60 protein-coding genes (1 of these 60 cut by a window edge) are annotated in these 53,869 nt (G+C 74.4%); 30 read left to right on the top strand and 30 right to left on the bottom strand.

Features of this window, described 5'->3' with window-relative positions; genetic code table 11:
• The 4 genes from BMZ50_RS09795 to BMZ50_RS24150 all read left to right on the top strand — a co-directional run.
• Positions 1–411, top strand: partial view of an Hsp20/alpha crystallin family protein gene (locus BMZ50_RS09795; protein WP_245753517.1) — the 3' portion only. Its footprint begins 123 nt before the window's first position; only the last 411 of its 534 coding nucleotides appear in the window; the start codon falls outside the window, past its left edge; the stop codon is at positions 409–411.
• Between the two features lie 65 nt (positions 412–476).
• Complete coding sequence (locus BMZ50_RS09790; protein ID WP_091323746.1) at positions 477–1,814, top strand: FUSC family protein; 1,338 nt, start codon at positions 477–479, stop codon at positions 1,812–1,814.
• A gap of 107 nt (positions 1,815–1,921) precedes the next feature.
• A complete protein-coding gene (locus BMZ50_RS24155; RefSeq protein WP_177212734.1) occupies positions 1,922–2,089 on the top strand; it encodes a hypothetical protein in 168 nt (55 codons plus the stop codon).
• A 474-nt stretch (positions 2,090–2,563) separates the two neighbouring features.
• Positions 2,564–2,773 (top strand): hypothetical protein, encoded by a 210-nt coding sequence (locus BMZ50_RS24150; RefSeq protein WP_177212733.1) that lies wholly within the window; start codon positions 2,564–2,566, stop codon positions 2,771–2,773.
• A gap of 97 nt (positions 2,774–2,870) precedes the next feature.
• Here the strand turns inward: BMZ50_RS24150 and rdgB are convergent, their stop codons facing one another.
• Positions 2,871–3,482, bottom strand: coding sequence for an RdgB/HAM1 family non-canonical purine NTP pyrophosphatase (gene rdgB / locus BMZ50_RS09785; RefSeq protein ID WP_091323745.1), 612 nt, complete (start codon positions 3,480–3,482; stop codon positions 2,871–2,873).
• Positions 3,479–4,231: a ribonuclease PH gene (gene rph / locus BMZ50_RS09780; protein WP_091323743.1), complete on the bottom strand. Its 753-nt coding sequence runs from the start codon at positions 4,229–4,231 to the stop codon at positions 3,479–3,481. The genes rdgB and rph overlap by 4 nt, the downstream gene beginning before the upstream one ends.
• Positions 4,232–4,374: 143 nt before the next feature.
• Between rph and BMZ50_RS09775 the strand changes: the two genes are divergently transcribed.
• The 3 genes from BMZ50_RS09775 (at position 4,375) to bcp (ending at position 6,159) form a co-directional block, all read left to right on the top strand.
• The gene (locus tag BMZ50_RS09775; RefSeq protein WP_091323741.1) at positions 4,375–5,031 is read left to right on the top strand and encodes a DUF4337 family protein; all 657 of its coding nucleotides are present in this window, start codon (positions 4,375–4,377) and stop codon (positions 5,029–5,031) included.
• Positions 5,032–5,122: 91 nt separating this feature from the next.
• Complete coding sequence (locus tag BMZ50_RS09770) at positions 5,123–5,527, top strand: YjbQ family protein (RefSeq protein WP_177212732.1); 405 nt, start codon at positions 5,123–5,125, stop codon at positions 5,525–5,527.
• Between the two features lie 131 nt (positions 5,528–5,658).
• On the top strand, positions 5,659–6,159 hold the full coding sequence (gene bcp, locus BMZ50_RS09765; RefSeq protein WP_091323737.1) for a thioredoxin-dependent thiol peroxidase: 501 nt from the start codon (positions 5,659–5,661) through the stop codon (positions 6,157–6,159).
• A 136-nt stretch (positions 6,160–6,295) separates the two neighbouring features.
• Here the strand turns inward: bcp and BMZ50_RS09760 are convergent, their stop codons facing one another.
• The 6 genes from BMZ50_RS09760 to BMZ50_RS09735 all read right to left on the bottom strand — a co-directional run bounded on the left by BMZ50_RS09760 (position 6,296) and on the right by BMZ50_RS09735 (position 10,656).
• Positions 6,296–6,781: a DUF4262 domain-containing protein gene (locus BMZ50_RS09760; RefSeq protein WP_091324159.1), complete on the bottom strand. Its 486-nt coding sequence runs from the start codon at positions 6,779–6,781 to the stop codon at positions 6,296–6,298.
• A gap of 94 nt (positions 6,782–6,875) precedes the next feature.
• Positions 6,876–7,829: a DNA polymerase domain-containing protein gene (locus tag BMZ50_RS09755; RefSeq protein WP_091323735.1), complete on the bottom strand. Its 954-nt coding sequence runs from the start codon at positions 7,827–7,829 to the stop codon at positions 6,876–6,878.
• Positions 7,830–7,930: 101 nt separating this feature from the next.
• Entirely contained in the window at positions 7,931–8,671 is a 741-nt protein-coding gene (locus tag BMZ50_RS09750; protein WP_091323732.1) for an MBL fold metallo-hydrolase, read from the bottom strand.
• A 64-nt stretch (positions 8,672–8,735) separates the two neighbouring features.
• The gene (locus BMZ50_RS09745) at positions 8,736–9,686 is read right to left on the bottom strand and encodes a PLP-dependent cysteine synthase family protein (RefSeq protein WP_091323730.1); all 951 of its coding nucleotides are present in this window, start codon (positions 9,684–9,686) and stop codon (positions 8,736–8,738) included.
• A gap of 47 nt (positions 9,687–9,733) precedes the next feature.
• Positions 9,734–10,012, bottom strand: coding sequence for a ubiquitin-like small modifier protein 1 (locus BMZ50_RS09740; protein WP_091323728.1), 279 nt, complete (start codon positions 10,010–10,012; stop codon positions 9,734–9,736).
• Positions 10,013–10,182: 170 nt separating this feature from the next.
• Complete coding sequence (locus BMZ50_RS09735; RefSeq protein WP_091323726.1) at positions 10,183–10,656, bottom strand: M67 family metallopeptidase; 474 nt, start codon at positions 10,654–10,656, stop codon at positions 10,183–10,185.
• Between the two features lie 95 nt (positions 10,657–10,751).
• Between BMZ50_RS09735 and BMZ50_RS09730 the strand changes: the two genes are divergently transcribed.
• The gene (locus tag BMZ50_RS09730) at positions 10,752–11,108 is read left to right on the top strand and encodes a hypothetical protein (protein ID WP_091323724.1); all 357 of its coding nucleotides are present in this window, start codon (positions 10,752–10,754) and stop codon (positions 11,106–11,108) included.
• Here BMZ50_RS09730 and BMZ50_RS09725 read toward each other — a convergent pair.
• Together BMZ50_RS09725 and clpS are read right to left on the bottom strand one after the other, a co-directional pair.
• Positions 11,047–11,544: a DUF2017 family protein gene (locus tag BMZ50_RS09725; protein WP_091323723.1), complete on the bottom strand. Its 498-nt coding sequence runs from the start codon at positions 11,542–11,544 to the stop codon at positions 11,047–11,049. The genes BMZ50_RS09730 and BMZ50_RS09725 overlap by 62 nt on opposite strands.
• Positions 11,541–11,837 (bottom strand): ATP-dependent Clp protease adapter ClpS, encoded by a 297-nt coding sequence (gene clpS, locus BMZ50_RS09720; RefSeq protein ID WP_091323720.1) that lies wholly within the window; start codon positions 11,835–11,837, stop codon positions 11,541–11,543. The genes BMZ50_RS09725 and clpS overlap by 4 nt, the downstream gene beginning before the upstream one ends.
• A gap of 88 nt (positions 11,838–11,925) precedes the next feature.
• On the opposite strand from clpS, the gene BMZ50_RS09715 reads away from it, so the two are divergent.
• Both BMZ50_RS09715 and BMZ50_RS09710 read left to right on the top strand, forming a co-directional pair.
• Positions 11,926–13,209, top strand: a complete 1,284-nt coding sequence (locus BMZ50_RS09715) for a nicotinate phosphoribosyltransferase (protein ID WP_091323718.1) — start codon at positions 11,926–11,928, stop codon at positions 13,207–13,209.
• A gap of 20 nt (positions 13,210–13,229) precedes the next feature.
• Positions 13,230–13,808: an isochorismatase family protein gene (locus BMZ50_RS09710; protein ID WP_281245424.1), complete on the top strand. Its 579-nt coding sequence runs from the start codon at positions 13,230–13,232 to the stop codon at positions 13,806–13,808.
• 78 nt (positions 13,809–13,886) lie between these two features.
• Here BMZ50_RS09710 and serB read toward each other — a convergent pair whose 3' ends face one another.
• From serB to BMZ50_RS09690, 4 genes are all read right to left on the bottom strand, one after another.
• A complete protein-coding gene (serB, locus tag BMZ50_RS09705) occupies positions 13,887–15,167 on the bottom strand; it encodes a phosphoserine phosphatase SerB (protein ID WP_091323717.1) in 1,281 nt (426 codons plus the stop codon).
• A 151-nt stretch (positions 15,168–15,318) separates the two neighbouring features.
• Positions 15,319–17,070 (bottom strand): aa3-type cytochrome oxidase subunit I, encoded by a 1,752-nt coding sequence (gene ctaD, locus BMZ50_RS09700; RefSeq protein WP_091323715.1) that lies wholly within the window; start codon positions 17,068–17,070, stop codon positions 15,319–15,321.
• 116 nt (positions 17,071–17,186) lie between these two features.
• Positions 17,187–18,053 (bottom strand): putative RNA methyltransferase, encoded by an 867-nt coding sequence (locus BMZ50_RS09695; protein ID WP_091323713.1) that lies wholly within the window; start codon positions 18,051–18,053, stop codon positions 17,187–17,189.
• Between the two features lie 25 nt (positions 18,054–18,078).
• The gene (locus BMZ50_RS09690; RefSeq protein WP_091323711.1) at positions 18,079–18,582 is read right to left on the bottom strand and encodes a metallophosphoesterase family protein; all 504 of its coding nucleotides are present in this window, start codon (positions 18,580–18,582) and stop codon (positions 18,079–18,081) included.
• Between the two features lie 80 nt (positions 18,583–18,662).
• Here BMZ50_RS09690 and BMZ50_RS09685 point away from each other — a divergent pair, with 80 nt between their 5' ends.
• Positions 18,663–20,213 carry an MFS transporter gene (locus BMZ50_RS09685; RefSeq protein ID WP_091323709.1) on the top strand — a complete coding sequence of 517 codons (1,551 nt, stop codon included), beginning with the start codon at positions 18,663–18,665 and terminating at the stop codon, positions 20,211–20,213.
• 82 nt (positions 20,214–20,295) lie between these two features.
• Here the strand turns inward: BMZ50_RS09685 and BMZ50_RS09680 are convergent, their stop codons facing one another.
• Both BMZ50_RS09680 and BMZ50_RS09675 read right to left on the bottom strand, forming a co-directional pair.
• The gene (locus BMZ50_RS09680) at positions 20,296–21,261 is read right to left on the bottom strand and encodes a cytochrome c oxidase assembly protein (RefSeq protein ID WP_091323707.1); all 966 of its coding nucleotides are present in this window, start codon (positions 21,259–21,261) and stop codon (positions 20,296–20,298) included.
• 145 nt (positions 21,262–21,406) lie between these two features.
• Positions 21,407–22,351 carry a M23 family metallopeptidase gene (locus BMZ50_RS09675; RefSeq protein ID WP_091323704.1) on the bottom strand — a complete coding sequence of 315 codons (945 nt, stop codon included), beginning with the start codon at positions 22,349–22,351 and terminating at the stop codon, positions 21,407–21,409.
• A 519-nt stretch (positions 22,352–22,870) separates the two neighbouring features.
• Between BMZ50_RS09675 and BMZ50_RS09670 the strand changes: the two genes are divergently transcribed.
• Both BMZ50_RS09670 and BMZ50_RS09665 read left to right on the top strand, forming a co-directional pair.
• On the top strand, positions 22,871–24,052 hold the full coding sequence (locus BMZ50_RS09670; protein WP_091323702.1) for a zinc-dependent alcohol dehydrogenase: 1,182 nt from the start codon (positions 22,871–22,873) through the stop codon (positions 24,050–24,052).
• Between the two features lie 148 nt (positions 24,053–24,200).
• Entirely contained in the window at positions 24,201–25,403 is a 1,203-nt protein-coding gene (locus tag BMZ50_RS09665; protein ID WP_091323700.1) for an MFS transporter, read from the top strand.
• Here BMZ50_RS09665 and BMZ50_RS09660 read toward each other — a convergent pair.
• Positions 25,400–26,734 (bottom strand): D-arabinono-1,4-lactone oxidase, encoded by a 1,335-nt coding sequence (locus tag BMZ50_RS09660; protein ID WP_245753514.1) that lies wholly within the window; start codon positions 26,732–26,734, stop codon positions 25,400–25,402. The two genes, BMZ50_RS09665 and BMZ50_RS09660, sit on opposite strands and share 4 nt — an antisense overlap.
• Before the next feature lie 110 nt (positions 26,735–26,844).
• On the opposite strand from BMZ50_RS09660, the gene BMZ50_RS09655 reads away from it, so the two are divergent.
• Positions 26,845–28,071, top strand: a complete 1,227-nt coding sequence (locus BMZ50_RS09655) for an amino acid deaminase/aldolase (RefSeq protein WP_091323697.1) — start codon at positions 26,845–26,847, stop codon at positions 28,069–28,071.
• A gap of 15 nt (positions 28,072–28,086) precedes the next feature.
• Here the strand turns inward: BMZ50_RS09655 and BMZ50_RS09650 are convergent, their stop codons facing one another.
• Positions 28,087–28,794: a DUF4386 domain-containing protein gene (locus BMZ50_RS09650; RefSeq protein ID WP_091323694.1), complete on the bottom strand. Its 708-nt coding sequence runs from the start codon at positions 28,792–28,794 to the stop codon at positions 28,087–28,089.
• A gap of 122 nt (positions 28,795–28,916) precedes the next feature.
• Here BMZ50_RS09650 and BMZ50_RS09645 point away from each other — a divergent pair, with 122 nt between their 5' ends.
• Positions 28,917–29,639 (top strand): TetR/AcrR family transcriptional regulator C-terminal domain-containing protein, encoded by a 723-nt coding sequence (locus tag BMZ50_RS09645; RefSeq protein WP_091323692.1) that lies wholly within the window; start codon positions 28,917–28,919, stop codon positions 29,637–29,639.
• 19 nt (positions 29,640–29,658) lie between these two features.
• Here the strand turns inward: BMZ50_RS09645 and BMZ50_RS09640 are convergent, their stop codons facing one another.
• The 3 genes from BMZ50_RS09640 to BMZ50_RS09630 all read right to left on the bottom strand — a co-directional run bounded on the left by BMZ50_RS09640 (position 29,659) and on the right by BMZ50_RS09630 (position 32,341).
• The gene (locus tag BMZ50_RS09640) at positions 29,659–31,278 is read right to left on the bottom strand and encodes an ABC-F family ATP-binding cassette domain-containing protein (protein ID WP_091323690.1); all 1,620 of its coding nucleotides are present in this window, start codon (positions 31,276–31,278) and stop codon (positions 29,659–29,661) included.
• A 39-nt stretch (positions 31,279–31,317) separates the two neighbouring features.
• Entirely contained in the window at positions 31,318–31,524 is a 207-nt protein-coding gene (locus tag BMZ50_RS09635; RefSeq protein WP_091323688.1) for a three-helix bundle dimerization domain-containing protein, read from the bottom strand.
• Between the two features lie 139 nt (positions 31,525–31,663).
• Entirely contained in the window at positions 31,664–32,341 is a 678-nt protein-coding gene (locus BMZ50_RS09630; RefSeq protein WP_218146184.1) for a DUF2267 domain-containing protein, read from the bottom strand.
• Positions 32,342–32,520: 179 nt separating this feature from the next.
• On the opposite strand from BMZ50_RS09630, the gene BMZ50_RS09625 reads away from it, so the two are divergent.
• Together BMZ50_RS09625 and BMZ50_RS09620 are read left to right on the top strand one after the other, a co-directional pair.
• A complete protein-coding gene (locus tag BMZ50_RS09625; protein WP_091323685.1) occupies positions 32,521–33,846 on the top strand; it encodes a phosphoribosyltransferase family protein in 1,326 nt (441 codons plus the stop codon).
• Positions 33,847–33,862: 16 nt separating this feature from the next.
• Entirely contained in the window at positions 33,863–34,975 is a 1,113-nt protein-coding gene (locus BMZ50_RS09620; protein ID WP_091323683.1) for a CapA family protein, read from the top strand.
• 9 nt (positions 34,976–34,984) lie between these two features.
• On the opposite strand, the gene BMZ50_RS09615 is transcribed toward BMZ50_RS09620, so the two are convergent.
• The 4 genes from BMZ50_RS09615 to BMZ50_RS09605 are packed head-to-tail and all read right to left on the bottom strand — an operon-like array spanning position 34,985 to position 36,928.
• On the bottom strand, positions 34,985–35,416 hold the full coding sequence (locus BMZ50_RS09615; RefSeq protein ID WP_091323681.1) for a DUF1801 domain-containing protein: 432 nt from the start codon (positions 35,414–35,416) through the stop codon (positions 34,985–34,987).
• Between the two features lie 10 nt (positions 35,417–35,426).
• Positions 35,427–35,552 (bottom strand): hypothetical protein, encoded by a 126-nt coding sequence (locus BMZ50_RS25040; protein WP_281245423.1) that lies wholly within the window; start codon positions 35,550–35,552, stop codon positions 35,427–35,429.
• A 10-nt stretch (positions 35,553–35,562) separates the two neighbouring features.
• A complete protein-coding gene (locus BMZ50_RS09610) occupies positions 35,563–36,162 on the bottom strand; it encodes a class I SAM-dependent methyltransferase (RefSeq protein WP_091323679.1) in 600 nt (199 codons plus the stop codon).
• A gap of 16 nt (positions 36,163–36,178) precedes the next feature.
• On the bottom strand, positions 36,179–36,928 hold the full coding sequence (locus tag BMZ50_RS09605; RefSeq protein WP_091323677.1) for an SDR family NAD(P)-dependent oxidoreductase: 750 nt from the start codon (positions 36,926–36,928) through the stop codon (positions 36,179–36,181).
• A 296-nt stretch (positions 36,929–37,224) separates the two neighbouring features.
• Between BMZ50_RS09605 and BMZ50_RS09600 the strand changes: the two genes are divergently transcribed.
• The 3 genes from BMZ50_RS09600 (at position 37,225) to BMZ50_RS09590 (ending at position 41,336) form a co-directional block, all read left to right on the top strand.
• Positions 37,225–38,196: an aldo/keto reductase gene (locus BMZ50_RS09600; protein WP_091323675.1), complete on the top strand. Its 972-nt coding sequence runs from the start codon at positions 37,225–37,227 to the stop codon at positions 38,194–38,196.
• Positions 38,197–38,339: 143 nt separating this feature from the next.
• Positions 38,340–39,710, top strand: a complete 1,371-nt coding sequence (locus BMZ50_RS09595; protein ID WP_091323672.1) for an MFS transporter — start codon at positions 38,340–38,342, stop codon at positions 39,708–39,710.
• A 78-nt stretch (positions 39,711–39,788) separates the two neighbouring features.
• A complete protein-coding gene (locus BMZ50_RS09590; protein WP_143087140.1) occupies positions 39,789–41,336 on the top strand; it encodes an FUSC family protein in 1,548 nt (515 codons plus the stop codon).
• 40 nt (positions 41,337–41,376) lie between these two features.
• On the opposite strand, the gene BMZ50_RS09585 is transcribed toward BMZ50_RS09590, so the two are convergent.
• The 4 genes from BMZ50_RS09585 to BMZ50_RS09570 all read right to left on the bottom strand — a co-directional run bounded on the left by BMZ50_RS09585 (position 41,377) and on the right by BMZ50_RS09570 (position 44,553).
• A complete protein-coding gene (locus BMZ50_RS09585) occupies positions 41,377–42,327 on the bottom strand; it encodes an ABC transporter substrate-binding protein (protein ID WP_091323668.1) in 951 nt (316 codons plus the stop codon).
• Positions 42,328–42,415: 88 nt separating this feature from the next.
• Positions 42,416–42,862 carry a nitroreductase family deazaflavin-dependent oxidoreductase gene (locus BMZ50_RS09580; protein WP_091323666.1) on the bottom strand — a complete coding sequence of 149 codons (447 nt, stop codon included), beginning with the start codon at positions 42,860–42,862 and terminating at the stop codon, positions 42,416–42,418.
• Positions 42,863–42,871: 9 nt separating this feature from the next.
• A complete protein-coding gene (locus BMZ50_RS09575; RefSeq protein WP_091323664.1) occupies positions 42,872–44,125 on the bottom strand; it encodes a glutathionylspermidine synthase family protein in 1,254 nt (417 codons plus the stop codon).
• Positions 44,126–44,157: 32 nt separating this feature from the next.
• The gene (locus BMZ50_RS09570; protein ID WP_091323661.1) at positions 44,158–44,553 is read right to left on the bottom strand and encodes a hypothetical protein; all 396 of its coding nucleotides are present in this window, start codon (positions 44,551–44,553) and stop codon (positions 44,158–44,160) included.
• Between the two features lie 142 nt (positions 44,554–44,695).
• Here BMZ50_RS09570 and BMZ50_RS09565 point away from each other — a divergent pair, with 142 nt between their 5' ends.
• The 3 genes from BMZ50_RS09565 (at position 44,696) to BMZ50_RS09555 (ending at position 47,325) form a co-directional block, all read left to right on the top strand.
• On the top strand, positions 44,696–45,553 hold the full coding sequence (locus tag BMZ50_RS09565) for a formate/nitrite transporter family protein (RefSeq protein ID WP_091323659.1): 858 nt from the start codon (positions 44,696–44,698) through the stop codon (positions 45,551–45,553).
• Positions 45,554–45,629: 76 nt separating this feature from the next.
• Positions 45,630–46,544, top strand: a complete 915-nt coding sequence (gene ypfJ, locus BMZ50_RS09560) for a KPN_02809 family neutral zinc metallopeptidase (RefSeq protein ID WP_091323657.1) — start codon at positions 45,630–45,632, stop codon at positions 46,542–46,544.
• 1 nt (position 46,545) lies between these two features.
• Positions 46,546–47,325 carry an enoyl-CoA hydratase/isomerase family protein gene (locus BMZ50_RS09555; RefSeq protein WP_091323654.1) on the top strand — a complete coding sequence of 260 codons (780 nt, stop codon included), beginning with the start codon at positions 46,546–46,548 and terminating at the stop codon, positions 47,323–47,325.
• 27 nt (positions 47,326–47,352) lie between these two features.
• Here the strand turns inward: BMZ50_RS09555 and BMZ50_RS09550 are convergent, their stop codons facing one another.
• Entirely contained in the window at positions 47,353–48,192 is an 840-nt protein-coding gene (locus BMZ50_RS09550; RefSeq protein ID WP_091323653.1) for a siderophore-interacting protein, read from the bottom strand.
• 378 nt (positions 48,193–48,570) lie between these two features.
• Between BMZ50_RS09550 and BMZ50_RS09545 the strand changes: the two genes are divergently transcribed.
• The 7 genes from BMZ50_RS09545 to BMZ50_RS09515 all read left to right on the top strand — a co-directional run.
• Positions 48,571–49,389, top strand: a complete 819-nt coding sequence (locus BMZ50_RS09545; RefSeq protein ID WP_091323651.1) for a hypothetical protein — start codon at positions 48,571–48,573, stop codon at positions 49,387–49,389.
• Positions 49,390–49,392: 3 nt separating this feature from the next.
• On the top strand, positions 49,393–49,926 hold the full coding sequence (locus tag BMZ50_RS09540; protein ID WP_091323649.1) for a phage holin family protein: 534 nt from the start codon (positions 49,393–49,395) through the stop codon (positions 49,924–49,926).
• A 43-nt stretch (positions 49,927–49,969) separates the two neighbouring features.
• The gene (locus BMZ50_RS09535; protein ID WP_091323646.1) at positions 49,970–50,638 is read left to right on the top strand and encodes a DUF3618 domain-containing protein; all 669 of its coding nucleotides are present in this window, start codon (positions 49,970–49,972) and stop codon (positions 50,636–50,638) included.
• 182 nt (positions 50,639–50,820) lie between these two features.
• Positions 50,821–51,210, top strand: a complete 390-nt coding sequence (locus tag BMZ50_RS09530; RefSeq protein WP_091323644.1) for a response regulator transcription factor — start codon at positions 50,821–50,823, stop codon at positions 51,208–51,210.
• Positions 51,207–52,463, top strand: a complete 1,257-nt coding sequence (locus BMZ50_RS09525) for a sensor histidine kinase (RefSeq protein ID WP_177212731.1) — start codon at positions 51,207–51,209, stop codon at positions 52,461–52,463. The genes BMZ50_RS09530 and BMZ50_RS09525 overlap by 4 nt, the downstream gene beginning before the upstream one ends.
• A 153-nt stretch (positions 52,464–52,616) precedes the next feature.
• Positions 52,617–53,231: a TasA family protein gene (locus tag BMZ50_RS09520; protein WP_091323642.1), complete on the top strand. Its 615-nt coding sequence runs from the start codon at positions 52,617–52,619 to the stop codon at positions 53,229–53,231.
• 35 nt (positions 53,232–53,266) lie between these two features.
• Positions 53,267–53,869 (top strand): signal peptidase I (locus tag BMZ50_RS09515; RefSeq protein ID WP_143087139.1); only part of this gene is annotated, 603 nt, incomplete at its 3' end.

Raw genomic sequence — 53,869 nt, 5'->3', positions numbered from 1 at the left:
CGCCCGGACCCGTTCCGCGAGCTGGACGAGCTCTACGAACGCGTGAACCAACTCTGGCAGGCCATCGGTGCCGGCACGCCAGGTGCCGACCGCTGGATGCCGCTGGCCGACATCGAGGAGACCGACGACGCCTACGTCATCGAGCTGGAGTTGCCCGGCGTCAGCGACGACGACGTGGAGATCCAGATCGACGGCCGCGAACTCACCGTGTCCGGCGAGATCAAGGAGCGGGAACGGAAAGGGCTCCTGCGCCGGCGGACCCGCAGGGTCGGCGAGTTCTACTACTCGCTGACCCTGCCCGACGAGATCGACGAGGACAACATCAGCGCGCACCTCGACCGGGGCGTGCTCACCATCCGCGTGCCGAAGACCCAGCAGGGTCCGTCGCGGCGGGTGGCCATCGGCGGGTGACCGCCCCGACCCGGCCATCGGCCGGCGAGCGGCAGGAGTCGCTTCATGGAGTTCGCCACGGGCCGATGACCGGATCGCCGTCCTGGCTCGGGCGCGCCGGGCAGCTGCCGCGCATGGTCGTCGACGCCCTCCCGGCCCGGGTGGTCGGGCTGTTCCGGCAGGGCCGGACGGCCGGCGTGCGGACCGGGAAGACGGTGCTGGCCGCCGTCCTGGCGTACGCGGCGGCCGACTGGCTCGGGACCAGCGACGCCCCGGTGCTCGCGCCGCTGACCGCGCTGCTGGTCATCCAGCTGACCATGTACGAGACGTTCGCCATCGGCTGGGAACGGATCGTCAGCGTCGTGGCCGGTGTCCTGGTCGCCTACCTCTTCGCGCTGGTGACCGGGCTGACCTGGTGGAGCCTGGGTCTGGTCGTGGCGATCTCCCTGGTGGCGGGGAGGCTGCTGCGCCTGGGCGACCACCTGATGGAGGTGCCGATCAGCGCGATGCTCATCCTGGCCGTCGGGGGGAGCGGCACCGCGGCCCAGGGGCGGGTCGTGGAGACGCTGGTCGGGGCGGTCGTCGCCGTGCTGGTCAACCTGCTGATCGCACCACCGCTCTACGTGCAGCCCGCGAGCGAGGCGATCGCCGAACTGGCCGAGCGCATGGCCCGGTTCAGCAGGTCGATGGCCGAGGCCGTGTGCGGCGAGTGGTCGAGGGAGACGGCGTTGGCCCTGCTGGCCGAGGCACGGCGGCTCAGCGAGGAGGTGATCCGGGCCGACCGGATCCTGGCCCGGACCGAGGAGAGCGCCCGGCTCAACCCCCGCGGCCGCATCGCCCGGGAGGCGCGGCCACGGCTGCGGAGCACGCTGACGGCGCTCGAGCACGTCCAGGTGGTGCTGCGCGACCTCGCGCGCACGCTCCTGGACCGCACCTCCGTGCTTCCGGAGCCCGAGGCGGCGGCGGCCTACTCCCCCGAGGCCCGGACCGCACTGGCCCACGTGCTCGATGCCCTGGCCACCGCCCTCGAGGACACCGGTGCGGTGATCTGCCGGGGCGAGACCACCGAGGCCACGGCCAGCCGCATCCAGACGCACCTGGAGACGCTGGAGACCTGGCGCAACCGGCTGAGCGCGCTGCTGCTCGTCGACCCGCAGACCGACCCCGAGGCATGGGTGCAGCACGGTGCGCTCCTGAGCACCATCGACCGGCTGCGCGTGGAGCTCGAGGCGGCCCTCCGGCCGGCACTGGACCCCTGGCGCCCCGCGCCGCTGGCCGCCCGGCCGCGCCAGGCGGTGCGCCAGGCCCTCAGCACCGCGGCCCACCGGCCGGCCCGGCCGGCCCGGCCGGCGGTGGCCGGGCGACGGGCACGGCAGGCGGCGGCCCGGCTGCGCGGCCGGCGCGCCTACTGGGACCCGGAGTAGCCGCCGTTCATCCCCCAGCGCCCGGTCCGGTGCCGTCCGCCGCCCGATCGGGTGCTCGGTCCGTCACGGGGCTCTCCCCCGGCCGCGGTCGTGCCGACGACGCAGCCGTGGCCCCCCTTCCCACGTTGTCGACCGCCCGGCGTCGTCTCGTCGTCCTGCCTGACCGGCTCGCCCCCGCGGAGGATGACCCCGCCCCGGAGGACACCGAGCGGTACGACCCGCGCCGGGACGGCGACCTGCTCGACTGGCTCGGCTTCACCCCCGCCGTCTCCTGAGGACCTCCCCCGTTCGGGCGACGGCCGGAGCGGCCCGCTGCCACCGCGGCCCCGTTCTCACCGCGACTCAGCTGCACGAGGCCCTCCGCCAGCACCAGCAGGTGGGTGAGCCCCCGGGCGGCGCTACACGATCCTCGTGCCGGTCTGAAGGAAGCCGGGATCGTCGGCCTGCTCATGCGCAACCTGGCCGCGCTGGACTACCCGCGGGAGAAGCTGGAGATCCTGCTCCTGCTGGAGGAGGACGACCCGGAGACCCTGTCGGCCGCGCTGGCCGCCGCGGGTGCCGCTCCGCAACGTCTACCTCGTCTGCAGCCTCGTGCTCGCCGCGGAGATCCCGCTGTGGATCGGCAGGGGCCGCTCGTGGCAGGACGCGATGCTGCCCGGCCACGCGATCCTCATGGCGGCCTTCGGCGCCGTCTTCGTGCTGGGGGCGGTCACCGTCGCACCGCCGGCGCCGCCGCGGCCGGATTGGTCGTGCTCGGCGTGGTCGGCCTGCTGCCGGTCCTCGCGGGCGCGGCCGTGGTCGCGGCCCTGTGCGGGGCCTCCTCCGGCTGGACCCGGGTCGAGGCCTGGCAGGCCGCGCGGTCGGTGGCGCTGACCGCCGGCGAGGAGGCGGCGGTGGCCCGCACGCCCCCGCCGATCACCGGCCCGGGGGCCCGGACGGCGGATCGAGTGGCGCGGTGACCGGGTCGTGGCCGCCTACCTCGTCCTGGCGTTCCCGCCGGCGGTCACCGCGTTCTCGCTGTGGTTCGTCGAGTGGATCGCGCGGCACTGAGCGCGGTCAGGACCGCCCGAGCCGCTCGTTGACCGCCGGGACCAGCGCCGCGAACGCCTGCCCGCGGTGGCTGCGCGCGTCCTTCTCCGCCGGATCCAGCTCGGCCGAGGTGCGGTCCAGCCCGTCCGGGACGAACACCGGGTCGTAGCCGAACCCGTTCCCGCCCCGCTTCTCCCGGATCACCCGCCCGCGCCAGGCCCGCTCCAGCACCTGCTCGGTGCCGTCGGGCAGCACCAGGGCGGCCGCGCAGACGAACTCCGCGCCACGCCGCTCGTCGGGCACGTGGTCGAGCTGGCCGAGCAGCAGCGCGGTGTTCGCCTCGTCGTCCCCGTGCCGGCCCGACCAGCGCGCGCTGAGCACGCCCGGCATCCCGTTGAGGGCGTCCACGGCCAGCCCGGAGTCGTCGGCCACCGCCGGCAGCCCCGTGTGCCGGGCCGCCTCGCGCGCCTTGAGCAGGGCGTTCTCCGCGAAGGTGGCCCCGGTCTCGGGCGCCTCCGGGTACTCCGGGACGTCGGCCAGACCCACCACCTGCACCCCGGGGACGGCGTCGGCCAGCAACCGCTGCAGCTCGGCGAGCTTGCCCGGGTTGCGGGTGGCCAGCAGCAGCCGGGTGCTCATCGGGCGCCGACCTCCTGCCGCAGCGCCGCCTCCTGGATGCGGGTCAGCTCGGTGCACCCGGAGACGGCCAGATCGAGCAGCGCGTCCAGCGTGGCCCGGTCGAAGACGCCGTTCTCAGCGGTGCCCTGCACCTCGACGAAGCTGCCGTCCCCGGTGCAGACGACGTTCATGTCGGTGCCGGCCTTCACGTCCTCCTCGTAGGCGAGGTCCAGACGGGGCTCGCCGTCCACGACCCCCACGCTGACCGCGGCCACCGACTGCACGATCGCCTTCGGGCGGGCCAGCTTCTTGCGGGCCCCGAGCCACGAGACGGCGTCGGCGAGCGCGACGTAGGCGCCGGTGATCGCCGCGGTTCGGGTACCGCCGTCGGCCTGCAGGACGTCGCAGTCGATCGCGATGCTGTTCTCGCCGAGCGCCGCCAGGTCGATCGAGGCCCGCAGGGACCGCCCGATCAGCCGGCTGATCTCGTGGGTGCGCCCGCCGATGCGGCCCTTCACCGATTCGCGGTCGCTGCGGGTGTGGGTGGCCCGCGGCAGCATCGCGTACTCGGCGGTGACCCAGCCCAGCCCTGATCCCTTGCGCCAGCGCGGCACCCCCTCGGTGACGCTGGCGGCGCACAGCACGCGGGTGCGACCGAACTCGACGAGGACCGACCCCTCGGCGTGGGCGAGCCAGTTCCGGGTGATCGTCACGGGGCGGAGCTCATCGGCCGCCCGGCCGTCGGGACGCGAGGTGCGGGCTGCTGTCACGTCCGCCGACAGTAGTGCGCGGCCCCATCCGTCCCTCGCGCATCGTGTCGCCGCGGCCTTGCACAGGCCTCCTACCTGCAACGATTACTTTCCGCGTCGCCCTGCGCACCATCCGGCTGCGCACCGACCCGCCCGAGGACCCCATGGCCCAGCACGCTGATACCGCAGACACCACCGACCAGACGGAGAGCCGGGAACGCCGCCTCGAGATCATCGCCGCGGTCCTCCTGGGCCTGGCCGCCGTGGCCACGGCCTGGAGCGCCTACTGGTCGGCCATCTTCGGCGGCAACGCCATCCAGGGCTACGCCCAGGCCAACACGTTCACCAGCCAGGTCTCGGAGGCCTACGGCGAGGGCGACACGCAGAAGGCCTTCGACCAGAGCCTCTTCGTCACCTACGCTGCGGAGCTCTTCCGCGGCGACCCGGAGGGTCTGGCCGCCTACATCTACAGCGACGTCGCCACCGACGAGTTCCGCGCCGCCATCGACTGGTTCAACACCACCGGCGACGAGGTGATCAGCCCGTTCGACGTGGACTCCGGGTCACCGTACGCCGTCCCCGGCTACGAGCGCGGCAACGGCTACCTGGCGGAGGCCGACGCCGCCTACCAGGAGGCGGTCGCCGCCGACGACAAGGGCGACCGCTTCGACCTCGCCGCGGTCTTCCTCGCCCTGTCGCTGTTCTTCGGCGGTATCGCGACGGTCTTCAAGCGGCGGCTGCCGCAGCTGGTCACCCTCACCGTCGGCTCGGTCGGTTTCGTCATCGGGCTCGGCGCCGTCATCTGGGCGCACATGGCCTGAGTTCCCCGGCCGGGCCGGGAGGGAGCGACACCCTCCCGGCCCGGCCGGCACCGTCCTGCCCGCCCGGCCCTGACCGGGCAGGATCGCGGGCATGCGTTCGGAGCTGCGCGCGGTCCGCACCGGCGGTATGCCCACCGTCGTCGACCTCACCGACGAGTGCGCCGAGTTCGTGCGCGCCGAGGCCGACGGCCTGCTGCACGTCTTCGTGCCGCACGCGACCGCGGGGGTGGCCATCATCGAAACCGGGTCGGGCAGCGAGGAGGACCTGCTGGCCCAGCTCGACGTCCTGCTGCCCCGCGACGAGCGCTGGCGGCACCGGCACGGCAGCGCCGGGCACGGCCGCGACCACGTCCTGCCCGCGTTCGTGCCGCCGCACGCCAGCGTTCCGGTGCTCGAGGGCCGGCTGCAGCTGGGCACCTGGCAGCGGATCTGCCTGGTCGACACCAACACCGACAACCCGCAGCGGCACGTCCGGCTGTCCTTCCTCGCCGGCTGACCGCCGGCCGACGGGCGGCGCGCTCAGCCGGCGGCGCGCGGCACCCCGCCCCGCGGGCCGATCCGCTCCCGGACCGCCCGGGCCAGCGACCCGGTGGAGACCCGTGGCCGGGGCACGGCAGGATGCCGGACATGACCGACACCGACAGCGGCATCGACGCGGCCCCCGTCCGCCTGGCCCCGGGTGACCCGGCCCCGGAGTTCACCCTCCCCGACGCCGACGGGAAGCCGGTCTCCCTGTCCGAGCACCGCGGCCGTCGCGTGATCGTGTACTGCTACCCGGCCGCGATGACCCCGGGGTGCACCACCCAGGCGGTCGACTTCACCGCCGCCGCGGGCGAGCTGGCCGAGGCCGGGCTGGACATCATCGGCATCTCCCCCGACGCGCCGGAGAAACTGCTGCGCTTCCGGGAAAAGGAAGACCTCGGCATCACGCTGGTCTCCGACGTCGACAAGGAGGTGCTGCGGGCCTATGGCGCCTACGGGACGAAGAAGTCCTACGGCAGGGAGGTCGTCGGCGTGATCCGCTCGACGTTCATCGTCGACGTCGAGGGGCGCATCGAGCGGGCGGCCTACAACGTCAAGGCGACCGGCCACGTCGCCAAGCTCCGCCGGGATCTCGGGCTGGGCTGACCGCCCGGTCACTCCGGGGGACCGCCGCGCACCCTCTCCGCCCACAGGGCCGGGCCGGCACACGACGCGGGGCGGGCGCGGCGCGGTGCGTCACCCCTGGACGGCCCTCCGGCGCGGCCGGTCGCCGCGGTCCGGCTCAGGCGCGCCACGTGCCCGGCCGCGGCTGACACTCCGGGCCGCACGGGTACCCGGCCTCCCACGGGAAGACGCCGTCGCAGTGCGGCCAGGCCAGCTGGTAGGCCGGGACGGAGTACTCGGCCGGCCGCTGGTAGAAGCGATTGGCCGCGAACAGCACCTCGCCCGGGTTGGGGCACACCTCGACGTGGAGCCGGCCCGCCCAGCCGTCCCAGGAGACGAGCTCGCCGGGCACGAGATCGCGCCCGTCGACCACCATCGCGGCGACCTCGCCGAGCAGGGCGTGCGTGCGCTCCGGCCCGAGGCCCACCATGACCAGCTCCGGGTGGCCCAGCCCGAACAGGCCGACGGTGTAGCCGAAGGCCGGCTCGCCGGGTTCCTCGCCGGAGCCGACGTACTGCACCGCGAACCGGCTCTGCCGGACGACGGTGGCCAGGTGGGCGTCCTCCTGGTCGAGCCAGGCGATGGTCTGCGGATCGGTCGTCATGCGGTGCAGCCTGTGCCGGAGCACCGACGACCGGCCGGCGCGCCGGCTCTGGCTGTGGACGGGACCGGAGGCTGTGGACCGGTGCCGGGAACCGTCAGCCGCCGGCGCCCTCGCGACGCGCACGGGCCCGGCGGCGCCCCTCGTGCATCGCCTGCACCCGGGCGACCGGGATGGTGTGCCCCTCGGCGACGAGATCGGCGGGCAGCTCCTGCGGCTCCGGCAGCAGCGCCGCCCACGGGTCACCTGCCCCCAGGCGTTCCCCGGCGGTCCGCACGGTCACCGCGTCCGGTCGCACCGTCGGCAGGTCCTCCCAGGCCACCGGCGCCGACACCGGCAGGCCGGGCCGGATCCGCGGGCTGTAGGCGGCCACGATCGTCGACCCGCCCGACCGGGTGGAGTCGAGGAACACCCGGCCGTGCCGGTCCTCCTTGATGTAGGCCGTGGTCGCCCGCTCCGGGTCCAGCCGCTCGGCGCGGGCGGCCAGCGCCCGGGTCGCCGCGGCCACGTCCTCGACCCGCGCGCCCCGCACCGGGACGACGACGTGCACGCCCTTGGAGCCGCTGGTCTTCACCGCCCCGGCCAGCCCGGCCTCGGTGAGCGCCCGGCGGACCAGCCCCGCGGCGGCGACCACCTGCTCGAAGCCGGCGTCCTCCGGCGGGTCGAGGTCGACGACCAGGCCGGTCGGCTGGTCCTCCCCGGCGCGCAGGAACGGGACGTGGAACTCGACGGCCCGCTGGTTGGCCAGCCACAGCAGGGTCCGGCGGTCGTCGCAGAGGACCTGGTGCACCTGCCGGTTCGCGCCGAACGACCAGACCGGCACGGTGCGCAGCCAGTCCGGCGCGCCCTTGGGGACGTTGCGCTGCATGAACGGCTGCTGGCCGGGCCGCACCCGCATCACCGACAGCGGCCGGCCCGCCAGCTGCGGGATCAGCCGGGAGGCGTTGGCGTCGAGGTGGTCGACCAGGTCCGCCTTGGTCACGTCCAGCCCGTCACCCAGCGGTGAGTCCAGGCTGGTCAGCCGGACGCCGTCCCGTTCGTCGTCGACCACCGGCCCACCCTGTCCGCCGTTGCGGAAGCGGGCAAGCGGGAGTGGCCCCGTCCAGGGCACCGCCCCGAGCCTGCGAGGGGTGGGGAGGACGGGGTCCTCCTTCAGACGTCGTAGCGCGCGCCGGGGGCGACCAGCTCGGCGGCCGGGAACACCGCCTGCGCCGAGGCGAGCTGCGCGGCGGAGTCGACCCACGGGGGCACGTGGGTGAGCAGCAGCCGGCCCACACCGGCCGCCGCGGCGTGCTCCCCCGCCTCCCGGCCGGTCAGGTGCAGATCCGGCGGGAGGCCCGGGACGTCGGGGTGGGCGGCCTCGGCCAGCAGGATGTCGGCACCGCGGGCGAGGTCCACCACGGCCGCGCTGGCGCCGGTGTCCCCGGTGTACACCAGCGACCGGCCGCCGCCGGTCAGCCGGATCGCGTAGCACTCCATCGGGTGGGCCGTGCGGGCCAGCTCGACGGCGAACGGGCCGAGGTCGAGGTGCCCCGCCCCGACCGGGACGAAGTCGAACACGTCGGTGAGCCCCTCACCGTCCGCGTCGTAGGCCAGCGCCAGCCGCCGCTCGGCGCCGACGGGGGCCAGCAGCGGGACCCGGCCCCGGGTCGCCCGGCCGGAGTACCGGTGCCAGACCACGAACGGCGCGACGTCGAGGCAGTGGTCGGCGTGCAGGTGGGAGAGGAAGACCGCGTCGACGGTGTCGGGGTCGACCAGCCCCTGCAGGGCGCCGAAGGACCCGTTGCCCAGGTCGACCAGCAACCGGAACCCGTCGTGCTCGACCAGGTAGCAGGAGGCCGGGGACGCCGGTCCCGGGCCGCTACCCGAGCAGCCGACCACCGTGAGCCTCACGCGACCGCCCCCCGCACCGATGTCATGGCCGGTCAGGCTAACCGGCGGTGCCGCGAGAGCCGGCTCACGCCCAGAGCTGGCCCTCCAGCGCGGCGGTCGCCTCCTCCAGCGTGCCCGCGTAGGCGCCGGTGGACAGGTACTTCCAGCCGCCGTCGGCCACGACGAAGGCGATGTCGGCCTTGCGGCCGGCCGCGATCTCCTTGTCGGCGATGCCGAGGGCGGCGTGCAGGATCGCGCCGGTCGAGATGCCGGCGAAGATGCCCTCCTGCTCGACCAGCTGCCGGGTGCGGCGGAGGGCGTCCTGCGGCCCGACGCTGAACCGGGAGTCCAGCAGCGTCGGGTCGTAGAGCTCGGGGACGAAACCCTCGTCGATGTTGCGCAGCCCGTAGACCAGCTCGCCGTACCGCGGCTCGGCGGCGATCACCTTCACGTCGGGCTTCTTCTCCCGGAGGAAGCGGGAGACCCCCATGAGCGTGCCGGTGGTGCCCAGACCCGCGACGAAGTGGGTGATCGAGGGCAGGTCGGCGAGGATCTCCGGACCGGTGCCGGTGTAGTGCGCCTCGGCGTTGGCCGGGTTGCCGTACTGGTAGAGCATCACCCAGTCGTCGTGCTCGGCGGCCAGGCCCTTGGCGACGGCGACGGCCTGGTTGGACCCGCCGGCCGCCGGGGAGCTGATGATCTGCGCCCCGTACATCTCCAGCAGCTGCCGCCGCTCGATCGAGGTGTTCTCCGGCATCACGCAGATCAGCCGGTAACCCCGCTGGCGGGCGACCATCGCCAGCGAGATCCCGGTGTTGCCGCTGGTCGGCTCGAGGATGGTGTCGCCCGGCTTGAGCTTCCCCTCCTTCTCCGCCGCCTCGATCATCGAGATGGCGGCCCGGTCCTTGATCGAACCGGTGGGGTTGTGGTCCTCGAGCTTGGCCCACAACCGGACGTCGGGTGCCGGTGACAGGTTCGGCAGCCCCACGAGCGGGGTGTTGCCGAGCGAGTCGACGAGGGAGGCGAAGCGGGCCATGAGAGCTCTTCCGGAAGGGGGGACGGTGGGGCTGGGCTCGGAGGAGCTCAGCAGCCGCCGGCGACCGCCGGGAGGATCGTCACCGAGTCGCCGTCCTTGACCTGGGTGTCCAGGGCGCCGGTGAAGCGCACGTCCTCGTCGTTGACGTAGACGTTGACGAAGCGGTGCAGCTTGCCCTCCTCGGTGACGAGGCGGTTCTTCAGGCCGGGGTGCTTGGCGTCGAGGTCGTCGACGAGCGCACCGAGCGTGTCGCCGTTCCCCTCGACGGTCTTGCTGCCGCCGGTGTGGGTGCGCAGGATGGTGGGGATCCGGACCTCGATGGCCATGGCGTGCTGTTCTCCTCGGAAATTCGGGGACGTCAGGAGCGCTGCACGAGGCAGCAGTGGTGGGTCTGTGCGGGGCAACACCCGTCCGCCGTCCGGGATTCCGGACGGCGGCCGGCCCTCCTGCAGGGGCCCGCCGCGAGCCTGCGAGCGGGGGGCAGGAGGGTCCTTCTTCAGTCGTAGACGACGGTGGTCGGCGAGTGGCCGAAGAGGTAGGACTCGATGACCTCGACCTCCTCCTCGCTCACCTCGCCGTCGACGATGCGGAAGCTGCGGAACTCCACCTCGTCGCCGGCCAGGCCGGTCTGCTCCCCGTGCTGGCGCGTCGACACGAGCACGTAGTGGGCGTTGGGCTCGGAGGCGAGTCCGATGTCGGTGCGCGAGGGATAGGCCTCGGTGGCGGTGTGCGAGTGGTAGATGACCACCGGCTCCTCGTCCCGGTCGTCCATCTCGCGGTAGAGCTTCAGCAGGTCACCGGAGTCGAACTCGTAGAACGTGGGCGAGCGCGCCGCGTTCAGCATCGGGATGAAGCGTTCGGGGCGGTCGCTGCCCTCGGGGCCGGCGACGACACCACAGGCCTCGTCGGGATGGTCCTCCCGGGCGTGGGCCACGATGGCGTCGTAGGTCGCGCGGTCGATGCGCAGCACGCCCCCAGTCTAGGCGTCCTCCCGGAGCCGCCGTCCGGTCGGTCCGGACGGCGACCTGCGGAACCCGCCCGGTCCACCGGATACGGTGCGCTCTCGTGGTCCTCGAGCTGCTCATGATCGCCGGTGTCTGCGTGCTGGCGGTGCCCGCCCTGGTGCTGGGTATCTCGGGGCTGACCCGCCGCAGCGGCCACTACAGCAGCGCCGCCGGGGCCGACCGCGCGTCGCTGGTCCTGCTGGTGACCATCCGCCTGATCGCCGTGCTGCTGGTGCTCGCGCTGTCGGCGATCACGCTGGTCTCGACGATCGGGGCGATGATCCGCGACGTCGAGCTGCACGGGCTGGTCGCGGTCTTCTTCGTGGCGGACCTGCTGCTGGCGGTGCTGGTGCTGCTCACCTTCGGCCGGCGCGACCGGCGACGAGCGCGTCGACGAGCGACCCCTGCAGCGCGGTGAGCCAGTAGTAGACGGCCATCTGCTGCCCCTCCTCGGAGGAGAGGTCCTCGGGCGGTTCGGTGTCCTCCTGGACGTCGAGCCGGGTGCCCAGCGCCAGCCGCAGGTCGTTGCTCGTGCGCAGCCACGCCGCGGCCTGGTCGGGGTCCAGCCGGAGCGTCCCGCCGTCGGGCGGCAGCGTCGCCCGCACCGTCGCCAGGTCATCGGCCTTGCCCGCCCGCAGCGCCGCCTCGGTCATCTCCCGGTAGTCGGCCGCCAGGTCGGGGTCGCTGCGGTGCCCGTCGGGCAGCAGCCGCTCGACCACCGGGTCACCGCCCACGTCGGCCGTGTCGGCGGCGAGCAGCTGCTCGAGCTGGTCGAGCAGCAGACCCACGATGCCGGCCTCGGCGGGCTCCAGCCGGGCCACGACCTCGTCGCCCCGGCGCCGGAAGGGCTTCACGAGTCCCGCTGGTAGCTGGCCCACAGCCCGTAGGCGTGCAGCCGGCTGGTGTCGTGCTCCATCCGCTCCCGCGGACCGGAGCTCACGATGGCCCGGCCCTCGTGGTGGACCTGCAGCATGAGGGTGGTCGCCGTCGGCTCGTCGTAGCCGAACAGCTCCTGCAGCACGTAGGTCACGTAGGTCATGAGGTTGACCGGGTCGTTCCAGACGATGGTCACCCACGGCCGGTCGAGGTCGCCGCGCTCCTCGACCGTGGTCTCCGGCGTCCGTGTCGGCGCGAGTGGTCCGGCCACGGCCCCACCTTAGGACGCCACCTGCCGGGCGTCGTCCACCCGGTGCCCGACGCGTCGGGGCGGCGGACCCGGCCTACGCTGCGGGGGCATGTCGACCGGTTCCGCGCTGCTCACCGATCGGTACGAGCTCACGATGGTCGCCGCCGCCCTGGCCGACGGCACCGCCGACCGCGAGAGCTCCTTCGAGGTCTTCGCCCGCCGCCTCCCGCACGGTCGCCGCTTCGCGGTGCTCGCCGGCACCGGGCGGCTGCTCGAGCACCTCCCCCGGTTCCGCTTCGGCGACGAGGAGCTCGACGCCCTGCGCGAGCAGGGGCTCACCGACGCGCGGCTGCTGGACTGGCTGGCCGACTTCGCCTTCAGCGGCGACATCGAGGGCTACGCCGAGGGTGAGCTGTTCTTCCCCGGCTCGCCGGTGCTCACCGTCCGGGCGCCGTTCGCCGAGGGCGTGCTGCTGGAGACCCTCGTGCTGTCGATCCTCAACCACGACAGCGCCATCGCCTCGGCGGCCGCCCGCATGGTCGCGGCCGCCTGCGAGCGGCCGGTGATCGAGATGGGCTCGCGGCGCACCCACGAGCAGGCCGCCGTCGCCGCGGCCCGCGCCGCCGCCCTGGCGGGGTTCGCCGCGACGTCCAACCTGGAGGCCGGCCGCCGGTACGGCATCCCGACCGCCGGCACGAGCGCGCACGCCTTCACGCTGCTGCACGACGACGAGGCGTCCGCCTTCCGCGCCCAGATCGCCACCCTCGGCGTGGACACCACCCTGCTGGTGGACACCTACGACGTCGACCAGGGCATCCGGACGGCCGTCGAGGTCGCCGGGCCGGAACTGGGCGCGATCCGGCTGGACTCCGGCGACCTGCCGACCCTCGCCACCCACGCCCGGCAGCTGCTCGACGAGCTGGGCGCGACGAAGACGAGGATTCTGGTGACCAGCGACCTCGACGAGTACGCGATCGCCGGGCTCATGGCCGCCCCGGTCGACGGCTACGGCGTGGGCACCTCGCTGGTCACCGGCTCCGGTGCCCCCACGGTCGGGCTGGTCTACAAGCTGGTCGAGCGGGACGGCGTCCCGGTGGCCAAGCGGTCCGAGGGGAAGCACTCCGTCGGCGGCCGCAAGACCGCCGTCCGCCGGCACGACGCGTCGGGCACGGCGACCGCGGAGGTGGTCAGCAGCGGGCCGGTGCCGGCCCAGGACGGCGACCGCCCCCTGCTGGTCGACCTGGTCCGCGGTGGGCAGCCGGTCTCGGATGCCTCCCCGCGGGAGCTGCTGGCCGCCGCCCGGGCCCACCACGAGCGGGCGCGCGCCGCGCTGCCGGCGGAGGCGTGGGCCCTCTCGCGCGGGGAGAGCGCGATCGAGACGATGACCGAGTGAACGGGCGGACGGGAGGACCGATGATGACGCGGGCCCTGGTGGTGGTCGACGTCCAGAACGACTTCTGCGAGGGCGGCAGCCTGGGCGTCGCCGGCGGGACGGCGGTCGCCGCGGCGATCCGCGAGCACCTGCGCACCGCGGCGGCCGACTACGCGCACGTGGTGGCCACCCGCGACCACCACATCGACCCCGGCGGCCACTTCCACGAGCAGCCCGACTACCTCGAGACCTGGCCCGCGCACTGCGTCGCCGGTACCGGCGGCGTCGAGCTGCACCCGGTCCTGGAGGGGGCACCGATCGAGGCGGTCTTCGACAAGGGCCACTACAGCGCGGCCTACTCGGGATTCGAGGGGGCCTCGGGCGGGGTGCCGCTGGCCGACTGGCTGCGCGGGCGCGGGGTGGACGCCGTCGACGTGGTGGGCATCGCCACCGACCACTGCGTGCGGGCCACCGCCCTGGACGCCGTCGGCGAGGGCTTCGCCACGAGGGTGCTGCTGCACCTCACCGCGGGCGTCGACCCGAGCACGACCGACGCGGCGCTGGAGCAGCTCCGTACAGCAGGCGTGCAGCTGGAAGGAGCTGTGCACCAACCCGGCTGACGACGCCCTGCCGGAGCCCCGCAGCCGGGGACGCCACCCGACGGTCCTGGCCGCGGTGTCGTCCGGGCGGACGACAGGTCACACCGCGTCGAGGACCTCGTCGCGGGTGAAGCCGAGCACCTGCAGGACGGCGTCCAGGTAGGGCTGGTTGAGCGCGGTGTGCGCCTGCTCGCGGACGTAGGGCTTGGCGTTGAAGGCGATGCCCAGCCCGGCTGCGTTGAGCATGTCGAGGTCGTTGGCGCCGTCGCCGACCGCGACCGTCTGCTCCAGCGGGATCCCGTACTCCGCGGCGAACCGGGCCAGGGCGCGGGCCTTCCCCGCGCGGTCCACGATCTCCCCCACCAGGCCGCCGGTCAGCCGGCCGTCGGCGACCTCGAGGGTGTTGGCCGCGGCGAAGTCCAGGCCGAGCTGCTCGGCGAGCGGGTCGGTGATCTGGGTGAACCCGCCGCTGACGATCCCGCAGCGGAACCCCAGCCGCTTGAGCGTGCGGATGAGTGTGCGCGCACCCGGGGTGAGCACCAGGTGCTCGCGCACCTCGTCGAGCACCTCGACCGGCAGCCCCGCCAGCGCTGCCACCCGCGCGCGCAGCGACTGGGCGAAGTCCAGCTCCCCGTTCATCGCCGCCGCCGTGATCCGGGCGACCTCGGCGGCCCGCCCGGCCCGGGCCGCGAGCTCGTCGATCACCTCGCCGCGCACCAGCGTGGAGTCCACGTCGAGCACGATCAGCCGCTTGCTGCGCCGGGCCAGCCCGACCTGTTCCACGGCGATGTCGGCGCCGGTGGCCGCCGCGACCGACGCGAGCGCGGTGCGCAGCGCGGTGGCCTCGGCGCCGGAGACGGTGAGCTCGAAGCTGGTCACCGGGTAGTCCGACAGCCGGCGGATGGCGTCGATGTTGGCGCCCAGCCCGGCGATCGCCGACGCGGCCCCGGCCACCGCCTCGGGCGGCACGGGCCGGCCGAGCACGATGACGTGGTGCGGCCGGCCGGCGGGCACGACGCCGGGGCCGTCGCCGGCCAGGGACTCCACCTGCACGTGCACGCCCGTGGCCGGGCCCACCTCCGCCGCCAGCCGCTCGAGGCCGGCGAGGAAGGCCGCCTCCTCCACCGGCGGGGCGTCGGCGACCGGCACGACGCCGACCACGACCCCCAGCACCAGCTGCCCGTGGACGACGACCTGCTCGACGTCGCGCACCTCGACGGCCCGCTTCTCGTCGCCGGCCTCGGCGAGCGCGGTGAACAGCCGGGCGGTGACCCCCGGATGGTCGGCCCCGGTGACGGTGAGCAGGGCCCGCGGGCCCTGCGGGGCGGGATGCGGCGCGGCGGGATCCGACGGCGTGCGGGGGGCGGGGTCGAGCGGCACGCAGCCATCGTCCCCCACCGCTGCCGCGGGCCGGCGCACCGGCCCGGGAACGGCGACGCCCCGCCGGCCGAGGGCCGACGGGGCGTCGCAGGCGGCCCCCTCCCGGGGCCCACCCCGAGCTAGCGCGGGGTGGGGAGGAGGGGGTCCATTCTCAGGTGGCGTCGGGGTCGCGGGGACCCTGCCGCGGACCGCTCCCGCCGACGATCTGGTCGGCGTAGGGCTGGTGCTTCTTCCCGGCGTGCGCCTCGCGCTGCAGCCGCTCGAGGAGGTGCGGGTAGTGCGCCTCGAAGGCCGGACGCTCGGAGCGGATCTTGGGGATCTCCACGAAGTTGTGCCGCGGCGGCGGGGAGGAGGTCGCCCACTCCAGGGAGTTGCCGTGGCCCCACGGGTCGTCGCGCAGGGCGAGCTTCCCGTGCCGCCAGGACTTCGCCACGTTGTAGAGGAACGGGATGGTCGAGGCGCCGAGCACGAACGAGCCGATGGTGGAGACCACGTTCAGCGTGGTGAACCCGTCGCTGGCCAGGTAGTTGACGTACCGGCGCGGCATGCCCTCGCTGCCCAGCCAGTGCTGCACCAGGAACGTGCCGTGGAAGCCGATGAAGGTCAGCCAGAAGTGCAGCTTGCCCAGCCGCTCGTCCATCATCCGGCCGCACATCTTCGGGAACCAGAAGTAGATGCCGGCGTAGGCGGCGAACACCACGGTGCCGAAGACCACGTAGTGGAAGTGCGCGACCACGAAGTAGGAGTCGGAGACGTGCCAGTCCAGCGGCGGGCTGGCCAGCAGCACACCGGTCAGACCACCGAGGAGGAAGGTGATCATGAACCCGATCGAGAACAGCATCGGCGTCTCGAAGGTCATCTGACCCCGCCACATCGAGCCGATCCAGTTGAAGAACTTGATGCCGGTCGGCACCGCGATCAGGTAGGTGAGGAAGGCGAAGAAGGGCAGGAGCACCGCGCCGGTGGCGTACATGTGGTGCGCCCACACGGTCAGCGAGAGGAACCCGATCCCCAGGGTCGCGAAGACCATGCCCTTGTAGCCGAACAGCGGCTTGCGGGCGAAGACCGGGATGATCTCGGTGACGATGCCGAAGAACGGCAGCGCGATGATGTAGACCTCGGGGTGCCCGAAGAACCAGAACAGGTGCTGCCACAGCATGGCGCCCCCGTTCTCCTCCGAGTAGACGAGCGCCCCCAGCTGCCGGTCGGCGAGCAGGGCGAACAGCGCCGCGGTGAGGATCGGGAAGGCCAGCAGGATCAGCATGCTGGTGACCAGCGCGTTCCAGGTGAAGATCGGCATCCGGAACAGCGTCATGCCAGGCGCCCGCAGGCAGACGATCGTGGCGATGAAGTTGACGCCACCGAGGATCGTGCCCAGACCGCTGACCGCCAGACCGGCGATCCACAGGTCGGCACCGGCCCCCGGGGTGTTGGTCACGTCGCTCAGCGGGGTGTAGGCGAACCAGCCGAAGTCCGCAGCACCACCGGGGGTGAGGAAGCCGGCCACGGCCAGGGTGCTGCCGAAGAGGAACAGCCAGTACGAGAAGGCGTTGAGCCGCGGGAACGCGACGTCGGGCGCGCCGATCTGCAGCGGCATGATCAGGTTCGCGAACGCGAAGAACAGCGGCGTCGCGAAGAACAGCAGCATCACCGTGCCGTGCATGGTGAACAGCTGGTTGTACTGCTCGGGCGAGAGGAACTGCAGGCCCGGCTGGGCCAGCTCGCCACGCATGAGCATGGCCATCAGCCCCCCGAGCATGAACCATGCGAACGAGGTGGCCAGGTACATGAGGCCGATGGTCTTGTGGTCGGTGGTCCGCAGCAGGTTGGAGAGCCGCGAGCCCTTCTCGACCTCGTGAGCCGGGTTCGGCCGGCTCACGATCGGCGCCGGTGCGATCGTCACGGCCGCAGCTTAGACGGTGGCGCGGGGTGACCTCTCGCCGCCGGTGCGGGCGCGCCGGGCCGCTGCGGGCGAACCGTGACCGCTCGGTCGCCGCGCCGGGCGCGCGACCGGGGGGTTCAGCCGGCCGGCGTCCAGCTGGTGACGTCGACCGAGACCGTCACCGCCGTGGGCTCGGGCAGCCCCGCCACCGCCGCGGCCAGCGCCTGCGGGCTCAGGTGCCGGGCGTGCGGGCCCATCCCGACCAGCGTGGTGATCGCCGCCCGGTCCAGCAGCAGCCGCTCCCGGTGCCCGGTGGCCGAGGCCGGCCGCAGGTGCGGCTCGAGGGTGGCGGCCAGCCGGCGGGCCTTGTCCGGGTCGACCTGCAGCAGGCCGAGCGGCGCGATCAGCTCGGCGAGGTGGTCGGCGGCCGGTGTCACCACGACCAGCCGGCCGCCGGGGCGCAGCACCCGGGCGATCTCCGGACCGTTCCGCGGGGCGAAGACCACCAGCACCCGGTCCAGGGTCCCGTCGCGGACGGGCAGCCGCGCCCAGGCGTCGGCGACGACCGACACCGCCCGCGGGTGTGCTCCCGCCGCCCGCCGCGCCGCGTAGCGGGAGGAGTCCAGGACGAGGCCGACGGCGTCCGGCAGGCGGTCGAGGACCGCCGCGAGGTGGTGCCCGGTGCCCCCGCCGAGGTCGAGCAGGGTGCCGGGCGGGTCACCGTCCTCCGCGAGGACGGCGTCACCCAGGGCGCGGGTGATGCCCGCGTAGTGCCCCGCGCCCAGGAAGAGCACCCGGTCGGCGACCATCGCCGCCGAGTCCCCCGACGGCGCGACGTGCCCGGGCGGCAGCAGGGTGACCTGCCCCTGCCGGGCCCGGTCGAAGGCGTGCCCCGTCGGGCAGCGCAGGCCCGCGTCGCCGGGGGCGGCGTCGAGCGCCGCCCCGCACACCGGGCAGGCGAGCAGGGCGAGGGCCCGCGCGGGCCAGGGGCGGCGGGTGCTCATCGGGCGGGCCCGATCCTCCCCCGCCTCACCGGGGGACGGGGTGGAAGGTCACGTCGTGCAGCGCGCCGTCGGCGGCGACCGCGGTGACGAACGTGCCGTGCGGCTGCCGGCGCCGGTCGGTCGGTGAGCCCGGGTTGAGCAGCCGCAGCCCGGTCCCGGCCGTGGTGTCCCAGGGGATGTGGCTGTGCCCGAACACCAGCAGGTCGGCGTCGGGGAAGCGGACCGCGCAGCGCGCCTCCCGGCCCTTCCGGTCCCCCGTCTCGTGGACGACGGCGACGCGGAGGCCCTCCAGCTCCGCCCGGGCCACCTCCGGCAGCCGCTCGCGCAGCCGCCCGTGGTCGTTGTTGCCGTACACCGCGACCAGCCGCCGGGCCCGCTGCTCGATCCGGTCGAGCAGGGCGACGTCGACCCAGTCCCCGGCGTGCACGACGACGTCCGCGGCGTCGATCGCCGACCACAGCGCATGAGGTAGGTCACGTGCCCGCTTCGGAACGTGCGTGTCCGAGGTGAACACCAGGGAAAAGGGCACCTGGGAATGCTCTCAGGCGGCTACCTTGCCTCTCGCCCGAGGACCGGGCACTTCTCCGCACGACTCCCCCGAGGACACCCATGACAGACCGCACGTCCCTGCTCGCCGGCGGACCCGGCCATCTCGGCGAGGAGCCGTACCCGAGGCGGTGGCTGGCGCTGGCGGTCATCGCCGTCACCGTCCTGCTGGTCATCCTCGACGCGACGGTCGTCAACATCGCGCTGCCGGCCGTCTCCAGCGACCTGGGGATCTCGGCCGCGTCCCAGCAGTGGATCGTCACCGCGTACACGCTGACCTTCGGCGGCTTCCTGCTCCTGGGCGGCCGGATCGCCGACTTCTGGGGCCGCAAGCGCACCTACCTCGTCGGTGCCGCCGGCTTCGCCCTCGCCTCGGCCCTGGGCGGCATCGCGTCCGACGAGGGCATGCTCTTCGCCGCCCGGGCCCTGCAGGGCGCCTTCGGCGCGCTGCTCGCCCCGGCCTCCCTCGCCCTGCTCACCGTCCTGTTCACCGACGCCAAGGAGCGCGCCAAGGCCTTCGCGGTCTACGGCGCGATCGCCGGCGGCGGCTCGGCCGTCGGGCTGCTGCTGGGCGGGGTGCTCACCGAGTACGCCGACTGGCGCTGGTGCTTCTGGGTGAACCTGCCCGTGGCCATCGTCGCCATCCTGGCGGCCATCCCCATCGTGCCGGAGAGCAAGGCTCCCGGGGACACCAGCTACGACATCCCCGGCGCGGTGCTCATCACCGCCGGCATCGCCTCGGTCGTCTACGGCTTCACCCGGGTGGCCGAGGCCTCGCAGGAGAACACGGCGCCCGGGGGCAGCGGGGACAGCGGCTGGACCGAGCCGCTGGCGCTGACCTTCATCGGCGTCGGCGTCCTGCTGGTCGTCGCCTTCGTCGTCCTGGAGCTGCGGACCCGCAACCCGCTGCTGCCGATGCGGATCGTGCTCGACCGCAACCGGGGTGGGGCCTACCTGACCTCGACGCTGGTGGGCGCCGGGCTGATCGGGGCCTTCTTCTTCCTGAGCCTGTACTTCCAGCAGGTGCTCGGCTACGAGCCGGTGCAGGCCGGCCTCGCCTCGCTGCCCACCACGCTCGGCGTGCTGATCTCGGCCGGCGCCGCCAGCGCGCTGGTGACCAGGGTCGGCCCCAAGCCGCTGATCGTGCTCGGCGGCTTCCTTGCGGCGGGCGGGCTGTTCGTCATGTCGTTCCTGGACGTCGACAGCGGCTTCTGGGAGCTGGCCTTCCCCGGGCAGCTGCTCCTGGGCCTGGGGCTCGGCTTCACGTTCGTGCCGCTGTCCAACCTCGCACTCGTGGGCGCCGGCGCCCACGACGCGGGCGCGGCCAGCGCGATGCTGAACGCCACCCAGCAGGTCGGCGCCTCGATCGGCACCGCGCTGCTGGCCACCCTGTCGGTCGGGGCGATCACCGACTACTTCACCGACGTCGCGACCTCCGGGGAGAACCCGCAGGACCCGATCGTCGCCCTCCGGGCGCAGGTGGAGGGCTACACGACCGCCTTCACCTGGGCAGCGGCGCTGCTGGTCCTCGGTGCGCTGGTCGCCGCGGTGCTCATCAAGGCCACCAAGGACGACCTGCCCGCAGAGGGCGAGGCCATGGCCCACATGGGCTGATCCACTCGGCCCCGCGGCGTGGACCGGTCGCAGGGACCGCACCCGGCCGCGGTGCCGTCCGACGGGACGACGATGTCACCGCTCAGCTGCCCGCCGACCGGGCCGCCAGGGCCTTGAGGCGCTCGTTGTAGGCCGCGAGCTCCGCGTCCTCGGTGCGTGCCGCGGCCCGGTCGAGCCGGGCGGCCTTGCGACCCTCGGAGCCCATCCACGAGAACAGCACGACGGCCATCACGAAGACCGTCGGCAGCTCGCCGAAGGACCAGGCGATGCTGCCGGCGGTCTTCTGGTCGGCCAGGACGTCGACCCCCCAGCCGGCCGGCGGGTGCGCGAAGGTCTCCACCACGAGGGAGCCGGCCATCATGACCGCGACGCCGAAGAAGGCGTGCAGCGGCATGGGGATGAGCAGCTCCAGCATCCGGCCGCCGTGGCCGGCCGTCCGAGGCCACGGGTCCTGGGCGAGGATCGGGCCGAAGAACAGCAGCCCGGTGACCGTGAAGTGGGCCAGCATGAACTGGTGGCCGAACGGGTCGGCCATCAGCGCGTCGAAGATCGGCGTGAAGTAGACGCCGTAGAGGCTGGCCAGGAACAGCGGCAGCGTGAAGGCCGGGTGCGCGAGGAACCGGGCGACCCGGCTGTGCAGCGCGTCGAGCAGCAGCGCCCGGGGAACGCCGGCCACTCCCCTGCCGCGGGGCAGGGTGCGCAGCGCGAGCGTCACCGGGGCGCCGACGAGCAGCAGCAGCGGCACGACCATCGACAGCACCATGTGCTGGGCCATGTGGACGCTGAACAGCACCATGCTGTAGCCGTTGAGCCAGGTGCCGGTGACGGCGAACAGCGAGAGGCAGCCGGCGATCCACGACGCCGTCCGCCACCACGGCCAGGTGACGCCCGAGCGGCGCAGCCGGATCAGCGCCACCAGGTAGCCGAGGACGCCCAGCAGGCTCAGCACGGCGAGGACCGACCACGCGTCCAGGTGGGGCAGGAACATCCGCCCCCAGGTCGGCGGCTCCGCGGGCACCCACATGCCCGAGTGCGAACCGTGCTCCACCGACGACCTCCTGCCGCGCGCTCCCAGTGCGCTCCCACTGTCCCACCAACCGGCCCCGGCACGCCCCCAGCGGGGGGCCTCCGACGCACGACGCCCCCCGCCCGGATCGGACCGGGCGGGGGGCGTCGGAGCGGGAAGGGGCGCCTCAGATGGCGACGCCGCGCTCCCGCAGCCACGGGAGCGGGTCGATCTTCTGCCCGTTGAGACCGCCGACGTGCACCTCGAAGTGCAGGTGCGGGCCGGTGGACTGGCCGCGGTTGCCCAGCAGCGCGATGGTGTCGCCGGCCCGGACCACCTGGCCGGGCTGGACGAGAATCTCGTCCATGTGCCCGTAGACGGTGACGTCGCCGTTCTCGTGCTGGAGGTACACCGCCAGGCCGTAGCCGCTGGCCGGGCCGGCCTCGAGGACGATCCCGTCCATGGCGGCGTACTCGGGCGTGCGCATCGGCGCGGCGAGGTCGATGCCGGAGTGCATGGTGCCCCAGCGAAGACCGAAGCCGCTGGTCAGCCGGGCGCCGGCGACCGGCAGCACGGCGTCGGGACGCGCGGCCTCCGCGGCCGCCTCCGCGGCCAGCCGGTCGGCCTCGGCCTGGACCTGTGCCGCGGCGGCCTGCTCGGCCTCCCGCGCGGTGCGGCTGGCGGTCATCTCCCCGAGCCGCGCGGCCGCGTCGGACTCGATGGCGGCGGCCTGGGAGCCGCCGTCGAGGCCGAGCTCCTGGGCGACGCTCACCGAGTGGCTCCCCGCCTCGGTGGAGTCGGCCTGGGCGACGCGGTCGTCGGTGGTGACCAGGCCCAGGCCGACCGCGCCGACGAGGGCGGCGGCCAGGTACATCGCCGGCCGGCGGGACGCCGGCGGCGGGACGGGGCGGCGGCGCCGCAGCCCGTGCCGGGCCCCCGGCGCGCCCCCGCTCCCGGGAGCCGGCCGAGCGTGGGCGGTGCGCCCCTCGGGCAGTCCCTCGATTCCGGCGAGCGCGGCGGCCTCGGCCTGCCCGGTGAGGCCGGCGAGGTCGGTGACCTCGGCCAGCTCCTCGGCCGGTCGCGGCCGGCCCCGGCCGGCGGCGCGCGCGGCGGCGGCCGTGGCGGTCACCATCCGCCGGCTCCTCGCCAGCACCCTGGCGCCCGTCGAGAGCGGGTTGCTACGGGTTCCGGACGCCGGCGCTTCCCCGGTGCGCTGCGTCGGGATGGTCCTGAGCGACGTCGCCTGCGCCGGGTCCGGAGTCCGCTGCGCGGAGGGGACCCGAGCCGTGTCGACAGGGGGGACGGAGCCCTCGTCGGGCGCCGACCCCTCGTCGAGGCGACGGTCGTGCTGGAGCGAAGTCATGCACCTGGCTTCCGGAGGGGACAGGGACGTCGTGCGGTGCCCGACGGGCGAGCGGGACCCATGTAAACACGCAGTTATCGGTTCGTGATTCGCGAAACCGGGTATTCACCTGCAGTTTTGTGGCACATGCCACTAAGCCTCATCGATGTCATTCGCCTGTCCGTGTATCTGGCATGACGGAGCGTGAGCGACTCGCCGGGCCCCAGGGGAAAGCGGCGCGATACGGCTCATTCAGGGCAGAAGGGCCCTGCCGAAGCCCTTCGGCGTCGATCCGAGGAGTACCCGCCCATGCGCGCAGTGACCTGGCACGGCCGAGCCGACGTCCGCGTCGACACCGTGCCCGACCCCACGATCAAGGAGCCCACCGACGTCGTCATCGAGGTCACCTCGAGCGGCATCTGCGGCTCCGACCTCCACCTCATCGAGGTGATGGCGCCGTTCATGACCGTCGGCGATGTGATGGGCCACGAACCCATGGGCATCGTCCGCGAGGTCGGCTCCGAGGTGACCGCCGTCCGGCCCGGGGACCGGGTCGTCGTGCCCTTCAACATCTCCTGCGGCACCTGCTGGATGTGCTCCCAGGGCCTGCAGTCGCAGTGCGAGACGACGCAGAATCGCGAGCAGGGCTTCGGCGCCTCGTTGTTCGGCTACACGAAGCTCTACGGGCAGGTGCCCGGGGGGCAGGCAGAGTACCTGCGGGTGCCGTTCGGCAACACGCTGCCGATCAAGGTGCCCGACGGCCTGCCCGATGACCGCTTCGTCTACCTCTCCGACGTGCTGCCCACCGCCTGGCAGGCGGTGCAGTACGCCGGCATCCCGGACGGCGGCAGCGTGCTGGTCCTGGGCCTCGGCCCCATCGGCGACATGGCGACCCGCGTCGCGAAGCACCTGGGCGCCGGGCAGGTCATCGCCTCCGACGTCGTCCCGGAACGCATCGCCCGAGCCCGGAGCAACGGCGTGACGGTGATCGAGTCGACGAAGCAGGAGGACGTCGTCGCGCAGGTGCGCGACCTCACCGACGGTCGGGGCCCGGATGCCGTGATCGACGCCGTGGGCATGGAGGCGCACGGCTCGCCGCTGGCCGAGCTCGCGCAGAAGGCCACCGCGATCGTGCCCGACGCGATCATGGAGAAGGTCATGCAGGTGGCCGGCATCGACCGGCTGGCCGCGCTCAACACCGCCATCGAGGCGGTGCGCCGCGGCGGCACGATCTCGCTGTCGGGCGTCTACGGCGGGGCGACCGACCCGCTGCCGCTCATGCGGATGTTCGACAAGCAGATCCAGCTGCGGATGGGGCAGGCCAACGTGTGGCACTGGGCGCCCGACATCCTGCCGCTGCTCACCGAGGGCGACCCCCTGGGCGTCGACGACTTCGCGACCCACCGGGTGCCCCTCGAGCAGGCACCGGAGGCCTACGCCAACTTCCGGGAGAAGAAGGACGGCACGGTCAAGGTGCTCCTGAAGCCCTGAACCCGCACCGTGTGAGGAGACCCACCCGGCGCCCCGGGCATGTCTGCCCGGGGCGCCGCCTTGGCTCCGGAAGGGGTCGCTCCCGGCCCCTGGCAGGACGACGACGTCCGCCGCACCGTCCCTGCCGTCCAGCCTTGGAGCCGCTCCCGTGCCCCGCGCCCTGCTCGCCCTCGCCATCGGCGCCTTCGGGATCGGGACCACTGAGTTCGTCGTCATGGGCATGCTGCCCGAGGTCGCCGACGACCTGGGCGTCTCGGTCTCCGCCGTGGGCATGCTCATCTCGGCCTACGCCATCGGTGTCGTCCTCGGGGCTCCCACCCTGACCGCCCTGGGCGTGCGCTTCGCCCCGCGACAGACGCTGATCGCGCTCATGGTGGTCTTCGTCGTGGGCAACGCGCTGTCCGCGCTGGCCCCCACCTACGAGACGCTCGCCGCCGCCCGCGTGCTCACCGCGCTGGCCCACGGCTCCTTCTTCGGCGTCGGCGCGGTGGCCGCGCGCCGGCTGGTCACCCCGGACCGGGCCACCCGGGCGATCTCGCTGATGATCGTCGGCCTCACGGTCGCCAACGTGATCGGCGTGCCGCTGGGCACCTACGTCGCCCAGCAGAGCAGCTGGCGGCTGGTCCTCGGCGGGATCGCCGTCATCGGGCTGGTGACGATCGCCGGCCTGCTGGCCTGGCTCCCCCGGGATGTCGGTGAGCGCGGCGACCTGCGCGCCGAGCTCGCCGCCTTCCGCCGCAGCCAGGTGTGGCTCGTGCTCGGCGTGACCATGATCGGGTTCGCCGCGATGTTCGCCGTCTACAGCTACGTCAGCCCGATCCTCACCGAGCTCGGCGGCATCCCCACCCCCTGGGTCACGCCGGTGCTGGCGCTCTTCGGCATCGGCACCACCGTCGGCACGCTCGCCGGCGGCCGCATCGGCGACCGGTACGGGATGTCGTTCGTCGCGGTCGGGATGGTCGCGCAGGCCGTCATCCTGGTGGCGTTCGCCTTCCTCGCCCGCACCCCGGTCGCGGCGGTCGCGCTCCTGGTGCTGTTCGGCACCGTCGGGTTCGCGATCGGGCCGGTGGTGCAGAACGGCGTCATCGAGGCGGCGCGGGTGCGCGGCGGCAGCCTGGTCTCGGCGGCCAACCAGGGCGCGTTCAACGTCGCCAACGCCCTCGGCGCCGCGCTCGGCGCGCTGGTCCTCTCCGCGGGCCTCGGCTACACCGCCCCGATGTGGGTGGGCGCGGTCCTGGCCGTGCTCGGCGCCGGGATCGCCGTCCTCGCCCGGGCGGCGGGCCGGCGGGCGGACGACGCGACCGCGGCCGGCCCTCCGGCGGCCGTCGAGCCGGTCGGCACGGCGGTCTAGCGGCCGGGAGCGGGGCCCAGCACCCGGTCGAGGTGGGCGTTGGCCAGCACCCCGTCGGGGTCCAGCCGGTCGCGGACGGCGAGGAACTCGTCGAACCGCGCGTAGCGCTGCCGCAGCACCGCGGCGTCCAGACCGTGCAGCTTGCCCCAGTGCGGCCGGCCACCGACCTCCCCGGCGATCGCCTCCAGCGCGCCGAACCAGGGACCGGGGTCGGTGCCGGCCGGCACGTGGGCGGCGATGTAGGCGGTGTCGCGGCCGGACGCCGTCGACAGCGGGATGTCGTCGGCGGCGGCCAGCCGGACCTCCACGGGGAACGCGGTGCGCCAGTCCCCGGCCTCGTGCACCCGGCGCAGCTCGGCGAGGACCGCCGGGGCGTCGCCGCGTGCGACGGCGTACTCCATCTCGAGGAACCGCACCCGCCGGCGGCTCACGAAGACCCGGTGGGAGTGGTCGGTCCAGCTGCGCGGGCCGAGCGCCCGCGCGGAGAAGCGGGCCAGCGGCGGGACCAGCGCCGGCACCCGCCGGCCGGCGGCGACCACCCCGGCGAAGGCGCCGTTGGCGAGGATCTCGTCGTCCCACACCGCCCGCCAGCGGGGCAGGGGATCGAGCCCGTCCGCGAGCGGCATCCGGGTGTGGCACTTCAGCAGCGTCGCGTCGGTGTGCGGGAACCAGTAGAACTCCACGTGGTCGGTGGAGGTCATCAGCGCCTCGAACTGCTCGAGCGCCGCGGTGAGCGTGCCCGGGCCCTCGACCGCGTGCAGCGCGAACGCCGGTTCGGCCTGCAGGGTCACCGCCGTCACCACGCCGAGGGCGCCCAGCCCCACGCGGGCGGCGGCGAAGACCTCGGGGTGGGTGGCGGCGTCGCAGTGCAGCACCTCCCCCGCCGGTGTCACCAGCTGCAGCGCGCGCACCTGGGTGGCCAGCCCGCCGAACCGGGCGCCGGTGCCGTGCGTGCCGGTGGCCAGGGCGCCGGCGACGGTCTGCCGGTCGATGTCGCCGAGGTTGGTCAGCGCCCAGCCGCGCCGGCACAGCTCGGCGGTGAGGCGGTACAGCGGCGTCCCGGCGCCGACGGTGACCCGCCCGTCGGCGCCGACCGTGACGGCGCGCAGCTCGTCGAGGAGCAGCTGGACGTCCTCGGGCCGGCCGATGGCGGAGAACGAGTGGCCGCTGCCGATCGGCCGTACCCGCCGTCCCGCCTCCGCGGCGGAGCAGAGGACGGCAGCGACGTCGTCGACCGAGGAGGGGCGCACCGCGGCCACGTCGGCCCGCTGGTTGCCGCTCCAGTTGCGCCAGCGCGTGGGAGCGCCGGGCAGAGCCGTGTCAGCCGCCACCCGCTCCACCTCCCTGGCCGGTGACGCGCACTCTGCATCGGGGCGACAGTGCAGGTCAACCGCCGGGTCAGGGGGTTGACCCTCCGCTGCCGGACGGCCACGCTCGCCGGGTGAGCCGTGCCTCCGCTCGCTCCGCCGAGGCCGCCCGGGCCCGCCTGGACCGGGCGACGGCCGACCTCGACCCACCCTTCGCCGTCGTGGACCTCGACGCCCTGGACGCCAACGCCGCCGACCTCGTGCGCCGGGCGGGGGGCAAGCCGGTCCGGGTGGGCAGCAAGTCGGTGCGCAGCCGGCCTGTGCTGCGCCGGGTGCTGGCCCGCCCGGGCTTCGCCGGCGTGCTCGCCTACTCCCTCGCCGAGGCGCTGTGGCTGGCCGCCGGCGACGACCCGGTCAGCCACGACGTCGTCGTCGGCTACCCGACCACCGACCGCGGGGCGCTGCGCGCGCTGGTCGCCGACGAGGCGGCCGTCGCCCGGGTGACGCTGATGGTCGACTCCCCCGCGCAGCTCGACATCGTCGACGCCGTGGTGCCGCCGGGCCGGCGAGCGCCGGTGCGGATCTGCCTGGACGTCGACGCCTCGCTGCGGGTCGCCGGCGGCCGGGTGCACCTGGGCGTGCACCGCTCCCCCGTGCACGAGCCGGCCGAGGCCGCCGCGCTGGCCCGCACGGTGGTCGCCCGCCCCGGGTTCACCCTCGTCGGCCTGATGTCCTACGAGGCGCAGATCGCCGGGGTGCCGGACGCGCCACCCCGGCGGCCGGCGCGCGGCCTGGCGGTGCGGGGGATGCAGGCGCTCTCGGCGCGGGAGCTGGCCGGCCGGCGGGCCGCGGTGGTGGCGGCGGTCTCCGCGGTGGCGCCGCTGGAGTTCGTCAACGGCGGCGGCACCGGCAGCCTCGAGCGCACCGCGGCCGACCCGTCGGTGACCGAGCTGGCCGCGGGCTCCGGCCTGTACCACCCGGCGCTGTTCGACGGGTACCGCGCCGTCGCCGGGCGCCCGGCCGCGTTGTTCGCGCTCCCGGTGACCCGGGTGCCGGCACCGGGCACCGCGACCGTCGCCCACGGCGGGTGGATCGCCTCCGGCCCGCCCGGCGACGACCGGCTGCCGCGGCCGGTGTTCCCTGCAGGGCTGCGCCTGCTGGGCACCGAGGGCGCGGGCGAGGTGCAGACCCCGCTGCGCGGCCCCGCCGCGCACCGGCTGGCCGTGGGCGACCGGGTGTGGTTCCGGCACCCCAAGGCCGGGGAGCTGTGCGAGCACGTCACCGTCCTGCACACCGTGGCCGGGACGGTGCGCACCGGCACGGCCCAGACCTACCGGGGCGAGGGCCGCGCCTTCGGCTGAGGACGCCGCCGCGGCTCAGGCCGGGATCGGCTGCGCCGGATGCACGGCGACGGGCGACGGCCTGAACCCCTTGACGATGAGGTAGCCGGCCAGGCTCATCTCCCAGGCGAACACGGGCAGCGCGGCCAGCATGCCGAGCGAGGAGACCTGGTCGTAGAGGCCGAACATGATCGCGGTCGACGAGAGGAGGACGAGGGGGCCTCCGACGAGCCCGATCCCGGCGATCCAGCGGGGCACGAGCCGCGACCGGTGCATCAGCCAGGCCAGCAGCAGGCTGTTGAGGCCGATGACCAGGCCCGGCCCGAGCAGGAACGACCAGTCGTGCAGGGCGACGAGCGACCTCCCCGCGGCGACGAGCGCGTCGTCGTCCGTGCCGGGTGCTCCCCCGGAGCTCCGGCGCAGCGTCACCACCGACAGGACGCTCAGGATGCCGACGACGATGATCGCGGCCTCGAGCAGGCGGCCGCAGACGTAGCCGAGGGCGACGCCGTGGTCCTGCCGCTTGACCACCGGGTACAGCGTGACCGCGGTGCCGATGCAGGAGACGGCGAGGACCAACTCCAGGAACCCACCCACCAGCACCTGCGTGTCCGCACCGGAGCCGAGAACGTAGCCCGGGTCGCCGAGCAGCGGCTGGTAGAGCGCCAGCGCGACGATCGCGGTGACCGCCGCGACCAGGAAGAACACACCCGCCGCGACCGCGGCCGCTCTCGTCGAACCCATGGCTGCAGGCCACCTCTCCGGAAGGCAGGTGTACGGCGTACACCAGATGTCGAGACCGTAGGTGTACGCTGTCCACCTCGTCAAGGCCCGCGGGCCTCGTGCCACGCCGGGAGGGGTCACCGATGGCTCAGCAGGCGGAGCCGCCACGCCGCACCCCCCTGAGCAGGGAGCGGGTGCTGCGCGCCGCGGTCGCGCTGGCCGACGAGGCCGGGATCGGCGCGGTCAGCATGCGCAGGCTGGCGCAGCACCTCGGCGTCGTCCCCATGGCGCTGTACAAGCACGTCGCGGACAAGGACGAGCTGCTCGACGGCATGGTCGACCTCGTCCTCGGCGAGATCGACCCGCCCCTCCCGGCCTCGGACGTGAACTGGCAGAGCGCGGTCCGGAAGCGCCTGCTCTCGGCGCGCCGAGCGGTGCTGCGTCACCCCTGGGCGCGGCAGGCGATCGAATCCCGCACCCGCAGGACGCCGGCGGTGCTCGGGTACATGGATTCCCTGGCCGGCATGTTCCACGCCGGGGGCTTCACCGCCGACCTGACCCACCACGTCATGCACGCCCTGGGCAACCGCATCTGGGGCTTCAGCCCCGAGCTGTTCGACGAACCGCGGGACGACGACGCGCCCGGCCCCACCCCGGAGGCGCAGGAGGCCGTGGCCCGCGAGTTCGCGGAGCGCTATCCCCACATCCTGGAGATCGCCCTGGCCGCCACCGCCGGCGACCCGGCCGGCGTCGGACGGGGCTGCGACGAGCAGTTCGAGTACGAGTTCGCGCTCGACGTCCTCCTGGACGGGTTCGAGCGACTCCGGCGGGAGGGCTGGAGCTCCCGCCGCGAGCCCTCCCGCTGATCAAGGGGCCGCCGGGAGATCAGCGTGCGCGCTCCACGCGGGCCTCGTCGAACACCGCCTCGGTCGTCTCGTACACCCGGCCGTCCGCGCCGAAGACCAGGAACCGGTCGAAGGAGCGGGCGAACCAGCGGTCGTGGGTGACGGCCAGCACCGTGCCGTCGAAGGCGGCCAGCGCCTCCTCCAGGGACTCCGCCGACAGCACGTCGAGGTTGTCGGTCGGCTCGTCGAGCAGCAGCAACGTGGCGCCGGACAGCTCCAGCAGGAGGATCTGGAACCGCGCCTGCTGCCCGCCGGAGAGGGTGCCGAACAGCTGGTCGCCGGAGTCGGCCAGGCCGTAGCGGCGCAGCGCGGCCATCGCCCGGCCGCGGTCGACGCCCGAGCGGCCCGGCTCCCCGTGCCACAGCAGGTCGACGAGGGTGCGCTCCTGCCAGTCCGGGTGGGCGTGGGTCTGGGCGAAGAAGCCGGGGACGACGCGCGCGCCCAGCCGCCAGGAGCCGGTGTGCGCCACCTCCTGCCCCGCGAGCAGCCGCAGGAAGTGGGACTTGCCCGCGCCGTTGGCGCCCAGCACGCCCACCCGGTCGCCGTACCAGACCTCCAGGTCGAAGGGCCGCATCAGCCCGGAGAGCTCCAGCTGCTCGGCCATCACCGCCCGCACCCCGGTGCGCCCGCCGCGCAGCCGCATCGCGACCTCCTGCTCCGGCGGGCGGTCCGGGGGCGGGCCCGCCGCCTCGAACTTGGCCAGCCGGGTCTGCATCGCCCGGTAGCGGGAGGCCATGTCCGGCGAGTTGGCCGCCTGCTGCTGCAGGGTGCGCACCAGGTCGACCAGCCGCTGGTGCTCCTCCTCCCAGCGCCGGCGCACCTCGGCCAGCCGCTCGTGCCGGGTCCGCCGCGCCTCGGCGTAGCCGGCGAACCCGCCGCCGTGCACCCACGCCGTCCCACCCTCGACGGTGACCACCCGATCGGCCACCCGGGCCAGCAGCTCCCGGTCGTGGCTGACGAACAGCACCGTCTTGCGGGTCTCCCGCAGCCGCTGCTCCAGCCAGCGCTTGCCGGGGACGTCGAGGTAGTTGTCCGGTTCGTCGAGCAGCAGCACCTGGTCGGGCCCCTGCAGCAGGGCCTCGAGCGCCAGCCGTTTCTGCTCCCCGCCCGAGAGCGTGGCCAGGTCCCGGTACTTGCACCGGTCGTAGGGGGCGCCGAGCGCGGCGACGGTCACGGTGTCCCAGACCACCTCGGCTTCGTAGCCGCCGACGTCACCCCACTGGCCGAGCGCGTGGGCGTAGGCGAGCTGCGCGGCGTCGTCGTCGGTCTCCATGAGGGTCAGCTCGGCGGCCTCGACGGCCTCCCACGCGGCCCGGACGGCGGGCGGGGCCAGGTCGACCAGGAACCGCTGGACGGTGGTGCCGTCACGCACCGAGCCGATGAACTGGCGCATCACGCCGAGCCCGCCGCTGCGCGCGACCGTGCCCGCCTCCGGGGACAGGTCGCCGGCGACGATCCGCAGCAGCGTCGTCTTGCCGGCGCCGTTCTCCCCGACCAGCGCCGCGCGGGCGCCCTCGCCGACGCGGAAGGAGACCTCGTCGAGGAGGACCCGCCCGTCGGGGAGGGTGTGCCGGACCCCGGTCACGTCGACATAGCCCACCCGGACATCCTCCGGGCCGGGGCAACCGGGTTTCGGCGGTCAGCCGACCGACAGCAGCCGCTCCCGCGCCAGGCGCTCGACCAGTTCCGGCAGTGCCGTGACCGGGACCCCGCTCAGGTCCCGGCGGCAGTTGCGCACGACGGTGCCGATCACCTGTGGCCGCAGCCGGGCGTGGAACTCGTCGGCGAGCCGGGCGACGGCCTGGTCGACGGCCGGGTCGTCGGTAACGGGCACGGTGCTCGTCATGCGGTGGGCCCCTTCGTGGCGGCATCCCGGGGTGCGGGAGGGAAGAACCGGGGACGGCCCCGGCCGTGGCTTCTCCACCGTTCCCGGCAGTGGCCGACGGCGCCAGGGACCTAGGTCATCGAGGCCGCCGGCGGCGGGGTCAGCTGCCCGTGTCCCGGCTCAGCAGGATCTGGTGCATCCGGCGGGCCACCTGCGCCACGGCCGGTGGCCGCGGCTCGTCGGACGGCCGCTCCTCCAGGCCGTCGACCAGCGCGCGCAGCGCGTCGGCGAGCACCCGGAGCTCCCGCTCCACGGCCGCGAGCCGGGCCTCGGCCGACCCGCCGCCCGCCGCCTCCCCGGCGGGCCGGTCCGGCGGCTCCCCCTCCGTCGACCCGCGCGGAGGCGGGACGGGCCGGAGCACGTCACGCAGCCCGGCGGGCAGCTGGGCGACCAGGTGGTCGATCTGGTCGGTGGAGGTCAGCTCCTCGAACGCCGCCGTCACCTGCGCCGCCGCCGTCCGCGCGCGCGGCTCCGGGATGAGCGCCTCCTGGGCCAGCGCGGCGGTGAACCGGCCGGGGTCGTAGCGCACCGGCACCTGGTGCGGCACCCAGCCCTCGAAGAACAACCCGCGGAGCACCAGCGGCAGCTGGGCGGAGAAGTGCGCCGCGACGTCGATGCCGAGCCGGTCACGGACCCGGTGCAGCCAGGCCCGCAGCACCCGGTAGGCGAACTGCTCGTCCTCGGTGCCCAGGTGGATGGCCACCGTGCGCAGCCAGAGCTGGGCGGTCTGCACGCCGTGCGCGAGCGGGTCGGAGGAACGCCGAGCGGTCATCGTCATGGCGGCCTCCGGAGACGTGCTTCCGCGCAGCCAGGCTGCTCCGCGACGCCGGCCCCCGGTCAGGGCCGAACGGCCCGCGCCGGGGCCCAGGGCCCCTGTCGGTACGGGAGGACAGGGCCGACCATCCGAGGAGACCACCGGCCGACCGCTGCGGCCGCGCCGGACGGGAGGTGTGCGCGGTGCCCTTTCTCGACCGCACGGACGCCGGTCGGCAGCTCGGCCGGCGGCTGGAGCCGCTGCGCGCAACGGACGTCGTCGTGCTGGGGCTGCCCCGCGGCGGGGTGCCGGTGGCGGCCGAGGTGGCCCGGGCCCTGGATGCGCCGCTGGACGTCATCGTCGTCCGCAAGCTGGGCGCGCCCTTCCAGCCCGAGCTGGCCATGGGCGCCGTCGGTGAGGGTGGGGTCACCGTGCTCAACCAGCGCGTGCTGCGCATGGCCGGGATCGACGACGACGAGATCACCTCGGCCGAGCAGCGGGAGCGCGCCGAGCTCGAGCGCCGGGCGCTCCGCTTCCGGGGCGACCGCACCCGCGTGCCGCTGACCGGCCGGACGGCCCTGATCGTCGACGACGGGATCGCGACCGGTTCCACGGCGCGCGCCGCGTGCGCCGTCGCCCGCGCGCAGGGCGCGACCCGCGTCGTCCTGGCCACGCCGGTGTGCGCCCCCGACAGCGCCCGCGCGCTCGCGGCCGAGACCGAGATCGACGAGGTGGTCGCGCTGGAGCTCCCGCGCCTGTTCGCGGCCGTCGGGCAGTTCTACGAGGACTTCCGGGCCACGGAGGACGAGGAGGTCGTCGACATCCTGGCGCACACGCCGCGACCGGCGGAACGGGCCCCGGCCGGGGAGCCTCCGCCGCGCGACGAGGAGGTGACGGTGCCGGCCGGCGGCGGGCGGCTGGCCGGCTTCCTCGCGGTGCCCCCGGAGGCGCGCGGGCTCGTGGTCTTCGTCCACGGCAGCGGCAGCAGCCGGTACAGCCCGCGGAACCGGTACGTCGCCGAGGTCCTCCAGCAGGCCGGCCTGGGAACGCTGCTGTTCGACCTGCTGACGCCGGCCGAGGAGGCGCACCGCGCCCACGTCTTCGACATCGAGCTGCTGGCCGGCCGGCTGGCCGAGGTGTCGGCCTGGCTGCGGGAGCTCCCCGCCCACCGCACCCTGCCGATGGGCTGGTTCGGCGCCAGCACGGGGGCCGCCGCCGCGCTGTGGGCCGCGGCCGAGCCCTCCGCCGACGTCGCGGCGGTGGTGTCCCGCGGTGGGCGACCCGACCTGGCCGCGGCACGGCTGGGCGAGGTCCGCGCCCCGACGCTGCTGATCGTGGGCGGCCGCGACGCCCAGGTGCTCGAGCTCAACCAGTGGGCGCAGGCGCGGCTGCGGGGCGAGAACGAGATCGCCGTCGTGCCGGGGGCGACCCACCTGTTCGAGGAGCCGGGCGCGCTGGAGCAGGCGGCCGCGCTCGCCCGCGACTGGTTCGTCGCCCACCTGGCGCGCACGCCCCAGCCCAGCGGGTAGGGGTCGGGAGCGCGCCGTGGCCGCGGGACCGGTGACGCTGTTCCTCTGCGGCGACGTGATGCTCGGCCGCGGCGTGGACCAGGTGCTGCCGCACCCCGGTGACCCGCGGCTGCACGAGCGCTCCGTCCGCGACGCCCGCGCCTACGTGCGCCTGGCCGAGGAGGTGCACGGCCCGGTCCCCCGCCCGGTCGCGCCGTCCTGGCCGTGGGGCGAGGCGCTGCGGGTGCTCGACGCCGCGGCGCCCGACGTCCGGATCGTCAACCTCGAGACGAGCGTGACCCGCAGCGACGACTTCGCGCCGGGCAAGGCGGTCCACTACCGGATGCACCCGGCCAACCTCGCCGCCCTGACCGTGGCCCGCCCCGACGCCTGCGTCCTGGCGAACAACCACGTCCTGGACCTGGGCGTCCGCGGCCTGCTCGAGACCCTGGAGGTGCTCGAGGGAGCCGGGCTGCGGGGCCCCGGGGCGGGCCGGGACGCCGCGGCGGCGGAGCGGCCGGTGGTGCTGCCGGCCGGCGGGAACCGGAGGGTGCTGCTGGTCGCCGCCGGCTCGCCCTCCAGCGGGATCCCTCCGCACTGGGCGGCCGGCCCGCACCGGCCGGGGGTCGCCTACCTCCCGGCCCTCACCGATGCCGCGGCCGACGCGCTGGCCGAGCGGGTGCGCGGCCTGCGCCGGCCGGGGGACGTCGTGGTGGCGTCGCTGCACTGGGGGTCGAACTGGGGCTGGCCGGTGCCCGAGGAGCAGGTGCGCTTCGCCCACCGGCTGGTCGACGGCGGGGTGGACGTCGTGCACGGCCACTCCTCGCACCACCCGCGCCCGATCGAGGTCTACCGCGACCGGCTGGTCCTCTACGGGTGCGGCGACCTCGTCGACGACTACGAGGGCATCGGCGGGCGCGAGCAGTACCGCGACGACCTCCGGCTGGCCTGGTTCGTCACCGTTGACGCGGACTCCGGGTGCCTGGCCGGGCTGCGGATGGTGCCCCTGCAGGCGCGGCGGCTCCGGCTGGAACCGGCCGCCGCGGAGGACGTCGGCTGGCTGGCCGCGACGCTGACCCGGATCAGCGCGGGATCGGCGTCGGCCATCGAGCCGGCGGCGGACGGCAGCCTCGTCCTGCTCGCCCGGTGAGGGCGCGGCTCAGGCCGCGGAGTAGCCGTTCCGGCCGGCGTCGGTGGCGGTACGCGCGTCACGCACCAGCGCCTCCAGCGCCGCCTGGTCGACCTTGTCCAGCGAGGTGAACCGGATGCAGCTGCGGCCGCAGGAGACCTTGCCGAGCTGCTCGGCGCGCGCCTCCGCGAGGTACTGCCCGTCGACGACCGCGCAGACGTAGAGGGAGAGGTGCCGCTTCTGCGCCGCGAGCGCGATCAGCGGCCAGGTCGTGGTCTCCTTCGCCGACTTCGGCCGGTAGGGCATCAGGCCGTAGCCGAGCATGTGCTGCGCGCCGACGGGGACCAGCTGCCGGTCGATGCCGGGTGCCGCGGTCATGACCAGCGCGTCGACCCGGCGCAGCTCCTCCGCGCGCGCCCCGGCCGCGGCGAACCAGGCCTCGACCTCCCCGGACCCGCTCACCGCTGCCTCCTCAGCCCAGCGCCAGGGACAGCACGGTGGCCCCCGCGACCAACAGCATCGCCAGGACGACGACCGCCGCGACCAGCCGCCGCCGACGCTCCGCGTCCCGCCCTCCGGCACCGCCCATCCCCATCACGCCGCGGAGGCTACCGGCGGGGGGCGACACGCTCCGCGCTCCGCCGCCCCCACAGGAGCGTGTCCAGGGCGGTACCCGCGGGGATCTCGCGGCGCACCTGCGCGAGCCGGTCGACGTCGAGCAGCTCGGCGACCGGGGCCAGCCGGTCGACGCTGTGCAGGATCGCCGGCTCCTGCGGGCCCCCGACACCGTGCGCGACGTTGTCCACGTCGTGGCCGAGGACGAGCAGCCGCCCGCCCGGGCGCAGCCAGCCCACGGCGCGGCGCAGCAGCGCGGTGGTGTCGGGCTCCGGCAGGTGCAGGTAGGCGACCAGGACCAGGTCCAGCGAGCCGGGGGGCGCCGCCCAGTCCAGGACGTCGGCGGTCACCCAGCTCACCCGCTCGGCGCCGGGTCGCTCCTGCCCGCGAGCGAGGCCGGTGGCGGCGAAGTCCACCGCGCTGACCTGCCAGCCGCGCGCGGCCAGCCACAGCGCATGCCGCCCCTCCCCGGCGGCGAGATCGACCGCCCGCCCCGGCGGGAGATCGGCGAGCAGTTCCGCCACGAGCGCGTTCGGCTCGGCCGACCACTGCCGCTGCTCGGCGTACCGCGCGTCCCAGTCCGCTGCCCGCATCCGGGCAGTCTGGCAGTCAGCGCAGGACCATGCCGCCGGCGATGTCGAGAGAGTCCCCGGTGAGGTAGTCGGAGTCGCTGGAGGCGAGGAAGAGCGCGGCGCGGGCGACGTCCTGGGGGGCGCCGAGCCGGCCGAGCGGGGACAGCACCGACCAGGTGTCGAGCTCGCGGGTGCCGCGCGGCGCGACCTCCGCCCGGTCGAGCAGGTAGCCGGGACACAGGCAGTTGACCGTGATGCCGTGCGGGCCGAGCTCGTGCGCGGCGACCCGGGTGAGCGCGGTGACCGCGGCCTTGGCGGCGGCGTAGTGCGCCTGCCCGCCGCTGGCCGGGCCGCCCGCGCTGGCCACGTTGATGACCTTGCCGGCGCAGTCCTCGGCGGGGGCGCGCATGCCGATCATCGCCCAGGCCGCCGCCTGGATCGCGATGAGCATGCACTGCGCGGGCGTGGCGAACGCCTGCCCGAGCTCCGCGGCCTCCATCTCCAGCAACGGCGCGAACCGCCGGGCACCCGCGTTGTTGACCAGCACGTCGATGCCACCGAGGCGGCCCAGCGCCTTCTCCATCGCCTCCCGGGTGGCGGCGACGTCGGAGAGGTCGACGACGCAGGCGTACCCGCCGACCTCCGCGGCCAGCAGGGCGGCCTCCTCACCGCAGCGGTCGAGGATGGCGACTGTCGCCCCCTCCGCGGCGAACACGCGAACGATGGCGGCCCCGATGCCTTCGGCACCACCGGTCACGACGACGCGTCGTCCGGACAGCCGCTTCACGGCCGGGTGGTGGGTCGGGTACGGACAGGAAGTGGTCGCACGGCCTCGCCCAGGGGAGCGAGGTCCGGGCGGAGTCGGCTCATGGAGCGGTCCCCTCGGAGTTATCCCTCGCGTGGTCCGCGCCGCCCCATACCCACTCCGGGCCGCCCCGCACCTGCGGAGCGCGAGAACCTGCGGTCCTGCGGCCCGTTTGCCGGTGTTCCTCGTGGGTTGCCGCTCCTTCAGCACCGGCAACCCACGGACGACGCAGGCAGCGGGAGTGGCGGGCGGCCCGGGCGCCGGGGTTGGGTGGCGGCATGGAGTACACGCGTCTGGGCAGCACCGGCCTGCAGGTCTCGCGGATCTGCCTCGGGATGATGAGCTTCGGCGAACCGGCCCGCGGCAACCACCCGTGGAGCCTGCCGGAGGAGGACAGCCGCCGGCTGATCGAGAAGGCGATCGCCGCGGGCATCACGTTCTTCGACACCGCGAACGTCTACTCCGACGGGTCCAGCGAGGAGATCACCGGCCGGGCGATCCGCGACTTCACCGACCGGGAGGACGTCGTCCTCGCGACGAAGGTGCACGGGCGGATGCGGCCGGGCCCGAACGGGGCGGGCCTGTCCCGGAAGGCGATCATCCGCGAGCTCGAGGACAGCCTGCGCCGGCTGGGCACCGACTACGTCGACCTCTACCAGATCCACCGGTGGGACCCGGGCACGCCGCTCGAGGAGACCCTCGAGGCGCTGGACTCCGTCGTGCGGGCCGGGAAGGTGCGCTATCTGGGCGCCTCCTCCATGTGGGCCTGGCAGTTCAGCAAGGCCCTGTACACGGCCGGCGAGCACGGCTGGCACCGGTTCGTGTCCATGCAGGACCACTACAACCTGCTCAACCGGGAGGAGGAACGGGAGATGCACCCGCTCTGCGCGGACCAGGGCGTCGGCGTCATCCCGTGGAGCCCGCTGGCCCGGGGACGGCTGACCCGGGACTGGGACGAGGAGACCGCCCGCTCCGGCAGCGACGAGTTCGGCCGGCGGCTCTACGACGAGAGCAGCGACCGCGCGATCGTGGCCCGGGTCGCCGAGATCGCCGCGGAGCGCGGGGTGTCCCGGGCCCAGGTGGCGCTGGCCTGGGTGCTGTCCAAGCCGGTGGTCACCGCGCCGATCGTCGGCGTCACCAAGGACGCGCACCTCGACGACGCCGTTGCCGCGCTCGAGCTGCACCTGGGCCCGGAGGAGATCGCCAGGCTCGAGGAGCCCTACCGGCCGCACGCCGTCGTCGGGTTCTGAAGCCCCGGGCCGGTCGCCGCCGCGGCGGCGCCCCCCGGGGGAGGAACAGGCAGCCGCTCCTGCATTGACGCGCGCGCATCGCAGGCGGAGGGTGACCGGCGCCACAGCGCGCCCCGGCGTGCCCGCGGGAGAGGAGTCTCCAGATGGCCGACGCGAATCGTCCCGAGCAGCCGGCAGAACACCGCCCCGGCGGCGGGCACCCGTCCCCGACGGTCCGGTCGCAGCGCGTCAAGGCGGCGGTCGCGAGCACCGTCGGGACGACGATCGAGTGGTACGACTTCTTCCTCTACGGGACGGCGGCCGCACTGGTCTTCCCGAAGATCTTCTTCCCGACCGAGTCCCCGCTGGCCGGCACCCTGGCCTCGTTCTCCACGCTGTTCGTCGGGTTCGCCGCCCGCCCGGTGGGCGCGGCGATCTTCGGGCACTACGGCGACCGGATCGGCCGCAAGGCGGCGCTGATCGCGACCCTCACCCTGATGGGCGCCGCGACCGCGCTCATGGGCCTGCTGCCCGGCTACGACGCGATCGGCCCGCTCGCCCCGGTCCTGCTGGTCGTGCTCCGGATCGTGCAGGGCATCGGCGTCGGCGGGGAGTGGGGCGGCTCGGTGCTCCTGTCGATGGAGTGGGGTTCGAGCAGGCGGCGCGGGTTCATGGCCAGCCTGCCCCAGCTGGGCGTGCCGCTGGGGCTGCTGCTGTCCACTCTCGCGGTCCGGATCACCTCCGAGATCGCCGGGCCGGCCGGCTTCGACGCCTGGGGCTGGCGGATCCCGTTCCTGCTCAGCGTCGTGCTCGTCGGCATCGGCCTGTACGTCCGGCTCTCGATCCTGGAGACGCCGCAGTTCGCGCGGCTGCGCCAGGAGCAGACCGTGGTGAAGCAGCCGGTGCTGGAGGTCTTCCGGACCCAGCCCCGGGCGATCGCGACCTCGGCGTTCGTCCGGATGGCGGAGCAGGCGCCGTTCTACCTGTTCATCACCTTCGTGCTCGCCTACGGCACCGAGGAGCTGGGCCTGGATCGCGACTCCCTGCTCAACGACACCCTCGTGGCCGCGGCCGTCGGCATGATCACCGTGCCGCTGTTCGGGCACCTGTCGGACCGGTTCGGCCGGCGGCTGGTCTACGGCACCGGGATCGTCCTGATCGGGCTGTTCGCCTTCCCCTACTACGCCCTGCTCAACACCCGGCAGGCGGGGCTGGTGCTGCTGGCGATCGTCGTGTCGCTGGTCTTCCACGACATCATGTACGGCCCGCAGGCGGCGCTGATCTCCGAGACCTTCGGCACCGGCGTGCGCTACAGCGGCGCGGGGCTGGGCTACCAGCTCGCGTCGGTCATCGCCGGCGGCCCGGCGCCGCTGATCGCCGCGGCGATCCTCGCGGCGACCGGGTCCTCGTTCTGGATCTCGATGTACATCATCGGCTGCGCGGTGATCTCGTTCGTCGCGCTGCTGCTCATGCCCCAGCCGCACGCCAGCGCGGAGGAGGACGCCGAGTCGCTGCAGCGGCAGCCCGCGGCCTGACCGGCCCGGGTCCCGCAGGGACGGGGATCACGCCGGTCCCGGCCGGTGCGGCCGGCCGGGACCGGCGACGATGAGCACGTGTCCGGTGCTCCGTCCCCCGTGCGGCGGGTGCGCCCGCACCTGCTCGGCCCGTCCCTGCCCGCCCTCTCGGCGCTGTGGCAGACCGGTGGCCGCCGCGGGGTCACCGCCGCCGTCTGCATCGTGGTGCCGCTCGCGGTCGGGGTGGCCCTGGGCCGGCCCGAGCTCGGGTCGGCGGCCGCGCTCGGCGCGCTGACCGCGGTGTACGGGCACGCCCTGCCCTACCGGCGGCGCGCGGTCGTGGTGGCCGCCGTCGGGGTCACCCTCGCCGTCGCCGGCACGCTCGGCGCGCTGACCGGCCCGCACCCGGTGCTGCTCTCCCTGCTGTGCGGTGCGCTCGCCGCCGGTGCCGCCGCGGCGACGGTGGTCTGGCGGGTCGGCCCGCCGGGCCCGCTCGGCATCGTCCTGGTCGCCGGAGGGTCCAGCGCCCTGGGCACCGCCGGCGAGCCGGGCCTGCACCTGCTGGCGGCCGCGGGCGGTGCGGCGCTGGCCTGGATCGGCTGCATGCTGCCGTGGCTGTGGGATCCCACCGGACCCGAGCGCCGGGCTCTGCTCGCCGCCGAGGACGCCGTCGCCGCGGTCGAGCGGGGTGAGCCGGGCACCACCCGCCCCGGCGCGGTGGCCCGGGCGGTGCGCGTGGCCGACGCCGCCGTCCGCGGGGGCAGCCGGCGGGACGACGGGTCGCTGCGGGCCCGGCTGGACGCGCTCGAGCAGCGGTTCATGCAGGCGCTGCCGGCGACCCCGCCGGGCACCGGCCCGCTCCCGGAGGGCGAGCCGCGCGACCCCCGCTGGTGGCACGCCCCCTGGGCGTCGACGGGGCTGCGCATCGGCGTGGGCGCCGGCGCCGCCGGCCTGATCGCCACCGCGCTGGGCCTGGCCAGCCCCTACTGGGCGGTGAGCACGGCGGTCGGCGTGCAGCTGGGCACGGACGCGCGCGCCACCCGGGCGCGGGCCCTGCACCGGGCGACCGGCACCGTGCTCGGTGTTCTCGTCGCCGCCCTGCTCATCTGGCTGGACCTGCCGCTCGCCGTGGAGATCGCACTGGTCGGCGTCCTGCAGCTGGGTGTGGAGCTGCTGATCGTCCACCAGTACGTGCTGGCCGTCGCGTTCATCACGCCGCTGGTGCTGCTGCTCGTGCACATCGGCGTGCCGACCCTCCCCGGCGTCGCCCTGGTCGGCGAGCGGCTGGCCGAGACCGCCGTCGGCATCGTGCTGGCCCTGGCCGTGGGCCTGACCCTGCTCGCCCGGGCCGCCAGCCGGCGGCTGCCGGGAACGGTGGGCACCGCGGCCGACGCGGCGGTGGCCGCGTCCGTGGCGCCCCCGGGGTCGGCGGCCGACGGCCGGCTGCACGACGCCCTCGTGCAGCTCAACGAGGTGGCCACCGCCGCGCGAGCCGAGCTGCTGCCCCCCGCGCAGGCGACCGCGTGGCTGCGCCGCTCACGCTGGGTGGCGGACCTCGGCTGGGGGCTGCTCGGCGCCCGGGCCCGGCGCGACGACGCGCTCGCCGGCTCCCTCGCCCGGCGCATCGCCGACGACCTCGCCCGGTGACCACCCCGCCCCGGCCGGCGCCGGCCGGGGCGGGAACGGCTCAGCCCTGCAGCCGGCCGGCGACCTCCTCCAGGTCGTCGAGCACCAGGCCGGCGCCCAGCGGGCCGATGGCCAGGAACCAGCGGTCGTCGTCGACCTCGAACGCCCGGCCCTCCTGCACGGCGGGAATGCCCTGCCACAGCCCGCCGGCGGTGATCTGCCCGGCGGCGGTCTGCCCGTCCGCGCCGTAGGCGGCGGAGAACACCAGGTCGCCGTCGGCCTGCGAGATGTTCTCCGGGCTCACCTCGACGAAGGTCTCCTGCGTGCGCTGCAGCTCAGGCCGCGCGAAGCCGACGTCGGCCAGCACCGCGCCGATGAACGAGCCCACCCCGTAGAGCCGCACGGCCGAGCCGTCGAGGAAGCGCACCATGCTCACCTCGGTGGCCGCCGGGTCGCCGTAGAGCTCCCCGACCTCCCCGGCGCGCTGCTCGTACTCGGCCAGCAGCTCCTCGGCCTCCTCTGCGCGGTCGAGCGCCTCGCCGGCCAGCCGCAGGTTGTCCTTCCACGCCTCGCCGACCGACGCGGCGAACACGGTGGGGGCGATGGCCGCCAGCTGCTCGTAGATGTCGGCGTGCCGGACCATGTTCGACAGGATCAGGTCGGGCTCCAGGGCGGCGATCGCCTCGAGGTCGGGTTCGCTGATGGTGCCGACGTTGGCGATGTCGGCCGGGTCCACGCCGGCGTCCTGGATGTAGCCCGGCAGCTCGTCGCTGACCGCGGTGCGCACCGAGCCGACCGGGGTGACGCCGAGAGCCAGGACGCTGTCCAGCTCCCCGGTGTCGAGGACGACGACCCGCTCGGGGGCGCCCTCGATCTCCGTCGTCCCGGACGCGTGCTCGACCGTGCGCGTCCCGGCCGTGGGTTCGGCACCCCTGCCCCCGTCGTCCGAGCCGCAGCCGGCGAGCACGAGCCCCACCGCCAGCGCGAGTGCCGTCCGGCGGTAGCGCCCCATCCCGTGCACAGTGGTCCTCCTGATCCGCCGGCCCCTCCGGCGTCACGGAGAACTTAGGGCAGCCTTGCCTCAGCTCGGCACGGGGGTGTCAGGACCGCCGCTCGACGACGAACACCGGGATCTGCCGGTCGGTCTTCGTCTGGTAGTCGGCGTAGTCCGGGAACGCCGCCACGGCTCGCTCCCACCACTGCGCCCGCTCGTCCCCGGAGAGCTCGCGGGCCACGCCGTCCCACGGTTCGGGGCCGTCCTGCACGGTCACCTGATCGGGGTGCGCGCGCAGGTTCGCCACCCACGCCGGATCCGTCGGGGCACCGCCCATGGAGCCGACCATCAGGTAGGCCCCGTCGTGCTCCACCCGCATGAGCGGCTGCTTGCGCACCTTGCCGCTCTTCGCACCCCGGGTGCTGTAGATGACCACGGGGAGCCCGCGGTCGAGCAGCGTGTTGCCCTCCCGGCCCCCGGTGCGCTCGTAGAGCTCCACCTGGTCGCGGACCCACTGCTGCGGGCTGGGTTCGTACTCACCTTCCAGCGGCATGCCTCGAACCTAGGACCGCCGGCGCCGATCGGCCTCCGGAGCCGCGAAGTCGATGGTGTGCGGCACGAACCAGCTGAGGTTGTCGGTGATCGGCCCGTCGCTCTCCCGGATACCCAGCCCGGCCGGCTCGCCGTCGACCACCCAGGCACCCAGCACCGGGCGGTGCGGCCCGTCGACCCCGGGGAAGTCCGGCAGCGGGGCGTACTCCTGGACGACGTACCCCTCGATGCCGTAGCGCCCCGGCAGCTCGACGGCGACCGCGCCGTCCCGGACGATCGCCACGTTGGCGCCCTCGCGGCCCCACAGGGGCTTGCGCACGTAGGTGCGCCAGCTCGAGGGCATCTCGTCGGCGAAGTAGGCCGGCAGCAGCAGCTCGCCCAGCACCGGGTCGCTGCCGAACAGCTGCCAGAGCACCGGCAGCAGCGCCTTGGTGCTCCAGAGCATCTTGTAGGCGGGCTCGACCCAGGTGGTGCCGCCGGGCCGGGCGGCGTCGGCCAGCACCGCGGGGCCGAACTCGTCCTCGACCAGCCACTCCCAGGGGTAGAGCTTGAAGACGACGTCCAGGTGGCGGCCCTGCGGGTCGTAGAAGCGCCCGTCGTTCGGGTCGAGCGCGATGTCCTCGACGATCAGCTCGATGGCCTCGTAGCCGGCCTGCACGACGGTGTCCATCAGGTAGGCCACGGTCATCCGGTCCTCGCCCGAGGTCTCCTCCGCCGTCCAGGCCAGGTGCACCCGGGGGCGGACGCCGGTGCGCCGCTCCCACCGCAGCAGGTTGCGCTTCCAGGCCGTCACCAGCCGCTCGTGCAGGGCGTTCCACTGGTCGCTGCCCTGGCCGGTGAACAGGTGCCAGTTCCACTGGGTGACGGCGGACTCGACCAGCCCGGTCGGGGTGTCGGCGTTGAACTCCAGCAGCCTGGGTGGGCCGTGCCCGTCGTAGCGCAGGTCGAAGCGGCCGTAGACGCTGGGCGGCTCGGCCTCCCACGTGCGGCGGATCTCCGGCCGGGCGATCGGCGGGATCCCCATCCGGTCGAACAGGTCGTGCTCGAGGACGTACTCGCCGGCGGCCACGCACATCTCGAACAGCTGGGCCACCCAGCCCTCGAGCCGCTGCACCTCGGCCAGCGAGAAGTCGTAGAAGGGGCCCTCGCGCCAGTAGCTGCGCACCTCGCCGCCGGGAAGGTGGGTGCGGTTGAAGACCAGTCCCTGGGCCTCGATCTCCGCCTCCCAGCCGGGCCGGACCGCCCCGCCCTCGATCCGCCTCATGCCGCTCCCCGCTCGTCGTGAACCGGCCGCACTCAGCCGCCCGCGGTGCCGGCGCGACCGCCGATCCCGCTGCCGATGCCGCCGCTGACCCGTGTGCCGGCATCGACCCGCCCGGTGCCGGGCAGGCCGGCGCGCTGGCGGGCCGCGGTGTCGGTCGGGGCGATCCGGGTGCCGCCCCGGGGCAGCACGGTGCCCACCGGCAGGCCGGGGCGGAAGCCGCCGAGGTAGAGGAAGAACAGCCCCGCGCCGGGCCCGCGGTAGTCGTCGTCGCAGTAGTCGTCGTCGACGATCTCGCCGTTCTCGTCGGTGCAGTAGGCGACCTGCTCCTGCTCGTCCTCCCCCGCCGAGCAGCCGGCGAGGAACCCGGTGGCCGCCGTCGCGAGCACCGTGGTCGTCAGGGCGCTGCGGACGCGGTTGGAGACGGCCATCTGCTCTCCCGGCTCGGTGGATGTCGTCCGACCCTAGATCGCCGCCGCCGGGCGGTGCGGCCCTCCACCGCCGACGTGCCGACCCCGAACGCCGGACGTACGGTCGGTCGAACGCGAGGTGTGCGCATCCTCTGGAGACGTGATGCCCGACCGCCAGCCCCCCGAGATGGCCCAGGTGGCCAGCGAGACCGGCGCCAAGAAGGTCCACCGGACGTGGGACCGCGTCCTGGTCAGCTCCTTCCTCGGCGGCGCCTACATCGCCTTCGGCGCCCCGGTGGCGATCACCGTCTCCTCCGGACTGGACCCGGCCCGGTGGGGCACGCTGCCGACGCTCTTCATGGGCGCGGCCTTCACCCTGGGCCTGGTGCTCGTGCTCATCGCAGGCTCCGACCTCGCCACCGGCAACATGATGCTCGTCCCGCTCAGCGCCATGCACGGCCGGCTGACCACGGGGGACACCGTCCGGAACCTCACCCTCGTGCTGCTGGGCAACCTGCTCGGGGCGCTGTTCGTGGCGTACTTCCTCGCCGTCCAGGCCGGGGTGATCGGCCCGCCCGGCGCCTCGGGCACCCCCGGCCTGCTGCACGACCGGCTGGCCCAGATCGCCGGGAACAAGGCGCTAAACGAGTCGGCGTGGCAGATCTTCCTGCGCGGCGTCGGCTGCAACTGGCTGGTCTGCCTCGCGGTGTGGATGTCGCTGGCGACGTCCGCGGTCTCCGGCAAGATCCTCGCGATCTTCATGCCGATCATGGCCTTCGTCGCGATGGGCTTCGACCACGTCGTGGCCAACATGTTCTTCCTGCCCGCCGCGATGTTCGCCGGCGTGCCCGGGATCGGCTGGGGCGACACCCTGTTCAACTGGCTGATGGCCTCCCTGGGGAACGTGGTCGGCGCGGTGATCTTCGTCTCGACGTCCTACTGGTACCTGTTCCTGCGCGGCGCCCCCAGGGAAAGGCCCAGCCGGACGCCGGTCGGTGGGGAGGCCGCCGAGCGCGCATGACCCACCCCCGGTCGGGGCAACCGCGCTGCGGATGGCACCGTCTCGGTGTGCCACGCGACCCGGAGGGTGTCCACCGATGAGGTACCGCGAGGGAGCCGACCTCGACACGTCCGGCGTGCAGGACCGCCGTGGCGGCGGCGTGCGCGGCGGCCGGGGGCTGGCCGTGGGCGGCGGCGGGCTCGGCGTGGTCGGCGTCGTCGTGCTGGTGCTGTTCCAGCTCCTCGGCGGCGGGGACGGCGGCACGGGGGCGGCGCTCGGGCAGCTGGGCGGCCTGGCCCAGGGCGAGACCGCCGACAACGGCCAGCTGGAGCAGAACTGCCGGACCGGGGCGGACGCCAACGACTCGGTCGACTGCGCGGTCGTGGCCGACATCGAGTCGATCCAGGACTACTGGGCCGGCGTGCTGGGTGACCGCTACTCCCCCACCGACACGGTGTTCTTCTCCGGCTCGGTGCAGACCAGCTGCGGGGGCGCCACCAGCGGCTCGGGCCCCTTCTACTGCCCGGCCGACCAGCTGGTCTACATCGACCTGTCGTTCTTCGACCAGCTGCAGCAGCAGTTCGGCGCGCAGGGCGGGCTGTTCGTCAACGCCTACGTGATCGCCCACGAGTACGCCCACCACGTGCAGAACCTGCTCGGCACCAACCGGCAGGTGACCCCCGGCGAGTCCGGCCCGGCCAGCGGCACCGTCCGGCTCGAGCTGCAGGCCGACTGCTACGCCGGCGCCTGGGCCAACCACGCCGAGAACGTGCCGGACGACTCGGGTGAGCCGCTGATCGCCGAGATCACCCAGGACGACATCGACCGCGCGCTGGACGCCGCCGGCCGGATCGGGGACGACTTCATCCAGGAGAACCTCGGCGGCGGCACGGTGGACCAGGACGCGTTCACGCACGGCTCGTCCGAGCAGCGGCAGCGCTGGTTCACCACCGGCTACCAGACCGGCGACCCGGCGCGGTGCGACACCTTTGCCACGGCGGACCTGGGCTGAGATGAGCGACCACCTGCGGATCACCCGGGACGGCGCCGTCGCCGTCCTCACCATCGACCGGCCGGAGAAGCGCAACTCGCTGACCGCGCAGATGTGGGCGGCGCTACCCGAGGCGCTGGCCGAGCCCGCGGAGGACCCCGCGGTACGCGTCCTGGTGGTCACCGGAGCGGGGCCGAGCTTCTGCGCCGGCGCCGACATCACCGACCTGCTCGGCGGGCCGGACCCCGAGGACCCGATGGCGACGCTGCGCGCGGACAACCTCGCGGCGCAGGCGGCGCTGCGCACCTTCCCGAAGCCGACGATCGCGATGATCCGCGGGCACTGCATCGGCGGCGGGGTCGAGCTGGCCACCTGCTGCGACCTGCGGTTCACCGACCCGACCGGCGTCTTCGGTGTCACCCCGGCCAAGGTCGGCATCGTCTACACGCCCGAGTCGACGAAGGCGCTGGTCGACCTGGTCGGGCCGGCGCTCACCCGGTACCTGCTCTTCAGCGGCGAGCTGATCGACGCACCGACCGCGCTGCGGACGGGGCTGGTGGACCGCGTGCTCGAGCCCGCCGGCCTGGAACCGGAGGTGCGCCGCTTCGCGGAGGTGCTGGCCTCGCGCTCGGCGCTGACCCAGCGCGCGACCAAGGAGATCGTCGCCGCCCTCACCGCCGGGCGCGACGGTCAGGCCGAGGCCGGTCGCTGGTACCGGGAGACGATCGCCAGGGGTGAGCTCGCGGAGGGTGTGGCCGCCTTCGCCGAGCGCCGCCCGCCGCGGTTCCCCTGGACCCCCTGAGCTGCCTCGAAGCCCCTGGGAACGGCGTCAGCTGAGCGCGAGCGCCTGCTCGTCGGCCTCGACGGCGGCGTTCCACTCCACCTTCTCGGCCCGCCAGCCCTCGTCGGTGCGGCCCAGCCGCCAGTAGCCCGAGACCGACATCAGCTCGCGGGGCACCTGCCGCTCGACGCGCAGGAACCGGCGCAGCTCGCGGACGAAACCGGCCTCGCCGTGCACGAAGGCGTGCAGCGAGCCGGCGGGCAGGTCGGCACCGCGGACGGCGGCCACCAGCGCCTCCCCCGGCAGCCCGGCGCGGTGCACCCAGACCACCTCGACGTCGGCCGGAACGGTCAGCGGCTGCTCCTCGGCGGCGTCGGCCACCTCGAGGAAGACCCGCGCCCGGGCGCCCGCGGGGAGCCGGTCGAGCGAGGCGGCGATGGCCGGCAGCGCCGTCTCGTCACCGGCGAGCAGGTGCCAGTCGACCTCCGCGCTGGGGGTGTAGGCGCCGCCGGGGCCGAGCAGCTGCACCCGGTCGCCCGGCCGGGCGGCGACCGCCCAGGGGCCGGCGACACCCTCGTCGCCGTGGACGACGACGTCGAGGGTCAGCTCACCGGCAGCGTCGTCCCACGCCCGGACGGTGTAGGTGCGCAGGCAGGGCCACTGCTCCTGCGGATGGGTGCTCTTCACCTGCTCGACGTCGAAGGGCGCGGTGTAGGGAGCACCGGGCGGCGGGAGGACGAGCTTGACGTAGGCGTCCGTGTGCTCAGGAGCGAATCCGGCGAGCTCCGTCCCACCGAGCACCACGCGGATCAGGTGCGGGGTCGGCCGGGACGTGCGCAGCACGGTGGCCACCCGGGGGGTGCGGGGTCGGCGTGGGGACTCGGCCACGGGCGCTCCTGGGTTCAGGGGTCAGGTTTGCCTCACCTTACTGGCGCTGTCCAGCCCCCTCCCGCCCGCGCGGACCCGGTCGTTTCGTTGCTTCCCGCACGGGTAAGTCGGAGCGCGCCAGACGGCACCTCATCAAGACGCGGTGGGGGCCCACCGGCCGCGAACCCGGGGCTGGACCCGGGAGCACGGTCCGCCAGTCCCCACCCCCTGTCGGAACGCGATGCCCTGACGGGCGGTCGCATCCCCGGTCAGCACCGACGCGATCGGGATCCCTGTCATACCTGCATACGCCCAGCTGACGGCCGTCATTGCCGCATGTGTGCGTCACTACGCCGTGGGTAGCGCTGCTCCGACCACGACCCAAGCCGAGGAGAACCGATGACTCACTCCATCGACACCCCGTTCCCGCCGCCGCCCTCGGGCTCGGGCGCGACCGCCGGGGGCACCGGCACCACCGGGTCCCCGTCCACCACCGAGGTCGCCAGGGACGAGGCCCGCACCGTGGGCCAGACCGCCGCGCAGGCCGGCAGCCAGGTCGCCTCGACCGCCGCCGGCCAGGCCGAGGAGGTCGTCCGGGAGACCAGGATGCAGGCCCAGGACCTGGTGAACCAGGGCCGCACCCAGCTGCGCGACCAGGCCGCCACCCAGCAGCAGAAGGCGGCCCAGGGCCTGCAGGGCCTCGCCGGGCAGCTGCGCGGGATGGCCGAGGGAAGCGGGGCGCCCTCCGGCCCGGCCCGGGACCTCGTGGAGCAGGCCACCGGCAAGGTGGAGGAGTTCGCCGGCTGGCTGCAGAACCGCGAACCGGGTGATCTGCTCGAGGAGGTCCGCTCGTTCGCGCGCCGCAAGCCCGGCACGTTCCTGCTCGGCGCCGCGCTCGCGGGCGTCGTCGCCGGCCGGCTCACCAGCGGGGTCAAGGCCGCGCACACCGACAACGGGCCGTCGGGCACCGACCGGCGCGCCGTTCCGGTCAGCTACGCGCAGACGAACTACGTCGACCCGTCGCCGGCCTACTCGGGCTACACCCCGACGACGACCGGCTATGACGAGACCGCCGCCTACAGCGGGACCGCGGCCCCGGGCACGGCACCGGTACCGCCGCCCCCGTACGGCACGGTGCCGCCCGCCGGCGCCGCCGTTCCGCCGACCACCCCGGCCGGCTGGGACGACCCGACGCGGACCCCGGGGCGGGGGGTCTGACCGATGAGTACTCCCTACTCCGGCTCGACGCCGGTCGGGACGCCGCAGGGCTACGGGGACCCCACCCAGGCCAACTACGCGGTGAGCCCGGAGCAGGCGCAGGCCTACGGAGCGCACAGCGGTGCGATGGGCACGCCCACCACGGAGGAAGGCCGCCCCGACGTCGAAAACGCGTCGGTCGGCGAGCTGATGGGTGAGGTGGCCAAGGACCTCTCCACGCTCATGCGCCAGGAGCTCGACCTGGCCAAGGCCGAGATCAGGGCCGAGGCGGGCAAGGCCGGCAAGGGCGCGGGCCTCATGGGCGCGGCCGGGTTCGCCGGCTACATGGCGCTGCTGTTCCTCTCCATCGCGCTGTGGTGGGCCTTGTCCCACCTGGTGGGCCACAGCTGGTCGGCGCTGATCGTGGCGGTCATCTGGGGCGTCATCGGTGCTGTCTCGTACGCGATGGGACGCAAGCAGTTCCAGCAGGTCAACCCCAAGCCAGAGCGCACCGTCGACACCCTCCAGCAGGTGCCCGACGCGCTGAAGCCGCGCTGACCCGCGGCCACACCGTCCCCTCTCAGACATCGGAGTACGTGACATGACCACGAGCAACGACCCGGACGTCATCCGCCGGCAGATCGAGGCGACCCAGCGCGAGCTCAGCTACGACGTCGACGCCCTGAACGAGAAGGTCAACCCCGCCCGCGTCATGGACCGGCGGGTCTCGGCGGCCAGGGGCCGCATCACCCGTGCGAAGGAGAAGGTGATGGGGAGCACCCAGGACACGACCTCGTCCGCCCAGGGCATGGTGTCCAACGCCACCGGCTCGGTGCAGGATGCGGCCTCCAGCGCTGCGGAGTCCGTGCAGGGAGCGGCCCAGTCGGCCGCCGCTGCGGTGCAGCAGGCTCCGGAGACGATCACCCGGCAGGCCCAGGGCAACCCGCTCGCAGCCGGGCTGATCGCCTTCGGCGTCGGCTGGCTGGTCTCCAGCCTCATGCCGGCATCGGAGACGGAGAAGCAGCTGGCCCAGCAGGCCGAGCAGGCGGTGCGGGAGAACAAGGACGCGCTGCTCGAACCGGCCAAGCAGGCCGCGCAGGAGATCGGCGAGCAGCTCAAGCCCGCCGCCCAGCAGGCCGTGGAGGAGGTCAAGTCCACCGCGCAGGACGCCGCTGCCACCGTCAGGGAGGAAGGCCGGTCCGCGGCCCAGGACGTGCAGGGCCAGGCCCAGCAGTCCCGGGAGACGGTGCAGACCCAGGCCCGCGGCTGACCGTCTCCCCTTCCGTCGCTGCGCCCCGCCGGACCTCCCGGCGGGGCGCAGCGCCGTTTCCAGGCCGGTCACCTGTTCGGGTGACCGGCCTGCAGGCGGGCTGCAGCGGGGACACCGGGACGCCGTTGTCCACCGCGACACCGCCCGGCACCCCGGGCCGCCCGACCCGAGGGAGCCCGCTCGTGGACGCAGCACCCCCGCGCGTGCTGGTCGCCGACGACGAGGACGACATCCGGGCGCTGGTCGGCCTGGCCGTCCGCAGAGCCGGGTGCGCGGTCGTGGCCGCGGTGGCCGACGGCACCGCGGCGCTGGCCGCCGCCCGGGAGGAACACCCCGCGCTCGCCGTCCTCGACGTCTCCATGCCGGGGGCCACCGGGCTGGAGGTGTGCGCGACGCTGCGCGCCGAGCCGGCCACTGCCGGGGTCCGGATCCTGCTGCTGTCGGCCGGCGCCTCCCCCGACGACGTCGCCCGCGGCCTCGCCGCCGGCGCCGACGCCTACCTCGCCAAGCCCTTCGCCGTCGCCGAACTCGTCGCGCGGGTGCGCGAGCTGACCGCGGGAGCAGCCCGATGACCACGGCCGAGGCACCGGACCGGGCCGATGAGGTGCTGCGGCTGCGCCGCGAGGTGGCCCGGCTGGAGGCCGAGCGGGACCGGCTGCTCGGCCAGATGCAGCACCGGGACGACGAGCTGGAGATCGCCACCCGGATGCTGCAGGCCCGCGCGCAGACGATGACCAGCGTCATCGACGCGGTCACCGAGCAGTCGATCATCGGGACCGACCGCGACGGCGTCATCCGGGTCTGGAACCCGGGGGCGGAGAAACTGCTCGGCCTCCCCCGCGCCGACGTCGTCCGCAGGCGGACGATCACCGAGTTCCACCTGCCGGAGGAACTGGAGGAGGCCGGCGGCGGGCTGGCCGCGCTGGTGCGTACCGCGCAGGAGCAGGGCCGCGACGTCCGCGACTGGACCTACGTCTCCCCCGACGGCGAGGAGCTCACCGTCTCGGTCGCGGTCACGCCGCGCACCGACGACAGCGGCGCGCACGCCGGCTGGAACTTCGTCGGCACCGACATGACAGAGGTGCGCGCGACCGAGCGGATGAAGGACCAGTTCGTGAGCCTCATCAGCCACGAGCTGCGCACCCCCCTCAGCTCGATCCTCGGCTACCTGGAGCTCGTCCTCGACGACCCGGACCAGCCGCTGACCGAGGAGCAGCGGCAGTACCTGACCACGGTGGAGCGCAACGCGCAGCGGCTGCTGCGGCTGGTCGGCGACCTGCTGTTCACCGCGCAGGTGGACGCCGGCCGGTTCACCCTGCAGCCCGAGGACGTCGACCTGGCCGCCGTGGTGCGCGCCGCGGAGGACACCGCCCGCGTCACCGCCGCGACCGCCGGGGTGGAACTCCTCGTGCGGGTGCCCGACGGCGGGCTCGCCGTCCGGGGGGACGCGGTGCGGCTGGGGCAGGCCTGCGACAACCTCGTCTCCAACGCGGTCAAGTTCACCCCGCGCGGCGGCCGGGTGACCCTCACGCTCGAGCAGGCCTGGCGCACCACGGACGGCGCGGTCGTCGACGAGCCGCAGCCCGGCGCGGCGCCGGTCGCGCGGCTGGCGGTCTCCGACACCGGCGTGGGCATCCCGGCCGGGGAGCAGCAGCAGCTGTTCGCGCGCTTCTTCCGCGCCTCCACCGCGCGGCGCCACGCGGTGCCCGGGGTAGGCCTCGGCCTGGCGATCACCAAGGCCATCACGACCGCGCACGGCGGCACGCTCGACGTCGAGAGCGTCGAGAACCAGGGCACCACCTTCACGCTCACGCTCCCCCGCTGACCCGCGGGGCCACCCGCCGAGGCCCCCGCGGGAGATCCGCGCCAGGCTTGCGTCTTTCTTGCGGATCACGGGCGGGTCACCTGCGGATCGGCCCCCACCGTCGTCCCTGTCACCGGAACACCCCGTTCCGGTCGGAAGCAGGAGACGCTGGACATGACCACCAAGACCCGCAAGAACACCACCCGCAAGGTCGTCGGTTCCCTCGGTGTGCTCGGCGCGGCCGCTGCGGTCGCCGGTCTGGGCACCTTCGGCACGTTCACCGACTCGACCGCCCCGGTCTCGACGACGGTGCAGTCCGGCACGGTGGACATCGACCTGGCGCAGCCGGCTGCCCCGATCCCGGTCACGACCGCCAATTTCGTGCCTGGTGACTCGCTGAGCCGCGCGGTCACGCTGTCCAACAAGGGCAACTCCGCCCTGGCCTTCATCACTCTGAACACCAAGGCTCAGGTGTCGAGCATCCTGGACACCGACTCCATCAACGGTTTGCAGATGTCGCTGAAGTCGTGCTCCGTGGCTTGGACCCAGGGGGGCACCGCCGAGGCCCCGACCTACACGTGCAGCGGAACTGAGAAGGCGCTGCGTCAGGGGCGGGTCAAGACTTCGCACACCTTCAACAGCGACCTCTCAAGTCTGCAGCCGAATGGCACCGACCACCTGGTCTTCACGATCTCGCTGCCGACCTCGGCGGACAACAACTTCCAGAACCTGAGCAGCACGTTCGAGCTGGTCTTCGAGGGCACGCAGCGCAACGGCACCGCGCGCTGAGCCCCGCCCCGAGCTGACCGACCGGAGAACCCGCCATGACCGCCGTCCTCCCCCTCCCCGCCCCGGGGGCAGCCCGCCCGCTGCCCCCGGCCGCGGCCCGGCCCCGCACCACCGGCACCCTGCGCCCGCTCGCGGCGTTCCTCACCCGCTGGTCGGTCCGCGCCCTGGTGGGGATCGCCGTCCTGGCCTTCGCCGGCCTGGCCATCGGCCCGCACGTCCTCGGCTACCGCACGATGACCATGCTCACCGGCTCCATGGCCCCCGCCATCGACCCCGGCGACCTGCTCATCACCACACCCCTGGACGTCGCCGACGTCACCGAGGGCATGATCATCACCTACCACATCCCCATCGACGACCGCCGCATCGTCACCCACCGCGTGATCTCCGTCGACCACGCCGCCGACGGCACCGTCACCGTGCACACCAAGGGCGACGCCAACGACCACGCCGACCCCTGGACCGCCATCCTCCTCGGCGACACCGCCTACCAGGTCCAGGCCGTCATCCCCGAGGCCGGCCACCTCATCGCCGCCCTGCGCACCCCCTGGCTCAGCCAGGCACTCGTCTACGGCGCCCCCACCCTGCTCGCCGGCTGGCTCCTGCTCACCATCTGGCGCCCCACCAAGGACCCGGAG

Origin of the sequence: Geodermatophilus ruber (assembly GCF_900114385.1) — a bacterium.
GTDB classification, from domain to species: domain Bacteria; phylum Actinomycetota; class Actinomycetes; order Mycobacteriales; family Geodermatophilaceae; genus Geodermatophilus; species Geodermatophilus ruber.
Note: the sequence above shows the minus strand (reverse complement) of the source record. Positions and strands in the feature narration are given on the sequence as shown.

Excerpts from the sequence above, each read along its gene's own strand:
- BMZ50_RS09595 (WP_091323672.1), top strand. The coding sequence starts at position 38,340 with ATGGCCGACGCGAATCGTCCCGAGCAGCCGGCAGAACACCGCCCCGGC.
- BMZ50_RS09745 (WP_091323730.1), bottom strand. The coding sequence starts at position 9,686 with ATGGCCCGCTTCGCCTCCCTCGTCGACTCGCTCGGCAACACCCCGCTC.
- BMZ50_RS09635 (WP_091323688.1), bottom strand. The coding sequence starts at position 31,524 with ATGACGAGCACCGTGCCCGTTACCGACGACCCGGCCGTCGACCAGGCC.
- bcp (WP_091323737.1), top strand. The coding sequence starts at position 5,659 with ATGACCGACACCGACAGCGGCATCGACGCGGCCCCCGTCCGCCTGGCC.
- BMZ50_RS09555 (WP_091323654.1), top strand. The coding sequence starts at position 46,546 with ATGAGCGACCACCTGCGGATCACCCGGGACGGCGCCGTCGCCGTCCTC.
- BMZ50_RS09585 (WP_091323668.1), bottom strand. The coding sequence starts at position 42,327 with ATGGGGCGCTACCGCCGGACGGCACTCGCGCTGGCGGTGGGGCTCGTG.
- BMZ50_RS09645 (WP_091323692.1), top strand. The coding sequence starts at position 28,917 with ATGGCTCAGCAGGCGGAGCCGCCACGCCGCACCCCCCTGAGCAGGGAG.
- BMZ50_RS09695 (WP_091323713.1), bottom strand. The coding sequence starts at position 18,053 with ATGAGCACCCGCCGCCCCTGGCCCGCGCGGGCCCTCGCCCTGCTCGCC.
- BMZ50_RS09790 (WP_091323746.1), top strand. The coding sequence starts at position 477 with ATGACCGGATCGCCGTCCTGGCTCGGGCGCGCCGGGCAGCTGCCGCGC.
- BMZ50_RS09685 (WP_091323709.1), top strand. The coding sequence starts at position 18,663 with ATGACAGACCGCACGTCCCTGCTCGCCGGCGGACCCGGCCATCTCGGC.
- BMZ50_RS09710 (WP_281245424.1), top strand. The coding sequence starts at position 13,230 with ATGATGACGCGGGCCCTGGTGGTGGTCGACGTCCAGAACGACTTCTGC.
- BMZ50_RS09740 (WP_091323728.1), bottom strand. The coding sequence starts at position 10,012 with ATGGCCATCGAGGTCCGGATCCCCACCATCCTGCGCACCCACACCGGC.
- BMZ50_RS09670 (WP_091323702.1), top strand. The coding sequence starts at position 22,871 with ATGCGCGCAGTGACCTGGCACGGCCGAGCCGACGTCCGCGTCGACACC.
- BMZ50_RS09525 (WP_177212731.1), top strand. The coding sequence starts at position 51,207 with ATGACCACGGCCGAGGCACCGGACCGGGCCGATGAGGTGCTGCGGCTG.
- BMZ50_RS09540 (WP_091323649.1), top strand. The coding sequence starts at position 49,393 with ATGAGTACTCCCTACTCCGGCTCGACGCCGGTCGGGACGCCGCAGGGC.
- BMZ50_RS09580 (WP_091323666.1), bottom strand. The coding sequence starts at position 42,862 with ATGCCGCTGGAAGGTGAGTACGAACCCAGCCCGCAGCAGTGGGTCCGC.
- BMZ50_RS09760 (WP_091324159.1), bottom strand. The coding sequence starts at position 6,781 with ATGACGACCGATCCGCAGACCATCGCCTGGCTCGACCAGGAGGACGCC.
- BMZ50_RS09610 (WP_091323679.1), bottom strand. The coding sequence starts at position 36,162 with ATGCGGGCAGCGGACTGGGACGCGCGGTACGCCGAGCAGCGGCAGTGG.
- BMZ50_RS09650 (WP_091323694.1), bottom strand. The coding sequence starts at position 28,794 with ATGGGTTCGACGAGAGCGGCCGCGGTCGCGGCGGGTGTGTTCTTCCTG.
- BMZ50_RS09545 (WP_091323651.1), top strand. The coding sequence starts at position 48,571 with ATGACTCACTCCATCGACACCCCGTTCCCGCCGCCGCCCTCGGGCTCG.
- BMZ50_RS09570 (WP_091323661.1), bottom strand. The coding sequence starts at position 44,553 with ATGGCCGTCTCCAACCGCGTCCGCAGCGCCCTGACGACCACGGTGCTC.
- BMZ50_RS09675 (WP_091323704.1), bottom strand. The coding sequence starts at position 22,351 with ATGGTGACCGCCACGGCCGCCGCCGCGCGCGCCGCCGGCCGGGGCCGG.
- BMZ50_RS09600 (WP_091323675.1), top strand. The coding sequence starts at position 37,225 with ATGGAGTACACGCGTCTGGGCAGCACCGGCCTGCAGGTCTCGCGGATC.
- BMZ50_RS09535 (WP_091323646.1), top strand. The coding sequence starts at position 49,970 with ATGACCACGAGCAACGACCCGGACGTCATCCGCCGGCAGATCGAGGCG.
- rdgB (WP_091323745.1), bottom strand. The coding sequence starts at position 3,482 with ATGAGCACCCGGCTGCTGCTGGCCACCCGCAACCCGGGCAAGCTCGCC.
- BMZ50_RS09565 (WP_091323659.1), top strand. The coding sequence starts at position 44,696 with ATGCCCGACCGCCAGCCCCCCGAGATGGCCCAGGTGGCCAGCGAGACC.
- BMZ50_RS09715 (WP_091323718.1), top strand. The coding sequence starts at position 11,926 with ATGTCGACCGGTTCCGCGCTGCTCACCGATCGGTACGAGCTCACGATG.
- BMZ50_RS09630 (WP_218146184.1), bottom strand. The coding sequence starts at position 32,341 with ATGACGATGACCGCTCGGCGTTCCTCCGACCCGCTCGCGCACGGCGTG.
- BMZ50_RS09520 (WP_091323642.1), top strand. The coding sequence starts at position 52,617 with ATGACCACCAAGACCCGCAAGAACACCACCCGCAAGGTCGTCGGTTCC.
- BMZ50_RS09575 (WP_091323664.1), bottom strand. The coding sequence starts at position 44,125 with ATGAGGCGGATCGAGGGCGGGGCGGTCCGGCCCGGCTGGGAGGCGGAG.
- BMZ50_RS09770 (WP_177212732.1), top strand. The coding sequence starts at position 5,123 with ATGCGTTCGGAGCTGCGCGCGGTCCGCACCGGCGGTATGCCCACCGTC.
- BMZ50_RS09775 (WP_091323741.1), top strand. The coding sequence starts at position 4,375 with ATGGCCCAGCACGCTGATACCGCAGACACCACCGACCAGACGGAGAGC.
- ypfJ (WP_091323657.1), top strand. The coding sequence starts at position 45,630 with ATGAGGTACCGCGAGGGAGCCGACCTCGACACGTCCGGCGTGCAGGAC.